This window comes from Lentzea rhizosphaerae, from assembly GCF_042649515.1.
GTDB classification, from domain to species: domain Bacteria; phylum Actinomycetota; class Actinomycetes; order Mycobacteriales; family Pseudonocardiaceae; genus Lentzea; species Lentzea aerocolonigenes.
Genome location: NZ_JBHRZI010000018.1, coordinates 1 through 56593, shown reverse-complemented (window position 1 = coordinate 56593; position 56593 = coordinate 1). Strand labels below are relative to the sequence as shown.

General features: G+C 67.6%; 55 protein-coding genes, 1 tRNA gene and 1 pseudogene (1 of these 57 cut by a window edge). 30 read left to right on the top strand and 27 right to left on the bottom strand.

Annotation, left to right across the window (positions count from 1 at the left end; translation table 11 throughout):
• Positions 1–780: the 5' portion of an RNA-guided endonuclease InsQ/TnpB family protein gene (locus ACFOWZ_RS23750; RefSeq protein ID WP_382375948.1), read on the bottom strand. It extends 420 nt beyond the left edge of the window; only the first 780 of its 1200 coding nucleotides appear in the window; its start codon is at positions 778–780; its stop codon lies beyond the left edge, outside the window.
• 161 nt (positions 781–941) lie between these two features.
• On the opposite strand from ACFOWZ_RS23750, the gene ACFOWZ_RS23745 reads away from it, so the two are divergent.
• Both ACFOWZ_RS23745 and ACFOWZ_RS23740 read left to right on the top strand, forming a co-directional pair.
• Positions 942–2054: an aromatic ring-hydroxylating oxygenase subunit alpha gene (locus ACFOWZ_RS23745; protein ID WP_382375946.1), complete on the top strand. Its 1113-nt coding sequence runs from the start codon at positions 942–944 to the stop codon at positions 2052–2054.
• 43 nt (positions 2055–2097) lie between these two features.
• Positions 2098–2358 carry a hypothetical protein gene (locus ACFOWZ_RS23740; RefSeq protein WP_382376054.1) on the top strand — a complete coding sequence of 87 codons (261 nt, stop codon included), beginning with the start codon at positions 2098–2100 and terminating at the stop codon, positions 2356–2358.
• Between the two features lie 3 nt (positions 2359–2361).
• Here ACFOWZ_RS23740 and secA2 read toward each other — a convergent pair whose 3' ends face one another.
• From secA2 to ACFOWZ_RS23725, 3 genes are all read right to left on the bottom strand, one after another.
• Complete coding sequence (gene secA2 / locus ACFOWZ_RS23735; RefSeq protein ID WP_382375944.1) at positions 2362–4647, bottom strand: accessory Sec system translocase SecA2; 2286 nt, start codon at positions 4645–4647, stop codon at positions 2362–2364.
• Between the two features lie 220 nt (positions 4648–4867).
• Positions 4868–6163 (bottom strand): MFS transporter, encoded by a 1296-nt coding sequence (locus ACFOWZ_RS23730; RefSeq protein WP_382375942.1) that lies wholly within the window; start codon positions 6161–6163, stop codon positions 4868–4870.
• A 10-nt stretch (positions 6164–6173) separates the two neighbouring features.
• Complete coding sequence (locus tag ACFOWZ_RS23725; RefSeq protein ID WP_382376052.1) at positions 6174–9260, bottom strand: carboxyl transferase domain-containing protein; 3087 nt, start codon at positions 9258–9260, stop codon at positions 6174–6176.
• Positions 9261–9396: 136 nt separating this feature from the next.
• Here ACFOWZ_RS23725 and ACFOWZ_RS23720 point away from each other — a divergent pair, with 136 nt between their 5' ends.
• Together ACFOWZ_RS23720 and ACFOWZ_RS23715 are read left to right on the top strand one after the other, a co-directional pair.
• Positions 9397–10176, top strand: coding sequence for a sporulation protein (locus ACFOWZ_RS23720; protein WP_382375940.1), 780 nt, complete (start codon positions 9397–9399; stop codon positions 10174–10176).
• A gap of 86 nt (positions 10177–10262) precedes the next feature.
• Positions 10263–10535 (top strand): GlsB/YeaQ/YmgE family stress response membrane protein, encoded by a 273-nt coding sequence (locus ACFOWZ_RS23715; RefSeq protein ID WP_382375938.1) that lies wholly within the window; start codon positions 10263–10265, stop codon positions 10533–10535.
• Here the strand turns inward: ACFOWZ_RS23715 and ACFOWZ_RS23710 are convergent.
• The gene (locus ACFOWZ_RS23710; RefSeq protein WP_382375936.1) at positions 10528–11151 is read right to left on the bottom strand and encodes a TetR/AcrR family transcriptional regulator; all 624 of its coding nucleotides are present in this window, start codon (positions 11149–11151) and stop codon (positions 10528–10530) included. The genes ACFOWZ_RS23715 and ACFOWZ_RS23710 overlap by 8 nt on opposite strands.
• A 93-nt stretch (positions 11152–11244) precedes the next feature.
• On the opposite strand from ACFOWZ_RS23710, the gene ACFOWZ_RS23705 reads away from it, so the two are divergent.
• The 3 genes from ACFOWZ_RS23705 to ACFOWZ_RS23695 are packed head-to-tail and all read left to right on the top strand — an operon-like array spanning position 11245 to position 14355.
• Positions 11245–12390: an acyl-CoA dehydrogenase family protein gene (locus ACFOWZ_RS23705; RefSeq protein WP_382375934.1), complete on the top strand. Its 1146-nt coding sequence runs from the start codon at positions 11245–11247 to the stop codon at positions 12388–12390.
• A gap of 10 nt (positions 12391–12400) precedes the next feature.
• A complete protein-coding gene (locus ACFOWZ_RS23700; protein WP_382375932.1) occupies positions 12401–13597 on the top strand; it encodes an acetyl-CoA C-acetyltransferase in 1197 nt (398 codons plus the stop codon).
• Positions 13597–14355, top strand: coding sequence for an SDR family NAD(P)-dependent oxidoreductase (locus tag ACFOWZ_RS23695; RefSeq protein ID WP_382375930.1), 759 nt, complete (start codon positions 13597–13599; stop codon positions 14353–14355). Before ACFOWZ_RS23700 ends, ACFOWZ_RS23695 begins: the two co-directional genes overlap by 1 nt.
• Before the next feature lie 16 nt (positions 14356–14371).
• Here the strand turns inward: ACFOWZ_RS23695 and ACFOWZ_RS23690 are convergent, their stop codons facing one another.
• From ACFOWZ_RS23690 to ACFOWZ_RS23680, 3 genes are read right to left on the bottom strand one after another with little or no spacing between them, the layout of a single operon-like run.
• A complete protein-coding gene (locus ACFOWZ_RS23690; protein ID WP_382375928.1) occupies positions 14372–15262 on the bottom strand; it encodes a decaprenyl-phosphate phosphoribosyltransferase in 891 nt (296 codons plus the stop codon).
• Positions 15259–15762: a phosphatase PAP2 family protein gene (locus tag ACFOWZ_RS23685; protein ID WP_382375926.1), complete on the bottom strand. Its 504-nt coding sequence runs from the start codon at positions 15760–15762 to the stop codon at positions 15259–15261. Before ACFOWZ_RS23685 ends, ACFOWZ_RS23690 begins: the two co-directional genes overlap by 4 nt.
• Complete coding sequence (locus tag ACFOWZ_RS23680; RefSeq protein WP_382375924.1) at positions 15759–18524, bottom strand: arabinosyltransferase domain-containing protein; 2766 nt, start codon at positions 18522–18524, stop codon at positions 15759–15761. Before ACFOWZ_RS23680 ends, ACFOWZ_RS23685 begins: the two co-directional genes overlap by 4 nt.
• A gap of 165 nt (positions 18525–18689) precedes the next feature.
• Between ACFOWZ_RS23680 and ACFOWZ_RS23675 the strand changes: the two genes are divergently transcribed.
• Both ACFOWZ_RS23675 and ACFOWZ_RS23670 read left to right on the top strand, forming a co-directional pair.
• On the top strand, positions 18690–19847 hold the full coding sequence (locus ACFOWZ_RS23675; RefSeq protein WP_382375922.1) for a lipopolysaccharide biosynthesis protein: 1158 nt from the start codon (positions 18690–18692) through the stop codon (positions 19845–19847).
• Positions 19820–20920, top strand: a complete 1101-nt coding sequence (locus ACFOWZ_RS23670) for a glycosyltransferase family 4 protein (RefSeq protein WP_382375920.1) — start codon at positions 19820–19822, stop codon at positions 20918–20920. Before ACFOWZ_RS23675 ends, ACFOWZ_RS23670 begins: the two co-directional genes overlap by 28 nt.
• Before the next feature lie 13 nt (positions 20921–20933).
• Here the strand turns inward: ACFOWZ_RS23670 and ACFOWZ_RS23665 are convergent, their stop codons facing one another.
• Positions 20934–21671 carry an aminoglycoside phosphotransferase gene (locus ACFOWZ_RS23665; RefSeq protein WP_382375918.1) on the bottom strand — a complete coding sequence of 246 codons (738 nt, stop codon included), beginning with the start codon at positions 21669–21671 and terminating at the stop codon, positions 20934–20936.
• Positions 21672–21740: 69 nt separating this feature from the next.
• On the opposite strand from ACFOWZ_RS23665, the gene ACFOWZ_RS23660 reads away from it, so the two are divergent.
• On the top strand, positions 21741–22322 hold the full coding sequence (locus tag ACFOWZ_RS23660; RefSeq protein ID WP_382376050.1) for an exonuclease domain-containing protein: 582 nt from the start codon (positions 21741–21743) through the stop codon (positions 22320–22322).
• Here ACFOWZ_RS23660 and ACFOWZ_RS23655 read toward each other — a convergent pair.
• On the bottom strand, positions 22272–22547 hold the full coding sequence (locus ACFOWZ_RS23655; RefSeq protein WP_382375916.1) for a hypothetical protein: 276 nt from the start codon (positions 22545–22547) through the stop codon (positions 22272–22274). The genes ACFOWZ_RS23660 and ACFOWZ_RS23655 overlap by 51 nt on opposite strands.
• A gap of 55 nt (positions 22548–22602) precedes the next feature.
• Here ACFOWZ_RS23655 and ACFOWZ_RS23650 point away from each other — a divergent pair, with 55 nt between their 5' ends.
• Positions 22603–23415: a helix-turn-helix domain-containing protein gene (locus ACFOWZ_RS23650; RefSeq protein ID WP_382375914.1), complete on the top strand. Its 813-nt coding sequence runs from the start codon at positions 22603–22605 to the stop codon at positions 23413–23415.
• An 8-nt stretch (positions 23416–23423) separates the two neighbouring features.
• Positions 23424–23612, top strand: coding sequence for a DUF397 domain-containing protein (locus ACFOWZ_RS23645; protein ID WP_382375912.1), 189 nt, complete (start codon positions 23424–23426; stop codon positions 23610–23612).
• Here ACFOWZ_RS23645 and ACFOWZ_RS23640 read toward each other — a convergent pair.
• Positions 23602–24651, bottom strand: a complete 1050-nt coding sequence (locus ACFOWZ_RS23640) for a DUF2855 family protein (RefSeq protein ID WP_382375910.1) — start codon at positions 24649–24651, stop codon at positions 23602–23604. The genes ACFOWZ_RS23645 and ACFOWZ_RS23640 overlap by 11 nt on opposite strands.
• Before the next feature lie 38 nt (positions 24652–24689).
• On the opposite strand from ACFOWZ_RS23640, the gene ACFOWZ_RS23635 reads away from it, so the two are divergent.
• The gene (locus ACFOWZ_RS23635; protein ID WP_236703781.1) at positions 24690–25259 is read left to right on the top strand and encodes a TetR/AcrR family transcriptional regulator; all 570 of its coding nucleotides are present in this window, start codon (positions 24690–24692) and stop codon (positions 25257–25259) included.
• On the opposite strand, the gene ACFOWZ_RS23630 is transcribed toward ACFOWZ_RS23635, so the two are convergent.
• Both ACFOWZ_RS23630 and ACFOWZ_RS23625 read right to left on the bottom strand, forming a co-directional pair.
• Positions 25246–25698 (bottom strand): MaoC family dehydratase, encoded by a 453-nt coding sequence (locus ACFOWZ_RS23630; RefSeq protein WP_382375907.1) that lies wholly within the window; start codon positions 25696–25698, stop codon positions 25246–25248. The genes ACFOWZ_RS23635 and ACFOWZ_RS23630 overlap by 14 nt on opposite strands.
• A gap of 3 nt (positions 25699–25701) precedes the next feature.
• The gene (locus ACFOWZ_RS23625) at positions 25702–26454 is read right to left on the bottom strand and encodes an SDR family oxidoreductase (protein WP_382375905.1); all 753 of its coding nucleotides are present in this window, start codon (positions 26452–26454) and stop codon (positions 25702–25704) included.
• Between the two features lie 163 nt (positions 26455–26617).
• On the opposite strand from ACFOWZ_RS23625, the gene ACFOWZ_RS23620 reads away from it, so the two are divergent.
• Positions 26618–27418, top strand: coding sequence for an SDR family NAD(P)-dependent oxidoreductase (locus tag ACFOWZ_RS23620; RefSeq protein ID WP_382375903.1), 801 nt, complete (start codon positions 26618–26620; stop codon positions 27416–27418).
• Between the two features lies 1 nt (position 27419).
• Positions 27420–28394 carry a quinone oxidoreductase family protein gene (locus ACFOWZ_RS23615; RefSeq protein ID WP_382375901.1) on the top strand — a complete coding sequence of 325 codons (975 nt, stop codon included), beginning with the start codon at positions 27420–27422 and terminating at the stop codon, positions 28392–28394.
• A gap of 289 nt (positions 28395–28683) precedes the next feature.
• On the opposite strand, the gene ACFOWZ_RS23610 is transcribed toward ACFOWZ_RS23615, so the two are convergent.
• The 5 genes from ACFOWZ_RS23610 to ACFOWZ_RS23590 form a co-directional block, all read right to left on the bottom strand.
• On the bottom strand, positions 28684–29106 hold the full coding sequence (locus ACFOWZ_RS23610; RefSeq protein ID WP_372497422.1) for a DUF6319 family protein: 423 nt from the start codon (positions 29104–29106) through the stop codon (positions 28684–28686).
• A 93-nt stretch (positions 29107–29199) separates the two neighbouring features.
• Positions 29200–29421, bottom strand: coding sequence for a hypothetical protein (locus ACFOWZ_RS23605; RefSeq protein ID WP_382375899.1), 222 nt, complete (start codon positions 29419–29421; stop codon positions 29200–29202).
• The gene (locus ACFOWZ_RS23600) at positions 29418–30578 is read right to left on the bottom strand and encodes a S8 family peptidase (RefSeq protein ID WP_382375897.1); all 1161 of its coding nucleotides are present in this window, start codon (positions 30576–30578) and stop codon (positions 29418–29420) included. The genes ACFOWZ_RS23605 and ACFOWZ_RS23600 overlap by 4 nt, the downstream gene beginning before the upstream one ends.
• Before the next feature lie 63 nt (positions 30579–30641).
• The gene (locus ACFOWZ_RS23595; RefSeq protein WP_382375895.1) at positions 30642–31814 is read right to left on the bottom strand and encodes a cation:proton antiporter; all 1173 of its coding nucleotides are present in this window, start codon (positions 31812–31814) and stop codon (positions 30642–30644) included.
• Between the two features lie 5 nt (positions 31815–31819).
• On the bottom strand, positions 31820–32293 hold the full coding sequence (locus ACFOWZ_RS23590; protein WP_382375893.1) for a cation:proton antiporter regulatory subunit: 474 nt from the start codon (positions 32291–32293) through the stop codon (positions 31820–31822).
• 18 nt (positions 32294–32311) lie between these two features.
• Between ACFOWZ_RS23590 and ACFOWZ_RS23585 the strand changes: the two genes are divergently transcribed.
• The 13 genes from ACFOWZ_RS23585 to ACFOWZ_RS23525 all read left to right on the top strand — a co-directional run bounded on the left by ACFOWZ_RS23585 (position 32312) and on the right by ACFOWZ_RS23525 (position 44562).
• Positions 32312–33412, top strand: a complete 1101-nt coding sequence (locus ACFOWZ_RS23585) for a DUF1015 family protein (protein ID WP_382375891.1) — start codon at positions 32312–32314, stop codon at positions 33410–33412.
• Between the two features lie 115 nt (positions 33413–33527).
• Positions 33528–34196, top strand: a complete 669-nt coding sequence (locus ACFOWZ_RS23580; protein ID WP_382375889.1) for a response regulator transcription factor — start codon at positions 33528–33530, stop codon at positions 34194–34196.
• A 10-nt stretch (positions 34197–34206) separates the two neighbouring features.
• A complete protein-coding gene (locus ACFOWZ_RS23575; protein ID WP_382375887.1) occupies positions 34207–34521 on the top strand; it encodes an STAS domain-containing protein in 315 nt (104 codons plus the stop codon).
• A gap of 28 nt (positions 34522–34549) precedes the next feature.
• Entirely contained in the window at positions 34550–34912 is a 363-nt protein-coding gene (gene aroH / locus ACFOWZ_RS23570; RefSeq protein ID WP_030469072.1) for a chorismate mutase, read from the top strand.
• Between the two features lie 338 nt (positions 34913–35250).
• Positions 35251–37932, top strand: a complete 2682-nt coding sequence (locus tag ACFOWZ_RS23565; RefSeq protein ID WP_382375884.1) for a VWA domain-containing protein — start codon at positions 35251–35253, stop codon at positions 37930–37932.
• 96 nt (positions 37933–38028) lie between these two features.
• On the top strand, positions 38029–38715 hold the full coding sequence (gene cmk, locus ACFOWZ_RS23560) for a (d)CMP kinase (protein ID WP_382376048.1): 687 nt from the start codon (positions 38029–38031) through the stop codon (positions 38713–38715).
• Entirely contained in the window at positions 38712–39344 is a 633-nt protein-coding gene (locus ACFOWZ_RS23555; RefSeq protein ID WP_035911064.1) for a lysophospholipid acyltransferase family protein, read from the top strand. Before cmk ends, ACFOWZ_RS23555 begins: the two co-directional genes overlap by 4 nt.
• Positions 39341–40759, top strand: coding sequence for a ribosome biogenesis GTPase Der (gene der / locus ACFOWZ_RS23550; RefSeq protein WP_382375882.1), 1419 nt, complete (start codon positions 39341–39343; stop codon positions 40757–40759). Before ACFOWZ_RS23555 ends, der begins: the two co-directional genes overlap by 4 nt.
• Positions 40760–40803: 44 nt before the next feature.
• The gene (locus ACFOWZ_RS23545; protein WP_035911157.1) at positions 40804–41436 is read left to right on the top strand and encodes a response regulator; all 633 of its coding nucleotides are present in this window, start codon (positions 40804–40806) and stop codon (positions 41434–41436) included.
• Positions 41433–42545, top strand: coding sequence for a sensor histidine kinase (locus tag ACFOWZ_RS23540; protein WP_382375879.1), 1113 nt, complete (start codon positions 41433–41435; stop codon positions 42543–42545). The genes ACFOWZ_RS23545 and ACFOWZ_RS23540 overlap by 4 nt, the downstream gene beginning before the upstream one ends.
• Positions 42546–42718: 173 nt before the next feature.
• Positions 42719–42792, top strand: a tRNA-Pro gene (locus ACFOWZ_RS23535).
• 116 nt (positions 42793–42908) lie between these two features.
• Positions 42909–43868 (top strand): tyrosine-type recombinase/integrase, encoded by a 960-nt coding sequence (locus tag ACFOWZ_RS23530; protein ID WP_382375877.1) that lies wholly within the window; start codon positions 42909–42911, stop codon positions 43866–43868.
• Positions 43861–44562 carry a hypothetical protein gene (locus ACFOWZ_RS23525; protein ID WP_382375875.1) on the top strand — a complete coding sequence of 234 codons (702 nt, stop codon included), beginning with the start codon at positions 43861–43863 and terminating at the stop codon, positions 44560–44562. Before ACFOWZ_RS23530 ends, ACFOWZ_RS23525 begins: the two co-directional genes overlap by 8 nt.
• A gap of 568 nt (positions 44563–45130) precedes the next feature.
• Here ACFOWZ_RS23525 and ACFOWZ_RS23520 read toward each other — a convergent pair.
• Positions 45131–46006, bottom strand: a complete 876-nt coding sequence (locus ACFOWZ_RS23520; RefSeq protein ID WP_382375873.1) for a DUF3800 domain-containing protein — start codon at positions 46004–46006, stop codon at positions 45131–45133.
• 438 nt (positions 46007–46444) lie between these two features.
• Positions 46445–47575: a hypothetical protein gene (locus ACFOWZ_RS23515; RefSeq protein ID WP_382375871.1), complete on the bottom strand. Its 1131-nt coding sequence runs from the start codon at positions 47573–47575 to the stop codon at positions 46445–46447.
• 200 nt (positions 47576–47775) lie between these two features.
• Here ACFOWZ_RS23515 and ACFOWZ_RS23510 point away from each other — a divergent pair, with 200 nt between their 5' ends.
• Positions 47776–47943: a hypothetical protein gene (locus ACFOWZ_RS23510; RefSeq protein WP_382375869.1), complete on the top strand. Its 168-nt coding sequence runs from the start codon at positions 47776–47778 to the stop codon at positions 47941–47943.
• 516 nt (positions 47944–48459) lie between these two features.
• Positions 48460–49686, top strand: coding sequence for a three-Cys-motif partner protein TcmP (gene tcmP, locus ACFOWZ_RS23505; protein WP_382375867.1), 1227 nt, complete (start codon positions 48460–48462; stop codon positions 49684–49686).
• On the opposite strand, the gene ACFOWZ_RS23500 is transcribed toward tcmP, so the two are convergent.
• From ACFOWZ_RS23500 to ACFOWZ_RS23470, 7 genes and pseudogenes are all read right to left on the bottom strand, one after another.
• Entirely contained in the window at positions 49643–50413 is a 771-nt protein-coding gene (locus tag ACFOWZ_RS23500) for a DUF5131 family protein (RefSeq protein WP_382375865.1), read from the bottom strand. The two genes, tcmP and ACFOWZ_RS23500, sit on opposite strands and share 44 nt — an antisense overlap.
• Positions 50414–51144: 731 nt before the next feature.
• Positions 51145–53841, bottom strand: coding sequence for an RICIN domain-containing protein (locus ACFOWZ_RS23495; RefSeq protein WP_382375863.1), 2697 nt, complete (start codon positions 53839–53841; stop codon positions 51145–51147).
• Positions 53842–54569: 728 nt separating this feature from the next.
• Positions 54570–54767: a cellulose binding domain-containing protein gene (locus tag ACFOWZ_RS23490; protein ID WP_382375861.1), complete on the bottom strand. Its 198-nt coding sequence runs from the start codon at positions 54765–54767 to the stop codon at positions 54570–54572.
• Positions 54728–55405: a hypothetical protein gene (locus tag ACFOWZ_RS23485; protein ID WP_382375859.1), complete on the bottom strand. Its 678-nt coding sequence runs from the start codon at positions 55403–55405 to the stop codon at positions 54728–54730. The genes ACFOWZ_RS23490 and ACFOWZ_RS23485 overlap by 40 nt, the downstream gene beginning before the upstream one ends.
• Positions 55402–55674 (bottom strand): hypothetical protein, encoded by a 273-nt coding sequence (locus ACFOWZ_RS23480; RefSeq protein ID WP_382376058.1) that lies wholly within the window; start codon positions 55672–55674, stop codon positions 55402–55404. Before ACFOWZ_RS23480 ends, ACFOWZ_RS23485 begins: the two co-directional genes overlap by 4 nt.
• A complete protein-coding gene (locus ACFOWZ_RS23475) occupies positions 55671–56198 on the bottom strand; it encodes a hypothetical protein (protein WP_382376056.1) in 528 nt (175 codons plus the stop codon). The genes ACFOWZ_RS23480 and ACFOWZ_RS23475 overlap by 4 nt, the downstream gene beginning before the upstream one ends.
• Positions 56173–56448: pseudogene (locus ACFOWZ_RS23470) on the bottom strand (transposase); the annotation flags it as partial. The pseudogene ACFOWZ_RS23470 and the gene ACFOWZ_RS23475, both read right to left, overlap by 26 nt.
• Between the last annotated feature and the right edge of the window lie 145 nt (positions 56449–56593).

Below are 56593 nucleotides of genomic sequence, written 5' to 3'. Positions count from 1 at the left end.
CTTGTGCAGGAAGTCGGTACGCCGGTCGGTGATCCGGGCGTGGATGCGGGCGACCCTGACGCGGGCCTTGGCCCGGTTGCTGCTGCCCTTCTGCTTGCGGCACAACGCCCGCTGCGCCTTCGCCAGTGCCGTCCGGTCGCGGCGCTCGTGCCGGGGATTACCGATCTTCTCCCCGCTCGACAGCACCAGCAGGTGATCGAGACCCACATCGATCCCCACCACCGCGTCCACCGCGGGCAGCGGTGTCACCCCGGGGTCCTCGCACAGCAGGGCCACGAACCGGCGCCCCGCCGCGTCCTGCGACACCGTCACCGTCGAGGGCACCGCTCCTTCGGGCAGGGGCCGGGACCAGCGGATGTCCAGCGGCTCGGCCATCTTCGCCAGCGTCAACGCCCCGTCGCGCCATCGGAACGCCGACCGCGTGTACTCCGCCGACGCGCGCGACTTCTTCCGCGACTTGAACCGCGGAAATCGGGCACGCTTCGCCCAGAAATTGCCGAACGCAGTCTGCAGATGCCGCAACGCCTGCTGCAACGGCACCGCCGCCGACACCTCGGCCAGGAACGCGAGTTCCTCGGTGCGTTTCCACGCGGTCAGCAACGCCGAGGTGGCCTCGTCGCCGACCCGCTCCCCGCGCTGGGTCCCTGCTTCGCTGCGGGCCTGCAACGCCAGGTTGTAGACCTTGCGGACACACCCGAACGTGCGCGACAACGCGGCCGCCTGCGCCTGCGTCGGATAGAAGCTGTACCGGAACGCCCGCTTCACAGGTTCCGACGACACGCGTCACACCCTATCGACCCGGATCACGAACCCGCGGCCGGGATGTCACACGAGCACGACGAATCAGCCTGGACGGCTGATCGCCGCACCCCGCCCTGCTCCGCAGCAGGTTCGTTTCCTCCCCGGCCTGAAGACCGGGGTAACCACGAAAGAAGCCCACGATGACCGGCAGCCTGATCTCCACCCTTGAGGGCCGCTACTACACCGACCCTGCGATCTTCGCGCAGGAGCAGGCGAACATCTTCGAGAAGATGTGGTTCTGCGCGGTCCGCTCGGACGACCTCGCCAGTCCCGGCGACTTCCGCACCGTGCAGGTCGGCAACGAGAGCGTGCTCATCGCACGTGACCGCCACGGCGCCCTCAACGCGTTCCTCAACGTCTGCCGGCACCGCGGCGCGCGCATCTGCGTCGACGAGGCGGGCAGCGTCAAGCGGGCGTTCCAGTGCCCGTACCACGCGTGGACCTACGCGTTGGACGGCAAGCTGATCGCCGCGCCGAACCTCACCTCGATGCCGGACGTCGACCGCGTGGAATACGGCCTGACGAAAGTGCACCTGCGCGAATGGCTCGGCTACGCCTGGGTCTGCCTCGCGGACGAACCGCCGAGTTTCGAGGACGACGTCCTGCACGCCGTGACGGAACGCCTCGGTTCGCTGGCGGCCATCGACGGCTACGAGATCGACGAGTTGTCTGTGGGCAAACGAATCGTCTACGACGTCAAGGCCAACTGGAAACTGATCATCGAGAACTTCATGGAGTGCTACCACTGCGCGACGATCCACCCCGAGCTCACCGAGGTGCTGCCCGAGTTCGCCGACGGCTACGCGGCCCAGTACTACGTCGGGCACGGTGCGGAGTTCGGTGACGAGATCAAGGGCTTCACCGTCGACGGCAGCGAGGGCTTCGAAAAACTCGCGGCGCTGGAAGAAGAACGCGACAGGAAGTACTACGCCATCACCGTCAAGCCGCAGGTCTTCATCAACCTCGTGCCGGACCACGTGATCCTGCACCGCATGTACCCGATGGCGGCCGACAGGACGATCGTGGAGTGCGATTGGCTCTACGCCAAGGAAGTGGTCGACACCGGCCGTGACGTGTCTCGCTCGGTCGAGCTGTTCCACCGGGTGAACGAGCAGGACTTCGAAGCCTGCGAGCGATGCCAGCCCGCCATGTCCTCGCGTGCCTACGCGCATGGCGGGGTGCTGGTGCCCTCGGAGCACCACATCGGCGGTTTCCACGAGTGGCTGGTCCGGAAACTGGAATCAGCCGACTAGGGGATCGACGCGTCACCCGTGCACGCGAAAGCTTGCACGGGTGATGGAGCAGACGGACTTCCTGCCCCCGGAAGGGGAGCACGATCTCCTCCGCCGCATCCGGCAGCTGGCCGAGCGCGCGGAACGGACGGCGCACAACCGGTCCAACTTCGTTGGCCCGCCGCCGTCGCAAGAACACCTGGACATCCTCGCGGAGATCAGGATGCTCTCCGAGGAGATGACGACGTCCAGAACAGGCGAACGGGCCGAGGTGCTGCCCCGGCCCGCCAGACCTGCGGATGAATTGGTCCCGAACAAGAGATGAGTGTCAGCGGCGCTGGCCGCGCACCATCTTGACCAGACCCTTCATCGTCTCTTCCAGCCCGGAGCCGAACGGGTTGTCGTGCACGAGGTACGTCCACGTCGAGCTCGGGCGCTTCACCCCGGCGTCGGCGAGGTCGTAGCCGTCGTCGGTGATCTTGGCCGCCTCGTACTTCTCCTTGGCCAGCTCCCACGACTCCGGCACGATCTTGTTGAACGCCGGGATGGCCTCGCGGTGGAACTCGTCCAACGGGTTCTGCCGTGCCAGCGCGCGCAGGTGGATGCCCTCACGCAGGTCCGACAGGAACGTCAGGTGGTGCGTCCACAGGTCGTCGAGGAAGAACAGCGTGATCTTGCGGGCGGCCTCGGAGGCCACCTCGGCGGACGCGCCTTCCTTCTCGCCGAGCTTCTCGTACGCCGCGTCCGTGCGCAGCACCACGTCGCGGTGCTTGAGCAGCAGGTTGCGCTGGTGCTCGATCAGCTTGTTGTAGCGCCACGTGTTGCGGTGGATCTCCAGGTTCACGCCCTCCGCGACGCGCTGCGCGTGTTCGAAGGTGTGCAGCAGGCCCTTGTCGCGCACCCGGCCGTCTTCGTCCACTTCGGACGGCTCTTCGGCGTCGGGCGCGTACTGGGTGATGAGCTCGTCCTGCATCGAGGAGAAGAACACCGAGCCACCGGGGTCGCCCTGACGTCCGGCACGGCCGCGCAGCTGGTCGTCCAGGCGTGAGGACGAGTGGCGGCCGGTACCGATCACGTACAGACCGCCGAGCTCGGCGATGCGGTCGTGGTCCTCGCCCTCGTGGCCGCCCAGGCGGATGTCGGTACCGCGACCGGCCATCTGGGTGGAGACGGTGATGCGGTTGTGCGAACCGGCGTCGGCGATGATCGCCGCTTCCTCGGCGTCGTTCTTCGCGTTCAGGACCACGCACTCGAGCCCGGCGTCGCGCAGCTTGGAGGAGATCCGCTCGGACTCCGCGACGTCGAGCGTGCCGACGAGGATCGGGCGCCCGGTCTCGTGGACGGTCTTGATCTCCTCGACGATCGCGTCTTCCTTCTGCTCCAGCGTCGCGTAGAGGCGGAAGTGCTCGTCCTCGCGGATGTTCTCCTTGTTCGGCGGGATCACGAGCACCTCGAGCTCGTAGAACTCCCGCAGCGTCTCGGCGACGGCGACGGCGGTACCGGTCATGCCGCAGCGCGTCGGGTAGCGGCCCAGCAGCGCCTGCACCGTCATCGAGTCGAGGATCTCGCCCGACTCGGTCGTCTGGACGTTCTCCTTGGCCTCGACCGCGGCCTGCAGACCGTCCGGCCACCGCTGCAGCTTCGCGACGCGGCCGCGGGTGTCGTTGATCAGGTGCACCTTGCCGTCGCGCACGATGTAGTCGACGTCGCGGTGCAGCAGCACCTGAGCGTGCAGGGCGACGTTCACCTTCGACAGCGTGGAGGTGACGTGCTCCTGCGAGTAGAGGTCGATCTCGCCGAGCGCGCGCTCGACGGCCTCGGAGCCCGCACCGGTGAGGAAGACGTTGCGCTCCTCGTCGTCGACCTCGTAGTGCAGGTTCTGCCGCAGGCGCTTCACGAGGTCCGCGATGACGGGGTCGGCGGCCTCCGCGCTGGTCGAGCCGGCGAGCACGAGCGGCACGCGGGCCTCGTCGACGAGCACCGAGTCGGCCTCGTCGATCAGCGCCACCTCCTGCTCGGGCACGATGAGGTCTTCCTCGCGGGTGACGATCCGGTCGCGCAGGATGTCGAACCCGATCTCGCTGACCGGTGCGTACGTGACCTCGCACTGGTAGGCCTCGCGGCGCTCCTCGGCCTTCGAGCTGCCGTTGATCCACCCGACGCTGACCCCGAGCAGCCGGTACAGCGGCCCCATCCACTCGGCGTCGCGCTGGGCGAGGTAGTCGTTGACGCTGACCACGTGGACGCGCTTGCCCTTGATCGCGAACCCGGCCGCGGCCATGGCACCGGCGAGCGTCTTGCCCTCACCGGTCGCCATCTCGACGACGAGCCCGCCGAGCATGCCCAGCGCACCCAGCACCTGCACGTCGAACGGCCGCTGCCCGATGGCGCGCTCGGCGGCCTCACGGGTCAGCGCCACGAGCTCGGTGTCCGTGCTCTCGTCGCGCAGCTTCGCGGCGTGCGCCGTCAGCTCCTCGTCGCTGAACGCTTTGAACGTGTCAGCGTGTTTCTCCACGTCCTTGAGCAGTGCCTGGAACGGGGCGAGGTCAACCGACGCCGGTTTCTGCGCGAACCGGCGCATCCGCTGCTTGAAGCGCGCCATGAGAGTGGTCACGACGCAGCAACGTACGGCATCGGCGCCAGGTTCCGCAGAGGTCTTGACTGTGAAGCCGGAAATGTCTGGTTCACTGGTGGCTGGTTCGTGAAAATCGCAGGTCAGCAGTCCGGCTTCCGTTGCGGAGGTCAGGTCGGCGCCCCGAGGACTCCGAACATGTGGCCGGTACCGCGAAGAAGCCCGGTCGGCGCTGCCGGAACAGCACCAACCGGGCTTGGACCTAGACCTGTTCCGGCTGGTGGGTCTCCGGCAGACGCAGCACCGACACCAGCGTCACGACGCTCATGAGCAGCAGGAACGCCGACACGGACATCGACGTCCCGGTCGCGCCCAGCAGCGCCGTCATGATGAACGGCGTGCCACCGCTGACCAGGATCGACGCCAGCTGGTAGGCGAGCGAGGCACCCGAGTAGCGGACGTGCGGCGCGAACAGCTCACCCAGGTAGGCCGCGATCGGCCCGTAGACGAGCGACGACGCCACGCCGCCCACCGCGGTGGCCACGAACAGCCACAGCAGCGAGCCCGTGTCGACCAGCAGGAAGTACGGGAACGCCCACACGATCAGGCCGACGGCGCCCGCGATGATCAGCGGACGGCGCCCGAGCCGGTCCGACGCGTGCCCCGACCACAGGATGACGGGGATGCTGACCAGCGACGACAGCAGGCTGACGACCAGCACGGACTCGCGGGCCAGACCGAGCGTGGCCGTCGCGTAGGAGAGCACGCCCGCGATCGACACGTAGAAGATGGCGTTCGAGGCGAACATCAGGCCCGCGCCGTAGATGATCTGCTTGCGGTGCGTCCTCAGCGCCTCCGCGAGCGGTGCGGGCGCAGGTGCGTCCGAGCGCTTGGCCGCGAGCTCGCGGAACACCGGGCTGTCCTCGACCTTCAGCTGGATGAACAGCACGACCGGGAACAGCAGCGCCGACGCCAGGAACGGGATGCGCCAGCCCCACGACGCGAAGGTCGCCGCGGGCATGGTGGTGCTGGCCGCGATGAACGCGATGTTGCCCAGCAGCACACCGATCGGGACGCCGGCCTGGCCGAACGTGCCCGCGAAACCGCGCTTCTGCGGGCCCGAGGTCTCGGTGAGCAGCAGGACGACGCCGCCCCACTGGCCGCCGACCGCGATGCCCTGCAGGAAGCGCAGCAGGACCAGCAGCAGCGGCGCGCCGACGCCGAGGGTCGCCGACGTGGGGAGCAGGCCGATGAGGAACGTGGCGGCCGCCATCAGCGCGAGGCAGATGACGAGGGCGGGCTTGCGGCCGACCTTGTCACCGACGTGCCCGAAGACGAGCCCGCCGATCGGGCGCGCGATGAAGCCCGCCCAGAACGTGCTGAACGACAGCAGCAGCGCCACGATCGGCGTCGCTTCGGGGAAGAAGAGCTTGGGAAAGACGAGTGCCGCAGCGGTTGCGTAGATGAAGAAGTCGTACCACTCGAGAGAGCTGCCAACGAGTCCGGCTGCCATCAGCCTGCGCAAGGTCTTCGGTTCAGTCGGGGCGACACTGACCACGGCTTCTCCTTCACCAGGTGTCGATGAACGGGCGTTTCTTCCCTTGGGGGCGGGAAGTTGCAGGGGCGAGCGCGGTGGCGATCCAGCGACGGGTGTCTGCCGGGTCGATGACGTCGTCGATCTCGAAGACACTGGCGACGTTCAGCGCTTTGCCGTGTTCGTAAGCGGCTTCGACCATCTGGTCGTAGCGTTGCTTGCGTTCATGCGGGTCCTCGATGGCGTCGAGCTCGCGTTTGAACCCGAGCTTGACGGCGCCTTCGAGACCCATCGGACCGAACTCCCCGGTGGGCCAGGAGACGGCGAACTGGGGGACTTTCAGCGATCCGCCCGCCATGGCCTGGGCGCCGAGGCCGTAAGCCTTGCGCAGCACGACGAGTCCGAAGGGGACGGTGATGTTGGCGCCCGTCACGACCATGCGGGTGAGGTGGCGGACGGTGGCGGTGCGTTCGGCGTCGGGGCCGACCATGAAGCCGGGGGTGTCGGTGAGGGAGACGACCGGGATGTCGAACGCGTCCGCGAGCTGGAGGAAGCGGGCGCACTTGTCGGCGGCGTCGGCGTCGATCGCGCCGCCGAGGACGTGGGGGTCGTTGGCGATGAGGGCGATGGGGCGGCCTTCGACGCGGATCAGGGCGGTGACGATCGCTTTGCCGAAGTTCTGGCGGAGTTCGAGGACGCTGTTGGTGTCGGCGAGGGTGGTGATGAGGGTGCGGATGTCGTAGGCGCGGAGGCGGTTCTCCGGGATGGCGTGGCGGAGGAGGCGCTGGTCGGCGCAGCTCCAGGTCTGGCCGGAGCTCGACCGGCCGGAATTGTCGGTGCCGTCTGGGATAATTGAACTCAGGGGTTCCCCCGAGGGCGCGGACGAAGGCTGCGCGCTCGCGCGGGGGACGCCTGCGGGAGCGTGGGCGGTGCGTTGGAAGTACGACAGGTACTTCTTCGCGACCGCGACAGCCTCCTCCTCCGACGCCACCGCGATGTCCACCACGCCGTTGGGCACCTGCACGTCCAACGGCCCGATGTCCTCGGGCCGGAACACGCCGAGCCCGCCGCCCTCGATCATCGCCGGGCCGCCCATGCCGATGTTCGCGCCCTCGACCGCGATGATCACGTCACACGTGCCGAGCAATACCGCGTTGCCCGCGAAGCACCGGCCTGCCACGACGCCGACCAGCGGCACCTGGCCGCTCAACGAGGCGAACGCGTGGAACGAGCCGCAGTCCAGGCCGCTGACCATGCTGTGGTCGGTGTCGCTCGGCCGTCCGCCGCCGCCCTCCGTGAACAACACCACCGGCAGGTTCTCCTGCTGGGCCAGCGCGAACAACCTGTCCTTCTTTTGATGGTTGCGCATGCCCTGTGTGCCGGCGAGCACCGCGTAGTCGTAGGACATCGCAACGATCCGTTGGCCGTTCACGACACCGATGCCCGCCACCATGCCGTCGGCGGGAGTGCGTTCGATCAACTCCTCCAACGAGCGGCGCTGGCGTTGAGCGGCGATCGCGAGGCCGCCGTACTCGACGAAGTCGTCGCAGAGGTCCGCGATGTTCTCCCGCGCGGTCCGACCTCCGGCCGCGTGCCGTCGCGCGGCAGCCTCGGGCCGGGAGAAGTCGTGCCGTGCCAGCACTTCGGCCAGATCCGGGCGTACCTCTTCCAGATCCACCTCGACGATGTCCTCAGTGGACTCACCCGAGCCGGAAGCCAGCAGCTGCCCCAGAGCAACCGTGTCGCCCACCGACACCAGCACGTCACCGGACACCCGCACGACGTGCTGCATCTTCATCGCTTCCAGCACCACGGAGTCAGCCGACACGGCCACCACCGTGCCCGCCAGCGGCGCTCGCATGCCGTCAACAGGCTCCTCGACGACGAAATCGGTCGTAGCGCCGACGATGTCGCGGTCCAGCAACGACTTCAGGAACTCGAGGTTCGTCGAGACGCCCTCGATCCGGAACTCGCGCAACGCCCGCCGCGCCCGGTTCAGGGCGACGTCGAGGTCCTCGCCGTGCACCACGAGCTTCGCCAGCAACCCGTCGTACCGCGTGCCGACCCGGTACCCGACGTACCCGTGCGTGTCGACGCGGACACCGGGCCCGGCAGGAAGCCCGAACGCCGACAGCACACCACCGGAGGTCTGGTTCACGCGCACCTGCACCGCCGAACCGCGGTCCACGGGCGTGAAGTCCACGTCACCGCCCCAGGCCAGCAACAACTGAGTGCGCACGAGGTCCACACCGGACACCATCTCGGTCACCGTGTGCTCGACCTGCAGTCGTGGATTGACCTCCAGGAACGCGAACGAGTCCCCGGACACCAGGAACTCCACCGTGCCGACGCCCGTGTACCCGGCCGCGGTCGCGATCGCCACGGCGGCCTCGTGCAGTGCCTTGCGCAGCAACGGGTCCAGCAGGGGAGCGGGCGCGATCTCCACGACCTTCTGGTGCCGCAGCTGCAACGAGCAGTCGCGGTCGCCGATCACCGACGTCCCGACCAGCTGCACCTCGACGTGCCGGGCGGAGGGCAGCAGCCGTTCGAGGTAGACGTCTCCCACCCCGAACGCCGCCAGCGCCTCCGCCCTGCACGCCTCGACGGCGCTGTCGAGGTCCTCGGGCGCGTACACCGCCCGCATGCCCTTGCCGCCACCACCGACGACCGCCTTGACCATCACCGGGAACTCGCCGGGTACGGCGTCCAGCACCGGGATTCCGAGCGAAGAGGCCAACTCGCGCGCTCGCACCTTGTCGCCCAGCAGCTCCAGCACCTCGGGCGACGGCCCGACGAACGCCAGCCCGCGTTCGGCGCACGCCCGTGCGAAACCGGCGTTCTCGGACAGGAAGCCCCACCCCGGATGCACCGCCACGCACCCTTCGGCGGCGTCCAGGAGCTGATCGACATCGAGGTACGGGGAATCCCCACGCAGGGCGACGGCGCGGTCCGCGAGCGTCACGTGAAGCGAGGAGGCGTCGTCCTCCGCGTACACCGCCACGGTGCGAATTCCCAGGTCAGCGGCCGCGCGCAGCACGCGGACGGCGACCTCACCCCGGTTGGCGACGAGCAGCACGGCAATCCTCCTGAGCGACCGCTTAGTATGTGACGGCGGTCGCATGTTGCCATCTGAAGTCAACGGAAGTCCATACGGAACCGATCGGGGTGTTGAGGCGTCAACGGAACGCTTCGCCGCATTCGGGCGATTCAGCAGGCAGACTTCCCCGCAAAGTTGCGAGTGGCTTCAGGAGGCCGCAGTGGTGTTCAAGAGGATGATGCGCGCGTTCGGCGTGGGCGGGCCGACTGTCGACACGGTGCTGACCAACCCGAACGTGCGTCCCGGTGAGGTGCTCTCCGGAGAGGTGCGGATCGCCGGCGGCGACCACCCCGCCGAGATCGACCACGTCACGCTCGCGCTGCTCACCCGCGTCGAGGTCGAGAGCGGCGACAACGAGTACAACACCAACATGGAGTTCCACAAGTTCTCCGTGGGACAGCGGATCATCGCCCAGCCGCACCAGAACCTCTCGCTGCCGTTCCAGATCCCGGTGCCGTTCGAGTGCCCGCTCAACGTCGTGGGCGGCATGCAGCTGCACGGCATGCAGCTGGGCCTGCGCACCGAGCTCGAGGTCCGCGGCGCCGTCGACCCCGGTGACCTCGACCCGATCTGGGTGCACCCGCTGCCGTCGCAGGACGCCGTGCTCCAGGCGTTCGGGCAGATGGGCTTCCGCTTCACCAAGGCGGACAACGAGCGCGGCCGCATCTACGGGGTGCCGCAGCAGCTGCCGTTCTACCAGGAGATCGAGTTCTACCCGCCGCCGCAGTTCTCCGGCCGCCTCAAGCAGGTCGAGCTGACGTTCGTCACGACGCCCGCCGAGCTGCACGTGGTCCTGGAGGCCGACAAGCGCGCCGGACTGCTCCGTGCGGGCGGTGACGCCTACGGCCGTTTCGCGGTGTCGCACCAGCAGGCGGTCGGAACGGACTGGACCGCGACCATCAACCAGTGGATGGCGCAGGTCTCCGGCAGCCGCTGGTAGCCGCTCGAGCTGCGGATCATGCCGAGTGACGGGATGATTTTCTTCGAGATCCCCCAACCCAACGGGGAGTAGCGGAGGAGGCGTCCGTGACCATCGAGAGCATTCTCGGCGCACTCATCATCGGCCTGGTTCTGGGCTTGCTCGGCAAGCTGTTCGCGCCGGGCAAGCAGGCCATCCCGATCTGGCTGACGCTGCTGGTCGGCATCGCGGCGGCGTTCATCGGCTCGTGGATCGCGCGGCTGCTCGGCGTGCAGGACACGCCGGGCATCGACTGGATCGAGGTGATCGTCCAGATCGTCGTCGCCGCGATCGGCGTCTCGGTCGTGGCCGGGATGTACGGCCGCAAGGCCGTCAGGTAGCGGGTCGGACCATGCGGAGGACGAGGTCGGCGTACAACGCGCCGATCTCGTCCGGCGTCCGTTTCCCGCTCGGCTGGTACCAGCGCGCGACGTCGATGCACAGCGACAGCACGGCGAGGGTCGCGCCCTTGAGGTCCGGCACGTCGAACACGCCCTCCGCGACGCCGTCCGCGATGTAGGAGCGCATCTGCTGCTCGATGCCCCGGCGCAGCTCCGCCACTTCGGCGTGGTGTTCGGGAGTGAGCGCACCCAGCTCGTACTGCACCACCCGCGCCGTCGTGTGGAACTCCGCGTGCCAGCCCGCGAACGACGACACCGCGTTCCTGAGGCGCTCCACCGCGTCACGGCCCTCGATGCGCGACAGCAGGGCGAGCGACGTCTCGTGGCCGACGAGCGAGATGTTGAAGAGCAGTTCCTCTTTGGACCGGTAGTGGATGTAGACCGCCGCCGGCGACATTCCCGCGAGTGAAGCGATGTCACGGGTCGTCGTGGCGTGGTATCCCTTGCCCGCGAACGCGTGGGCGGCCGCGATGAGCATGCGCCGGGCGGCGTCCGGGGTGACCGAGCGCCAGGTCTCGTCGAGCAGCGCGAACTCGTCCAGGCCGGTCGTGGTCATCGGGGCCGCTCCTCGCGTGTTGACACGTGGTGGATCGTACTGCACGCTAAGCGGGCGCTTAGCGCTAAGCAACCGCTTAGTATGGAGGTAGTCGTGCAGCGGACGCTGTTCAACGAGGATCACGCCGCGTTCCGGGAGTCGGCGAAGGCTTTCGTCGAGCGCACCATCACGCCGAACGTCGAGAAGTTCATCGAGCAGCGCGTGATCGACCGCGACGTGTGGCTGGAGGCCGGTCGCCAGGGCCTGCTGGGCCTGGAGATCCCCGAGGAGTACGGCGGCAGCGGCGCGAACGACTACCGGTTCAACACGGTGTTCGCCGAGGAGCTGTGCCGGGTCAACGCCGCCGTCGCGTCGTCGTTGGGCATCCACGGCGACGTCGTGGCGCCGTACCTCGTCGACCTGTGCACCGAGGAGCAGAAGCAGCGCTGGCTGCCCGGCATGTGCACCGGTGAGATCAAGACCGGTATCGCGATGACCGAGCCGTCCGGCGGCTCCGATCTCGCCGCGCTGAAGACCAACGCCGTTCGTGACGGTTCGGACTGGATCCTCAACGGTTCCAAGACGTTCATCACCAACGGCTACACCGCCGACATGATCGTCGTCGCGGCCCGCACCGACCCGTCGAAGGGCGCGCGCGGCATCACGCTGTTCGCGGTCGAGACCGGCATGCCCGGCTTCGAGCGCGGCCGCAAGCTCGACAAGGTCGGCCAGCACCCGTCCGACACCGCGGAGCTGTTCTTCTCCGACGTGCGCCTCTCCGCCGACCACGTGATCGGTGAGGAGGGCCAGGGCTTCATCTACATGATGGAACGCCTGCCGCAGGAACGGATCGGCGGCGCGATCTCCAACCTGGCGCACGCGCAGGGCGTTTTCGACGAGACGCTGGAGTACGTCAAGGAGCGCAAGGCGTTCGGTCAGGCGATCGGCAAGTTCCAGCACAACAAGTTCCAGCTCGCCGAGCTGCGCACCAAGCTGGACGTCTCGCAGGCGTTCATCGACACGCTGACCATGCAGCACGTTCGCGGCGAACTGAGCTCGGTCGAGGCGGCGCAGGCGAAGTACTGGAGCGCCGACGTCGAGAACGAGGTCATCGACGCCTGCGTGCAGCTGCACGGCGGCTACGGCTACATGACCGAGTACCGCGTCGCCCGCGCGTGGATGGACGCCCGCGTCACGAAGATCTGGGCGGGCTCCAACGAGATCATGAAGGAACTCATCGGCCGCGACCTCGGCCTGTAAGGGGTGTTTTGTGGCTGAAGCAGTCATCGTCTCCACCGCCAGGTCGCCGATCGGCCGTGCCCGCAAGGGTTCCCTGGTGTCGCTGCGGCCGGACGACCTGGCCGCGCAGGTGATCTCGGCGGCGCTGGGCGACATTCCCGCCTCGGAGATCACCGACCTGCACCTCGGGTGTGCCGAACCGCAGGACGAGCACGGCCAGAACGTCGCGCGCCGCGTCGCCGTGCAGCTCGGGCACGACAACCTGCCGGGTACGACCGTGAACCGGTTCTGCGCCTCTTCGGTGCAGACCGCGCGCATGGCCTTCCACGCGATCAAGGCGGGGGAGGGGCACGGGTTCATCTCGGCCGGCGTGGAGTGCGTTTCCCGTTACATGCACTCAGGTGCGCCCTCGTTCAACCCTCTCTTCGACGAGGCGCAGCAGCGGACGCTGGACACGGCCGCGTCCAACGCGCCGTGGACCGACCCGCGGCTGGACGGCAAGCTGCCCGACTACTACATCGCGATGGGGCAGACCGCCGAGAACGTCGCGACGCAGATGGGCATCTCGCGGCACGACCAGGACGAGTTCGCCGTGCGGTCGCAGAACCTCGCGGAGAAGGCGATCGCGGACGGCTTCTTCGCCCGCGAGATCACGCCGGTCGTGCTGCCGGACGGCACTGTGGTCTCTGCCGACGACGGACCGCGTGCCGGCGTCACCCTTGAGGCTGTTTCGTCGCTGAAGCCGTCCTTCCGCCCCGACGGCACGGTGACGGCCGGCAACTGCTGCCCGTTGAACGACGGTGCCGCGGCTGTCGTGATCATGAGCTCGACGCGTGCTAAGGAGCTGGGGCTGACCCCGTTGGCGCGCATCGTGTCCACCGGTGTCTCCGGACTCTCGCCGGAGATCATGGGCCTCGGCCCGGTCGACGCCACCAAGCAGGCGTTGGCTCACGCTGGTCTGTCCATTTCGGACATCGACCTGGTGGAGATCAACGAGGCGTTCGCGGTGCAGGTGCTCGGATCGCAGCGCGCGTTGGGCATCGACATCGATCGGTTGAACGTGCACGGCGGCGCGATCGCGCTGGGTCACCCGTTCGGCTCGACCGGCGCGCGGATCATGACGACGCTGATCAACGGCATGCAGGCCCGCGACGCCCAGTTCGGGCTCGAGACGATGTGCGTCGGCGGCGGTCAGGGCATGGCGATCATCCTGGAAAGGCTTTCGTAGTGGGAATCCTGGACAAGTTCAGGCTCGACGGAAAGGTCGCGATCGTCACCGGCGCGTCCTCGGGCCTCGGCGTGGCGTTCGCCAAGGGCCTGGCCGAGGCGGGCGCGGACGTCGTGCTCGCGGCTCGTCGCGCGGACAAGCTGAAGGACACGGCCTCGCTGGTCGAGTCGGTCGGTCGTCGTGCTCTCGTCGTGCAGGCGGACGTTTCGCAGCCTGACGACTGTCGTGAGGTGGCCCGTGCGGCCGCTGAGTTCGGCACGGTCGCGGTGCTGGTCAACAACGCCGGTGTGGCGTCGGCTGTGCCGGCGTCGCGGGAGACGCCCGAGGAGTTCCTCGGCGTCATGGACGTGAACCTCAACGGCGCGTACTGGATGGCTCAGGCTGCGGCTTCGGTCATGAAGTCCGGTGGCTCGATCATCAACATCTCCAGTGTGCTGGGCCTGGTGACCGGTGGCATCCCGCAGGCCGCGTACTCGGCGTCCAAGGCGGGCCTGCTGGGTCTGACGCGCGACCTGGCGCAGCAGTGGACCGGCCGCAAGGGCATCCGCGTCAACGCGATCTGCCCGGGCTTCTTCTCGTCGGAGATGACCGACCAGTACCCGCCCGGCTACCTGGAGAAGATGCAGTCGGTGCTCCCCGCGGGCCGCATCGGTGACCCGGAGGAGTTGGCGGCCGCGGTCGTCTTCCTGGCGTCGCCGGCCGGTGGTTACGTGACGGGCGAGACGCTCGTCGTCGACGGTGGCGCTGTCATCGTCTGATCGTTGGACCGGGTGGTCACAGGTAGATGGCCAGGGCGACGGTGACCACCCAGGCGATGCCCAGGGACTGCAGCACGCGGTCGGAGCGGGCCAGGTCGTCCGGAGCGCCTGCTCTGCCGCTGTCGACGTCGACGGCGTAGCGGAGGACGGCGATCACGAACGGGATCATGGAGAGGGCGGCCCACGAACCGCCGGTGCGCTGGCCCAGCTCGAACGCCCACAGGCCGTAGGTCATGTTCATGACCGCGGCCGAGGTGGCCCACACGAACCGCAGATAGGTCGCCGAGTACTTGGTCAGCGAGTGGCGGATCGCGGCGCCGGTGTCGTGGAAGAGCTTGATCTCCGCGTAGCGCTTGCCCGCCACGATGAACAGCGACCCGAACGCCGTCACGAGCAGGAACCACTGGCTGGGCGCGATGCCGGCGCCCAGACCGCCCGCGATGCTGCGCAGCAGGAAGCCCGAGGCGACCACGCACAGTTCGAGCACGGGCTGGTGCTTCAGGCCGAAGCAGTAGCCCAGCTGCACCGCCAGGTAGACGATCATGAGCACGAGCAGCTTCCAGCCCGCCACCGCGCCGACCGCCAGCGATGCGGCCATCAGCACTGCGGCCGTGGCGAAGGCGAGTGGCACGGGCACGATGCCGGCCGCGATCGGCCGGTCGCGCTTCTTCGGGTGGGCGCGGTCGGCTTCCGCGTCCTTCGCGTCGTTGATCAGGTACACCGCCGAGGCCGCGCAGCAGAACGCCACGAACGCCAGCGCGGCCGAGCGCAGCACCACGGTTTCGGTGATCCTGCTCGACGTGAACGGTGTGGCCAGCACGAGGACGTTCTTCGTCCACTGGTGCGGCCGGGCGGCCCTGACCAGTCCGCGGACCACCGACGGCCGGGTTTCCGTCGCCACGGTCATCGACGCCCCCACACCGCGCGCTGCACACCGCGGGCCACGACCGCGCCCAGCACGGCGCCGGCCAGCACGTCCGTCGGGTAGTGCACGCCCAGCACCAGCCTGCTGATCGCCATGGGAGGCACCAGAATCGGCGCCAGCGGCTGGTTGGTCAGCGCGCCGTAGGCGATCGCGGCGGCCGTGGTGGATGTCGCGTGTGACGACGGGAAGCTCAGCTTGCTCGGGGTGCCCGCCAGCACCTTGACGCCCGCGTGGTGCGGACGCCGGCGTCGGACCAGGCGCTTGACCACGATGGAGGTGGCGTGCGCGGCCACCACGGACGTGGTCGCGACCGTCCACTCCGGACGGCGTCGCCGGTCGACGAGCCAGCCCGCCACGCCGAGCGCCACCCAGCCCGCGCTGTGCTCGCCGAAGAACGACAGCATCCGGGCCGCGCGCACCGCCGGTGGCTTCGCGAGTGCCGTCTGCACAGCGACCAGCACTTCAGCTTCACGATCGCTCATCGGACGCCCTCCCAGCCCGTGCGGGTCTGCCTGTCGTGGGTGACGGTGTACTGACCGGCCTCGTATCGCGGCTTGGTCTGGTACACCTGGATCGGATACGCGCCGGGAAAGTCCCGCAGCCGCGCCGGCAACGCGGTGACCTCCTGCGAGGAGAGGACGTCGCCGAACAGCGCACCGCGCACGGGTTGCCACGTCGCGTCGCTCAGGCCGAGCGCCTGCGTGTCACCCCACTGCACGGCGTAGGTGATCGGCTCGATCACGCCGTCCTGGATGCGCGGCTGGCGCTGGCAGGGGAACAGGAACGCGATCTGCCACGCCACCCCGACGGCGGCCTCGCGCGGCAGGAACTCCCGCAACGGCACGTACTTCTGCGCGGCGGGTGCGGTGAACTCGCCCTCGCCGGTGAGCCGCACCTGCGTCGCGCCGGCCGGTGCCGGTGGCAGCACGAGGGTGCGGCGCAGCGTGCTGTCCACGTTGTCGGTGAGCACGCCGGTGTTGAGCACCTGCGCGTTCGACGTCGCGTACTCGTAGGTGACCGGTGTGGGCTTGCCGGTGACGACGGTCGCGATCTCATCGTTCTGGATCGCGAACCACCTGTCCCGCAACGGGGTCAGCGACCGCGGTGTCGCCACGTCGATCGCGTCCGCCGCGACGCAGCGCCGCGCGAGCGGGTCCTGGACGCTCGCGGCCCACGGCGACCAGGTGTCCAGCGTCCGCACGGTCGCGACCGCGAAACCTCCCACCAGATAGGTGATGTTGGCCGCGAAGAACAGCACGACCACGACAGGGATCGCGATGACCGTGGCGTAGGACCCCTTGCCCCGCCGGTACAGGACGAACGCCACGATCGCGATCAACAGGAGCCACCAGTACGGCTTGTCGAACTTGAGCACCGACAGGTGTGGTGGCACGCCCGCGGACGGCAGCCCGAGGTGCCACGAGTACGGCCACTTGTTGGCCCCGTGCCCGGCCAGCCCGAGCATCGCGACGACGCTGACGACGCCGCCCAGCAGCACCGGTACCGGCACGCGGCGATCGCTGGTCAGCTCACGGATCAACGGCACCACGGAGAGCAACATCAACGCGAGGAACACCGAGCCGATCCCGGCGAGACTGCCGAAGTGGTGCGTCCACTTGCTGGGTGTGAACCACAGCAGGAAGAACGCGAACATCGTCGACCAGCCCGCCAGCGCGAGCCGCGGCGGCACGTCGATCCGGCGGGCCCGTGCGGCGGTGACCAGCACGACGAACCAGACCAGCGCGACGACGCAGACCAGCACCGGCGCCCGCTTGGCGTAGTTCGCCATGGCGTCGCCCTGGTTCAGCAGGAACATCCAGCGGGCGAACTCGGTGTACCAGGACTCGGAACCCGCCATCTTCCGGAAGATCTCCTGCGCGTACAGGAAGTCGCGCAGGGTGCCGTCGCTGAACGCCGTGATCATCGCGACCGCGCCGGGGGAGAGCACCGCGAGCGTTCGCGCGACGATCGTGCGCCAGCCTGCGTCCTTCGTCAGCATCTTCCACGCGAACGGCAGGCCCGCCAGCAGCGGCGCAAGCGTCGTGAAACCGGTGGGGTGCGCGAAGAATCCGACACCTGCGATACCCACGGCCGCGCCGAGCAACGCGAGCCGCTGCCGCTCGACCGCGATCGTCACGGCCAGCAGCGTGAGAATGCCGCACGTGGTGACGACGCCCTCGGGCCGCACACCCATGTCCAGCGGCAGCCACCACGCCAGGAACGCCGCGCCCAGCACGACCCCGCTGAACCTGCCCGACACGTAACGACGTGCGGCGAACCACGTCACGAGCCCGAACAACAGTGCCGGGATGCGCAGCACCACCGGGGCGAAGCCGAAAACCTGCCACTTGGCCAGGAAGTAGTAGAACCAGGAGAACGGTGTGAAGCCCTGGTTGAGGATCTGGTAGTAGTTGCCGACGTAACCCTCGAACGGCACGTTCTTGGCCATCGCGCTGTAGTAGCCGTCGTCGTCGGACATCGGCGCCAGGAACACCCAGAGCACCATGATGGCGGGCACGACGAGGTCGACCGGCCTCAGCCGCAACCGGAACCGGCCCGGCTCGCGGTGCACGCCACGATCCAGCAGCACGAGACAGGCGAAGGCGGTCGCCGCCGACAGCGCGAGCAACACCATCAGCACGATCTTGAGTGGTGCGGGACTCGTGCTGAACTGGTCGTCCACCCGGATGCGCGCGTACAGGTCGGGAACGCTCAGGCTGGTGATCGAGGTCGCCAGCACGTGCACGTCCGGCATGGTCGCGGACCGGCCGATCTCCGTGCCGTTGCGCAGGATGCTCAGCCCGTCGCGGTCACCGCGGATCTGGTACCTGCAGTCGCCAGGAGGCACCGGCTCGTCCAGCGCGGCAACCCCGCTCACCCGAAGACGATCGTTCTCCGCCTTCACGACGAGGCCGCGTGCCGGGTCCGCCGGGTTGACCGTCGCGAACACCACGCCACCACCGGCCTGAGCGGCACGCACCGTTCCGCAGCCGAAACTCACGTCCATCTCGAATGGACGGTAGGCGCTGAGGGCGAGCATCGAGGACCGGGGCGCGGACGCGTCCGCCGGCCAGTTGACGGTCGGATCGTTGATCGTCACGGGCGCGAGCGGCATCAGTGCCGACAACAGCACGGTGAGCGCGCCGGACACGACAGCGACGGCGAGCAGCCGTCTCTTCTTCGGCACAGGCCCGGTGGTCGTGACGGGCGCTTCGGGGGCGAGCGGAATCGTTTGTGTCGTCACGCGCCGTTGCCTTAGGGATCGGGTAGGTGAGGCGTCAGAAGCTAGCCACCGCCGGTTACACGACGAGCCCGAGCGCACCCCGCTTTGCTACGTTCGCGTTGCCATACCCCGGATTTGTGTTTCGGACGGGAAAATCGCCAAGTCGTGGCGGATATCGTGCCGCCCATGGTTCGTGCGCTCAGCTTCGTCGGGGTGTGCGTCGTCCTGTCCGGGCTTCTGATCAACACCTACCTCGCGGTTGTCGCACGCAACGTCTCACCCGCGGAGTACAGCGACTTCGGCGCTTTCTGGTCGATCGCGCTGCTCGTCGGATTCGGTGCTTTCCTTCCGGTGGAACAGGAACTGGCGCGCCTCGGTCCTCGCGCGCTGCGTTCGGCCGCCGTGGTCGCGCTCGCCATGGCGGTCGTCGAGTGCGCGTTGGCGGTGTTCGTGTCCCCGGCCGTCGTGGTGCTGTGCTTCCTGTCCGCGGCACAGTTCCTGGTGCGGGGTGTGCTGATCGGCAGCGGGAGGCTGGCGTGGCACGGCGGTCTGCTGGTCGTCGACACCGCCTTGCGCGTGGTGTTCGCGTTGCTCGCCGGATGGCTCGGAGCGACCACGAGCGCACAGTTCGAGTGGACGCTCGTGGCAGCGGTCGCGGTCGCCCATCTGCCGGTGCTGGCCGGCCTCTGGTGGCAGGGAGAGAGTGAGGTGCCCGCGCGCGACGTCGCGCGCGCGGTAGCACCGTTGCTCGTCGGATCTGTGTGTGCGCAGCTGCTGCTGAACGGCATTCCGGTGCTGGTGACCGCGGTCGCCGCTCCGGGCGAACGTGCCAGGGCCGGCGTGTTCCTCGCCGCCTTCCTCCTCGCCAGGGTTCCGCTGTTCGTCGCGGTCCCGCTGCAGACGGCGCTGTTGCCGGTGATCACCGGCAAGCCGGCGCGCGCCGTCGCAACACGTCTGGCCGCCGTGCTCGCGCTCATCGGTGCCGCAGGCGTCGCGCTGGCGTTCACGATCGGCCCGTGGCTGGTGCGACTCGTGTTCGGACCTCTCTACGCCGTGTCCCCTGTGGATCTGGCGCTGGTCGCGCTCGGTGTCGTCGCCCACCTCGGGTTGATCGTCACGACCCAGGCGCTGGTGGCGAGCGCGTTGCACAGCCGAGTCGCGTGGAGCTGGCTCGCGGGTGTTCTGGTCGCGGCCGTGACGTTCGCGCTCATCCCGGACCTGTTGCTCCGCGCGGAGATCGCGTTCCTCGCCGGATCGCTCGCCGGTTGGCTGACCGGCCTCCGGCTGCTCACTTCCTCACGACAGGAGAGCGAACTGTGCTCGACGACCTCGTCATCGCCCTGACCTACTACTCGCCGTACGTGTCGGGCCTGACCAACTTCGCGCGGGACGTCGCGGAGGGGCTCGCCGAACGCGGAAAACGCGTCCGCGTCGTCACCACCCGGCACGACCCGATGCTGCCGCACGAGGAAACGATCAACGGTGTGCGGGTGAGCCGCGCACCGGTGCTCGCCCGGTTCGGCAAAGGCGTGATCAGCCCGGCGTTCGCCACGATGGTGCGTGAGGCCTCGGCGAACTCCCGCGTGCTCAACCTCCACCTGCCGATGCTGGAGGCCGGTCCGGTCGCGGCACTCGCCGAGTGCCCGGTCGTCGTGACCTACCACTGCGACGTCAGCCTCCCACCTGGCCTGGTGAACTCGGTGCAGGGCAAGGTGATCGACGCGTCCAGCCGGCTGGCCATGCGCCGTGCGGCGGCCGTCGCGGTGACGAGCGAGGACTACGCGCGGGAGAGCAGGCTGTGGCCGTCGATCCAGCCGCACATGGCCGCCGTGCCACCGCCCTGCCGCCCGGTTCCGGAAGGCGCACCGCGGTTCCGCGACGGCGACGGCCTGCACGTCGGGTTCCTCGGCCGGATCGTGGAGGAGAAGGGCGTCGAGCACCTGGTCGACGGTTTCCGCGCGTTGAACGACCCGTCCGCGCGGCTGCTGATCGGTGGCGACTTCGGCAACGTCGCGGGCGGCAGTGTCATCGCCCGCGTGCGGGAGCACATCGACGGCGACCCGCGGATCAAGCTCCTCGGGTTCGTGCCCGACGAGGACCTCGCCGACTTCTACGCCTCCCTGGACGTGTTCGCGCTCCCCTCGGTGAACGCCTTCGAAGCGTTCGGCATCGTGCAGGTCGTCGCCATGCTGGCGGGGGTGCCGGTCCTGGCGAGCGACCTGCCCGGCGTGCGCATCCCGGTGCGGGAAACCGGTTTCGGGCTCATCGTTCCTCCCGGGGACGCGGCCGCGATCACCGCCGGGCTGCGGTCGTTGCGCGACGAGCCGCCGGTCTCCGACGGCACGGCCGCGGCGAAGTTCAGCGTCCCGGCCGTGCTCGACGCCTTCGAAGCGCTCTTCGAGAAACACGCGCGATGACGGTCAGAAGGTGTCATCGTCTGGCACGGGCCGCGACGTGGAGCTGGGCGAGCTGCCCGGCGTCCGAGTCGAGCACGTCGGCGAAGACGTCACGCACCCGTTCAGCAAGTTCTGGCACCACAAGACTGTCGCAAAGCAAGGTGGCCGCGTCCGTCCCAGCGGGGGCGCGGCCCCACTGCTGCCAGTCGAGCAGCCCGAAGTCCGGCGCCATCAGGTTCGCCCAGTGCAGCTTTCCGTGCGCCGTCTCCCACTGGTGCACGGTCGGGTTCACCGAGTTCCCGTAGTGGTGCTGGATCCGGCCGCTGACCTCGCCCTGGTCCGTGTTGACGCGATCGGTGGGCGTCGCCGCGATGACGTCCGTCGTCCTGCGCAGGTCGATCCACCACTCGTCCGGCATGCGTAAGGCTTCGGTGACGGAGCAGGGCGAACCCGGCATCAGAGTCATCAACTCGGCTCGCTGCTGCCGCCAGTCCTCCCACTCGTAGATGTCGAGAACGCGAGGTTTTCGCAGCGTGGCGAACACGTTGGCGGCGAGGTTGCCGGTCCACAGGGTGTCGCCGACCCACTGCCTTTCCTCGGACACGACCCGGAGCCAGAGCGGTCCTTCGACGGGGGCACCGATCGACCGGTCCATCCAGCCGAGCTTGGGCGGACCGGTGACGGCGAGCCGGAAGTGACGGGCTGCGTGGGCGAGGTTCTCGTGCATCCACTGCCGGAACCTGATGCCGGCCTGAACGAGCTGTTCCTGCACGACTCCATTGGTACCGCTTGGAAACCCTCCAAGTAAGTCGGTGGACACGTCCGGGACGATCAGCACGTGATGTCACTGGATCAGGTGCTGGTCGTCGACGTGGAGTCGACGTGTTGGGAAGGATCTCCGCCGCCCGGTCAGGTCCCGGAGATCATCGAGATCGGGATCTGCCCGTTGGAGGTGGGTTCCGGAGTGCGGGGCGAGCGGCGCAGTGTGCTCGTGCGGCCTGCGCGGTCGAGCGTGAGTGCCTTCTGCACGCGGCTGACGACGCTGACGCAGTCCGACGTCGATGGCGGTGTCTCGTTCGCCGAGTCGTGTGCGGTGCTGCGCAAGGAGTTCCGGTCGGATCGCCGGGTGTGGGCTTCGTACGGTGACTACGACCGGAAGATGTTCGAGCGGCAATGTGCGGCGGTCGGCGTGGGGTACCCGTTCGGGCCCAGGCACGTCAACGTCAAGACGCTCTTCGCTCTGTCGCATGCGCTGCCGCGAGAGGTCGGAATGGCTGAGGCACTGCGCATCGCCGGACACCAGCTCGACGGCACCCACCACCGGGGCCACGACGACGCCTACAACATCGCAGGTCTGCTGGCCGAGCTGATTTCACCTGTTCGAAGGATTCCAGTCGACGCCGACCGTGCAGACTCGCGTTGAGTCCCTCCACACGGTGATCGCGAACGTGCCCGCGTCCGCCGACACCCGCGCCAGGTATTCGGTGGCGCAGGCGATCGTGTAGCGGGACTTCCAGCCGGCTTCTTTCTTTATGTACCAACCATGATCTTCCACGTTCTCGACGTAGGCGAGCGTCAACCGGCCGTTCCGGCTGCGGCGGTGGTACTGGATGCGGTGGACGTACTCCATGGCTTGGACGGTCCTCATCAGACCTCGCCAGCGTGATTCACGAATGTCAGATCTGATCCGTAACGTTTGGGCTATGTCCGACCCCACGTTCCGGCAGGTCCGCCTCGGTGAGGCGCTCAAGAGGCTGCGTGAACGGAGCGGGCTGAGTCAGCGGGAGGCCGCCTACCGGCTCCGGTACAACTACCAGAAGCTCAGCCGCATCGAGAACGGGCAGCTGCCGGAGTACCACGGCCTGCGCGCAATGCTCGACCTCTACGGCGTCGTCGTCGCGGAAGAGACGCCGTACATAGACATGTGGGAGCGTGCCAGTGAGAAAGGCTGGTGGCATCCCTACGGCCTCGAAGATCACGGCTACATCAGCCTGGAACACGACGCCATCAGGGTGAGTGCATTCTCCCTCGGCTACATCCCTGGTTTGTTGCAGACCGAGAGCTACATGCGTGCGGTGTTCCATGGGTGGCAGGTCCAGCGGTCGCGGAAGTGGATCGAAAATCAGGTCGCTGTTCGAGTGCGGCGGAAGCAGCGGCTGGTCGGCGATGAGGCGCTCGAGTACCACGCGGTCATCGCCGAGGCTGCCTTCCCGCAGGCGGACCGCGAGCAGTTGCTGCACATCAACGAAATGGGCATGCACCCAAACGTGACTGTGCAGGTCCTGCCGAACACCGCAGGCTTGAATGACGGGCACAACGGCGCGTTCCTCCTGCTGGACTTCGCCTACCCCGGTGACATGACGGTGCTGTACGTCGAGCATCCTGCTGGTGCCGCGCACGTCGAAGACGTTGAGCAGGTGAAGGCCAGTAAACTTGTCTTCAAGCACCTCTCGAAGCTGGCGCTGACGCCGGACGAGTCCGCCGAGTGGATCGGGAGGTTGGCTGCTGAGAGGTAGGGATCGACGTGTCTGCTGTGTGGCGCAAGAGCAGCCGCAGCAACGGCGCAGAGAACAGCGACTGCGTGGAGATCGCCCTGGACGGTTCCGCTGCTCGCATCCGTGACTCGAAGGGCCTGGCGGACGCCACTGTCGCGGCGCCCGCCTGGGGTGCGTTCCTCGCTGAGGTGAAGAGCGGGGACTTGTTCAGAAGGTGATGACGTCGGCCGTGTTGGGGTTGGCCTTGCCCGCCAGCACGGCCTGCCACACCTCGACGAGCTCGTCAGGGCCGCTGTGGTGTGCGATGCCGACCCAGTCGCCCGCCTGAGCGGTGAACGCGCGCCACGCCGTGCCGAAGCGCTGCGCGAAGCCGTCAGGGCCCCAGTCGGTGGTGCGCTTGCGCAGCTGCTCCGGTGCGAAGAAGAACTCCGAGCGCGGATCCGCCGAGGCCTTCTGCTGGGTGAGGCCGATCGAGATGTCCTTCACCAGCGACGAACCCAGGCGGTCGTGCAGCGCCGAGCGCAGGTCGGCCGAGCCGCTGAAGTCGAGGTACACCGAAGGTTCGACGTCGACCTGGGCGTCGTAGGGGAGCACGGTGTCGTAGAGGCCGAGGCTCTCGGTGAACGCCACGTTCCGCGGTGACGTGAGGCCGACCAGCCGTACGCCGGAACCGCGCAGGCACTGCGCGGTGCCGAACGCCGTCTTGCTGGACGCAGAGGAGAGCACGACCGTGCGGGCGCCGTGGAAGTCGTTGTCCGCCAGCTGGTCGGCGAGCAGGAACGACGTCATGAACAGCGGGCGGTAGAGGACCTGGAGGTCTTCCTGCTCCGGGTCGTAGGCGGGGTCCTGGGACGTCACGAGGTAGCTGTTGTAGACGGCCGGGAGCTCGGCGCGGTGGTCGGCCGTGTCGACGAAGCCGGACGACGTCAGCTTGGCGCGCACGACGAGGTGGCTGGCCATCGGCAGGTAGCCGTAGACGCGGGTGCCGGTGGGGATGGCGTCCAATGTGGAGTCGACGACGTCGGCGAAGCCCCACACCGGGATGACGCCCCGGCCTTCCGCGTCGACCGGGAAGAACTTCCAGTAGCCGATGAGGTCGCCGATCACGCCGTAGGTGACGTTGTTGGCGGTGAGGCCGACGTGGCTGACGCGCAGCAGGATCTCGCAGTCGCCCAGCTCGGTGGAGCGTTCGTCGTGCAGCACTTCGGTTTTGGTGAGGTCGCCGCGGTCGACGACCGCCGTCCATCCACTGATCATTGCCAGGATTCTCCTCGGTCGGAAGGTACGCTCCGGTCGTGACCGTGCCTGAAAGACTGATCGACGCCGCCACCCGCCTGTTCGCGGACAAGGGGTACGAGCGGGTCGCCGTGCAGGAGATCGTGGAGCGCGCCGGTGTCACCAAAGGCGCGATGTACCACTACTTCGGGTCGAAGGACGATCTGCTGCACGAGATCTACGGGCGGTTGCTGCGCATGCAGATCGAACGGCTCGAGAAGATCGCGAACGGCGACGGGGCGATCACCGAACGGCTGCGGGAGGCGGCCATCGACGTGATCATCACCAGTGTCGACAACTTCGACGCCGCCAAGGTGTTCTTCCGGTCGATCGACCACCTCTCCGCCGAGAAGCAGAAGGAGGTGCGGGCGGAACGGCGGCGTTACCACGAGAAGTTCCGCGGCCTCGTCGAGGAAGGGCAGCGGGACGGGGTTTTCCGGGCCGACGTGCCCGCGGACCTCGCCACGCACTACTTCTTCGGCTCCCTGCACCACCTCGGCACGTGGTACCGCCCGGACGGGGAGATCCCGGCCGGGCGGCTGGCGGAGCACTACGCGGATCTGCTGATCCACTCGATCAAGGCACAATGACGCTGACGATCTCGGCGACGCACGCGGGCTTGTCGTTGCCCTCGATCTCGACGACGACCTTGGTCACGAGCTGCTTGCCGAGTGCGATGTCGGTGACGTCCAGCAGTTCGACGCCCGCCCGGACCCTCGCGCCGACGAGCACGGGCTGCGGGAAGCGGACCTTGTTGCTGCCGTAGTTGACGCCCATCTTGATGTTCTTGACCGTGTAGATGTCGCGCACCAGGTACGGCACCAGCGACAGCGTCAGGTAGCCGTGCGCCACGGGTCCGCCGAACGGGCCCTGCTTCGCCTTCTCGACGTCGATGTGGATCCACTGGTGGTCCAGCGTCGCGTCGGCGAACAGGTTGACCTGCTCCTGCGTGACCTCGTGCCACTCGCCGAAACCGAGGTGCTCGCCCTTCGCGGCGACCAGTTCGTCGATGCTCTCGAAAGCGCGCATTCGTCAGTCCTTCGGTCCGCCGGCGACGTAGATGACCTGGCCGGACACGAACCCGGCGCCCTCGCTGACGAGGAACGACGCGGTGTGCGCGATGTCCTCGGGCTGGCCGACGCGCGCGACCGGGATCGTCTGCGCGGCGCCGTTGATCAGGTCCTCGAACGAGATCTTCATGCGCTCGGCGGTCGCCTTGGTCATCTCGGTGGCGATGAAACCGGGCGCGATCGCGTTGACCGTGACGCCGAACTTGCCGAGCTCGATCGCGAGGGTCTTGGTGAAGCCCTGCAGACCCGCCTTGGCCGCGGAGTAGTTCGCCTGGCCGCGGTTGCCGAGGGCGCTCGTGCTCGACAGGTTGACGATGCGGCCGAAGCCTTCTTTCGTCTGGAACGCCTGCACGGCCTTGCTCATCAGGAACGCGCCGCGCAGGTGCACGTTCATGACCGTGTCCCAGTCGCTCGCGGTCATCTTGAACAGCAGGTTGTCGCGCAGCACGCCGGCGTTGTTGATCAGCACGGTCGGCGCGCCGAGCTGCTCGGCGACCCTCGCGACCGCGGCGTTGACCTGCTCCTCGTCGGAGACGTCGACCTTGAGGCCGATGGCGCGCCCACCGCCCGCGACGATCTTGTCGGCGCCGTCGAGCACGCCCTGCTCGTCGAGGTCGAGCAACGCGACGGCCAGGCCGTCCGCGGCGAGACGCTGGGCGACGGCGGCACCGATGCCGCGAGCCGCGCCGGTGACGATGGCAACCCTGTCGGCCACGGGTCCTCCTTCACTGGGGGATGGTGAGCTAAGCAAGCGCTTAGTAACGTACCTATCAGTCCGCTTGACGTCCAGCGCTGTGCGGACGACCATACCGACTGGTCGGAATGTGGCCCAGGGTTCGTCCAGAAGTCGTCCCAGAGTCGTCTCAGCGAGGAGGCAGATGCCCGTGGAACTCACCGGCAAGGTCGCGCTCATCACCGGTGGAGCGAACGGCATCGGTGCCGCGTCCGCCCGGCGCCTGGCGTCGCTCGGGGTCCGGGTCGTGGTCGCGGACGTCGACGTGGACCAGGGCAAGGTCGTCGCGGACGAGGTCGGCGGCGTGTTCGTGCGCTGTGACGTGACGCGGCCGGAGGACTCCGCGTCGGCGGTCGAGGTCGCGTTGCGGGAATGCGGTGGACTGGATATTGCATTCCTCAACGCCGGCATCGGCACCGGGTGCTCGCTGGGCGACGACTTCGACGTCGAGACGTACCGCCGTGCGATGGCCATCAACCTCGACGGTGTTGTATACGGTATTCATTACGCACTGCCTGCGGTGCGCGAACGCGGTGGGCAGATCATCGCGACGGCCTCGATGGCAGGCCTCATGCCGATGCCGGGGGATCCTGTATACGGTGCGAACAAGGCCGCTGTCGTCGGCTTGGTCCGTTCTCTCGGCGGCGCGTACTCCGACGTCCGCGTGAACGCGCTGTGCCCGGCCTTCGCGGACACCAACATCATCACGCCGCTGCGCTCGACGCTGGAGGAGATCGGCATGCCGATCCTGCCGGTGTCGGCCGTGGTGGACACGTTCATGTCCATTGTGGAGGGGTCAGGAACGGGCGAGGCCTGGTTCGTCCAGGCCGGCCGCGCCTCGGAGCCGTTCGGCTTCCGCAACCCGCCGGGCCCGCGCGCCGCCGACGGCTCGCGCGTCGAGGCCGCCCACAAGGACCCCGTTTCGATCGCGCTCAAGGAGAGCTGACGTGCGTGCCATCCAGATCACCGAGTTCGGTGGACCCGAGGTGCTCCAACAGGTGGAGCTGCCCGACCCGGTGCCGGGCGACGGCGAGGTGCTGATCAACGTCTCGCGCGCAGGCCTGAACTATGCGGACACGCACCAGGCGGAGAACTCGTACCTGGCGCAGATGACGCTGCCGCTCGTTCCCGGCGGCGAAGTCGTCGGCACGACCGAAGACGGCCGTCGCGTGGTCGCGTTGACGAAGAACTCCGGCGGGTACGCGGAGAAGGCCGTCGCGCCCGCGTTGACGACGTTCGACGTGCCGGACGGCGTGGACGACCTGACCGCTCTGTCGTTGATCGTGCAGGGTGCCACGGCCTGGTTGCTGCTGCGGAAGTCGACTCACATGGAGCCCGGTGAGTCGGTTGTCGTGCACGCGGCTGCCGGTGGCGTCGGCACGATCGCGGTGCAGCTGGCCAAGTTGTGGGGTGCTGGTCGAGTCATCGCGACGGCTTCTTCTGATGACAAGCGGAAGTTGGCCCTGGACCTCGGTGCTGACGTGGCGATCGACTCGCGTGCTGAGGACATGACTGCTGCGCTGAAGGAAGCCAACGGTGGGCGGCGGGTTGACGTCGTGCTGGACATGACTGGGGGTGCTACTACTGATCAGTCGTTGGTGGCGTTGGCTCCGTTTGGTCGGCTTGCGTTTTATGGGATGGCCTCGCGGGAGAGGCCGAAGCCGGTTGACCTCGGAGCGTTGCTGGTGCACTCCACGACCGTTGCGGGTATGTGGTTGCCTCACGCGTTGAAGGTTCGGGATGCGGAGCACGGCACTCTGGCGCATCGGGCGATGGCTGAACTGTTCCAGCTCGTCGTCGACGGCAAGCTGAAGGCGATCCCCGGCGGCGAGTACGGCATGGGTGAGATCCGTCAGGCCCACGAGGACCTGCGCTCCCGCAAAACCGCGGGCAAACTCCTCCTGAACCCGTCCCGCCACTGAGGTTGAACGGTCAGGGTTCGTCTCGGCGTGTCGCCCCCTGTTGTTCGGCGCGAAAAGCACGTCCGGGCCATCTATCGGCCCGGACGTGCTTTTCGCGCCAAACGCGGCACCGGGTGCTCCACTGGTCGTTGGTGACACCCTGACAGTTCAGCCTCGGTAGCCGTTCCAGACGGCACGCGGGGCCCTCTCGTCCTCTCCTGGAGTACGAAAGCTCCCCGCGTACTTTTCGGTATGCGGAAAAGGGGCGATCCGCATCGAGCGGACCGCCCCTTCTGCGGGTGGTGCTGTCTTACTCGGAAAGCTCTGCCAGCTGGGCCTTCACCTTGGCCAGCTCCGCTTCCAGCTCCTCCATGCGGGTGCGGTGCTGGTCGCGCGCCGCCTCGAGCACCGTTTCGATGCCCTCCGCGATGTCCTCGTGCAGCTCCTTGGCCGCCTTGGCCACGGCGATGGCCGGGATGACCAGGCCCGACACCACGCGCTGCGTGCCGTGGACCAGGTCGGCCTGCCACTCGCCCTCGGCGGTACCGGTCACCGTGAGGGTGAGCTCCACGGTGCGGGTCTTCTTCGCCGTGCTCTTGGGGCGGGCGGGCTTCGGCTTTTCGGCCTTCGGTGCCTCGACCGGCTTCGGAGCCTCGGCTTCGGGGGCCGGCGCCGGAGTTTCCTCCACGACGGGCTCCTCGACTGCCTGCACCTCGGTGAGCGTGTCCGACACGATCAGGTTTCCTCTCTGCGCAACGACGTGACCCCGCGCACATCCTAGAACACGTGTTCGATCAGACGTGAATGGGGTCGACGCAGAGCCTAGTCAGTAGGGCGGGAGCTGCACGCGCCACTGCCGTTCGACGTCCAGGACGCCTGGTACCTGGAGCAGGGACGGGATCACTCGGACCTCCACGGTGCCGGTGACGACGCCCAGGGCTTCCAGGACCGTGTCCACCACCAGGCCCGCCTCCCGCAGGTCGTTCAGGACCTGCGGGAGGCTGCCTTCCTTCACGGAGACCATCACCTGGTCCACCGAGGTCGTCATGGCGCCTGGACTAGCCCGCCGCCGACGTCGGTGGACGGCAGCGGCAGCCGCAGGGACGACAGGGCCAGACGGGCCCAGAGTTCGAAGCCTCGGGCGCCGGTCTTCTCCGCGATCAGGACCGCTACGCCTGCCGCGTGCGGGGTGGCCATGGACGTGCCGCGCAGGCGGGCGTACTTCTGCGGGAGCTTGAAGGACGAGTACACGTCCACGCCGGGGCCCGCCACGTCGATCTGGCCGATCTTGTCCGCGCTGCCCGACGAGAAGAACGCGATCTGGCGGTTCACGTCGATGGCCGCCACCGCGATGATGGACGCGCAGCGGGCCGGGTGGCCCACCGGGGCGATCTTCGCGGGGCGCTGGGAGGCGTTGCCCGCGGCCGCGATGATCAGGGTGCCCTTGGCCATGGCGCGCTGGGCCACGGTCTCGTAGATCTGCGACGGCGGGGTGCCGACCGGGACGTCCGCGCCCAGGGACATCGAGATGACCGCGCAGCCGTTGCTCACTGCCCAGTCGATGCCCGCGAGGATGCCGCCGTCGGAGCCGGAACCCGCGTTGGACAGGACCTTGCCGGCGAAGATCTCGGCCTCGTGGGCCACGCCGTAGCCGGGGGCCGTCGCGGGCTTGCGGGGGCCCGCGGACGTGCCGATGCAGTGCGTGCCGTGGCCGTGACCGTCCTGGACGTCCTCGCCCGTGATGAACGACTTCGTGGTGATCGCGCGGCCCGTGAAGTCCGGGTGGTTCTTCTCGAAACCCGTGTCCAGGACTGCGATCTTGATGCCCTTGCCGGTGGCCGTGCTGATGTCCGCGCCGACCGCCTGCAGGCCCCAGGTCAGCACGGACTCGTCGGCCGCCGGTTCGATGTCGGCGTCTTCCGCCGGTGCGGCGTCGTACGCGTGCACGACGCGTTCCGGTTCGACGATCTGGACGGGGCCTGGGCGCTCGGCGGCGCCGTTCAGCTCGGCCAGCAGGTTCGGGTCCGCGGACACCACCGCGACGCCGAGCTCCGGGAAGACCTGCACGGTCTCCGCGTCCAGATCGCCGCTGTTCGGGTCGAACCCGGCGATCGCGCCGAGCTCGGCCAGCCCCTCCTCGATGGCGTCTTCCTGCAGCAGCACCAGGAACCGGCCGGTGGTCTCCACTTCCGCGGGTTCGGTCATGACGATTCGCCCCTACTCTCCGTCTAGCCCTCACTAGAGAGTCGTCACATCGGGGCAGTTGTTTCAGACCGTTTGCCGTCTGCGCTGAAAGAATTCACCGATTGGCTCAACGTACTTGGCCGCGATCGGCCCCAGGATCGCCATCAGCAGCACGTACGCGGTCGCCAGCGCCGCCAGGTCGCCGTTGACCTGACCGGACGCCACGGCCAGCCCGGCGATGACGATGGAGAACTCGCCGCGCGCCACGAGCGCCACTCCCGCACGCATGCGGCCCATCTTGCCGATGCCCTGCCTGCGGGCCGCCCACCAGCCGGTGATGACCTTCGTCAGCGTGGTGACGGCCGCCAGCGCCACGGCGATTCCAAGAACGGGTGGAATCGTGCGAGGGTCGGTGTTCAGTCCGAACACGACGAAGAACATCGCGGCGAACAGGTCGCGCAACGGTTCGAGGAGCCGCGTCGCGTTCTCCGCCGTCGAGCCGGAGATCGCGATGCCGAGCAGGAACGCGCCGACCGCCGCCGACACCTGCAGCTGCGACGCGACACCGGCCACGAGCAACGCCGAGCCGAGCAGCTTGAGCAGGAACACCTCGTGGTCCGGACTGTCCACAATGGCCGAGATGAACCGGCCGTACTTCAACGCCACCACCAGAACCACGGTGATCGCGAGCAACGAGATGCCGACCGACGTGAGTCCGCCGAGGAAGCTCACACCCGACAGCACCGCAGTGAGCACCGGCAGGTACACGGCCATCGCGAGGTCCTCGAACACGAGCACGGACAGCACGACCGGCGTCTCGCGGTTGCCGAGCCGGCCCAGGTCGCCGAGCACCTTCGCGACGATGCCGGAGGAGGAGATGTAGGTGACGCCCGCCATCGCCAGCGCGCCGACCGGGCCCCAGCCCAGCAGCAACGCCGCGATCGCGCCCGGTGCCGCGTTCAGCACCAGGTCGAGCACGCCCGCCATCCACGAGCGCTTCAGGCCTGTGGTGAGCTCGGCCGCCGAGTACTCGAGGCCGAGCAACAGCAGGAGCAGCACCACACCGATCTCGCTGGCGAGGTGCGTGAACTCGTCGATGCCGTGTAACGGCAAGAAGCCGCCGACGCCGAAGCACAGGCCACCGATGAGGTAAAGAGGGATCGGCGAAATGCCCATCCTCCGTGCGACGCGGCCGAGCAGTCCTAGACCGAAGAAGACCGCGCCGAGCTGGATGATGGCCAGAGTTGTCTCGTGCACTGTGCTTAACCGCCGTGGAGGATCTCAGCGGCGGCGTCGAGGCCCTCCGCGGTGCCGACGACGACCGCGAGGTCACCGTTCTCGAACAGGAAGTCGGGGCCGGGCGACGGATGCGCGTTGCCCGAGCGCACGACGGCCACGATGGACGCACCGGTCCTCGTGCGCAGGGCGGTCTCGCCCAGAGTGCGGTTCGCGAACGCGGTGACCGGCAGCTGACGGGTCGTGATGCCCGTGATGTCGCGGTGCTCCTCGCGCAGGTGGGCGACGAGCTGCGGCGCGCCGAGCAGGCCCGCGAGGGTGTTCGCCTCTTCCGGTGAGAGGGGTATCGAGGCGGAACAGGAATCGGGATCAGAGGCCTTGGAGACGATGAGCTCGAACCGGCCGTCCCGGTAGGTGATCACGCCGACGCGGCGTCCGGCGCGGATCATGAAGTCCTGGCGCGTGCCGATTCCCGGCAATGGCGTGATCTCTACGTTCACACAGATCATGATACGTGGATGTCATTGCGAGTACGCCCGGTGCGACGCGGGTGGGTGGTGCGCGAACGCGTGCCCGGTCCCGACGTCGACGAGTTCGCCGAACCCGGTCAGGTCGTCGCGGCGCTCGCCAGAGCCCCGCACGGCACGTTGCTGGCCGTCCAGCACCCGCACCGCACGCCCGCGGCACTGGCGGCGGGCACCGGGCTGCTCGACGCGCTGCCGCACGCACGTGCCGAGCTCTCGGTGCTGATCCGGCGGGCCTACCGCGAAGTCACCGACGTGGTCGCTCCGTACCGGGTGGACGGACCGGACGGCACGGCGTGCGGACTGCTGTGCCTGGTCGACCCGGACGCGATCTCCCACACCGAGGACGTCTACCCGGACGTGGTCGCCGAACGCGGCCGGGTGCTGGCCTCGCTCGGCATCGCGACGAGCGCGGCCATGCTCATCCCGATCACCCCGCACGACGGGCTCACCGAACTGGTGCTGGGCATGACCGAAGAGCCCGCTGTGTCCCTTGTGGACTCCGGCGGGCGGCGGCACTGGGTGTGGCTCGTCGGGCAGGGTGCGTTGCAGGAGGCGTTCCTCGAAGCGGCCGGAGCGCACCCGTTGCTCGTGGCGGACGGCAACCACCGCGTCGCCGCGGCCAGGGAGGCGGGCCTCGCCGGGCTGCTGGCGCTCGTCACGTCGGGGCCGGGTCTGCGGGTCGGGCCGATCCACCGCGCGATCGCCGGCACCGGGTTGGCTGCGTCCGATCTGGTGACGGCGTGGGAACGGGTGGGTCTGCGGGTGTCGTCGTTGCCGTACGTCGTCGATCCGGAGCCGGGCGTGGTCGTGGTGCGCTGCCCCGACGAGGTGCTGCGAGTGGAACTGCCTGAGGGACAAGGGATCGACCACGCCGTCGTGGAGTCGTTGCTGCTGCACGAGGCGCTGGGGCTCGACCCGGAGAGCCCGTGTGTGCGGCCGGTCGTGGACCCGTCGGTGGAGGCGGAGGCGGTGCTGCTCATCGCGCCGGTGCCACTCGGGGAAGTGCTGGCGGGCACCAAGATGCCGCGCAAGAGCACGTATTTCACGCCGAAACCGCGCAGCGGGCTCCTGCTGGCCGACCTGACACCGTAATGCCCTGTCGTGCGGGATCGTTCGGCCCTGTTTGCCGACCCGCAGAGTGATGAGACTCAGTTCATGCTTGTTGTCGTGGTGCGACAAGGCTTTCGCGCACGCGGCCAGTGCCTCGGTGCGTCGCGAGTTCCGCAGTGCCGTCGCGGAGCTGCACGCGCTTGCGGGATGGGCCGCCTTCGACGCCGGGCTCGGCGGATCGGCGCACCACCACTTCCACCTCGCCCTGGACTTCGCCCAGGACGACGACCTCGTGGCGAACACCCGCCACACGAAGGCGATCCTGGCGGCGAACCGGGCGTGGTGCTACGCCGAACTGGGCCTGCGCCTGCTGTTCGGCATCGCCGACGAGGTCCAGGTGCGGCCGGGCAGACCGACCTGGCCCGGCACGGTCGTGCGCGCGCTCGTGCGGATCTGGTCGACCGTCCCGGACGTGCTCGCCCCGTCGGGACGTCCGCGCGTGCTGCTCGTGGACGGCGACCGGTTCTCCGGCCAGTCGCTGGCGGCGTTCCTGCGCGCCGAGGGCTACGACGCGACACTGGTGACGACAGTGGCGGCGGCCGAGTCGGCACTGGAGTCCCCGCCGGCGCTGGCGGTGCTCGACCTGCTGACGTCCCGCGGCGAGGGGACCAGGTTCGCGGCGGAGGCGCGGACGTTCGGAGTGCCGGTGGTAGCCGTTTCGGCTATCGAGCCGGCCGCCGATGTTGCCGATGCATACCTACCGAAACCTGCACACCCGCTCCGCGTGCTCGCGGCGGTGCGCGACCTGTTGTCTCCCGACTCGTGAGGCACCCACGATGGAACCCGGACCAGGCCTGCTGGAGGTACGTCGCCACGGCGCGGTGGTGACGCTGACCGGTGAGGTCGACCTGAACACCAGCGACCTGCTGCGGTCGGAACTGGCCCTGGCCTGCGCGGCCGGGGACGGCGACGTGGTGGTCGACCTGACCGACCTGGCGTTCATCGGGTCGAGCGGCCTGCACGTGCTGATCGAGACCGCGACCGTGCTGGGCCAGCGGCGGCTCGTGCTGCTCGGCGGCGGGTGGGCGGCCTACGTCGTGAACCTGCTCGGTCTCACCCTGCGGTACCCCAACATGGTGCTGGAGGGCTGACTCCCAAGAGGACGGTAGGGTCGTCGACATGGCGGTGCGTGCGATCAGGGGAGCCACGCAGATCGACGCGGACTCGCGCGACCTGGTGCTGGAGGCCACGGCCGAGCTGGTGCGCGAGGTCCTGGAACGCAACGCGCTGACCCCGGACGACCTGATCAGCGTGGTCCTCACCGCGACGCCCGACCTCACGTCGGAGTTCCCCGCCTACGCCGCGCGCCAGGCAGGGCTGTCGGACGTGCCGCTGCTGTCGGCGACCGAGATCGCGGTGCCCGGCGCCATGCCGCGGGTGATCCGGCTGCTGGCGCACGTGGAGACGGATCTGCCCCGGTCGTCGGTCAAGCACGTCTACCTGCGCGGTGCGGCGGCGCTGCGCACCGATCTGAACCACTAGCGCCATTTGCCACCGAGGTGGGGGATCAGGTCGAAGTGGAGTTTCTCCGGGCAGGAGTCGCAGGCGGCTACCCAAGGACGTCGTCAACGAGTTCCTGGCCGGGCTATTCCATTTCTGATGGAATTTCCTGCCTCATTCGCGATCGCCGTTGATCCAACCAGTGGACTGTGATCTGCCCGGCTTGGAGGCAAGATCAGAAAATCGGGAGGGGAGGTTGCGATCACCTGCTGAAGCCATATGACATGGAATTGTGCACTACGGGATTAGGCCGTGGCCGTGCAGTCATGGGATTTGTGAGGTGCGCCAGCGGTCTCGCTGCCGCTGATTAGACTGCGCCGATGTCCGCAGCGACCGGCGCGTCGATATTCCTGCTCGACTGTTCCGGCTCGATGGGCGGACCGTTCGGGGGCAAGACCCGCCTGGAATCCGCGAAGAACGCGCTGATCCAGCACCTCGGGACTTTTCCCCGCAGGGCTCGAGTGGTCATCTGCGCGTTCGACCACGAACCGAGGATCGTCTACGACGGCCTCGCCGGTGACCTTGCCCGCATCACGGCGAAGCTCGCCGAGGTATCGCCTCGCGGGGGCACGAACATCGACGTCGCGGTCGAGTTCGCGGTTGCGTTGCTGGGAGAGCGGACGATCACGGCGGCGTCGGGCATCGTCATCATCGGCGATGGTGAGTGGCGCGCCTCGACGGCGACGAAGGACGTGCTGGCCAGGCTCGAGTCGCAAAACACGCACGTCTCGACGGTGCTCATCGGAGGGGATGCACGTGCGGGTGATTTCGATCTGGCAGGCGTGAGTCACCACGTCGAGAAACCAGGAGACCTCGCGCCGGCTGTGGCCGGGGCGGCCAGCGTGCCGAAGTCTCCCGCTCCAGCCAGGAGGCTGGCGTTCACGGCCATGCACACATCGCAGGTGCGGGTGAACGAGTGGCACGACCTCGTGTTCAGCGCTCATCCTGCTGACATCGCGAAGCAGGTGCGCAAACACCTGCAATCGAAGCACTGGCAGATGTCCACCCCGCACGCGATGCGGGACGGCAAATCCGTCAGCCCGGTCGAACGCCAGACCAAGCTCACCATCACGCCGATAGTCGCTGGAGTGGAGTTCAACCCGCCGAGCCATGAGATCTATCTGCTGGAGGACCTGCACGAGACGATGTTCCGGTTTCGTGCCACGCAGCCATCAGCCAACGGTGTGTGGACAGGCGTCGCTGAAGTGCATGCGGAAGACGTCATGGTGGCGTCGGTGCCACTGAACATCGAGGAACTGTTCGGATCGGACACACGGTCGAGTCGTCGGAAGAAGGTGACGAGCGGCGGAGTGTGGCGCCGCGTGTTCGCCTCCTACGCGCGATCCGACGCGCAGATGGTGGATGCGATTGTGGCGGCCTATGACCTCGTGGGGGCGGAAGTCTTCATCGACCGATCCATTATCCAATCTGGACAGGAATGGCGCGCGGAGGTGCAGAAAGCCATCGATCGCGCGGACGTCTTCCAGCTGTTCTGGTCCAAGGCCGCCAGCATCTCGGCAGCGGTGGACTGGGAGTGGCGGACTGCGCTGAAGGTGCAGGGGAAGGAAGCACCGTTCATCCGCCCCGTGACGTGGGAGGTGCCGTGTCCTCCCGCGCCCGCCGAGCTTGCTCACCTGCACTTCGAGCCGAGGCAGTTCGAGGCGCTGTTCCGGGACGCTCTGGACAGCGAGCTGAACGGTGCGGCGGCGGCGGGGCCCGCGCCCGTCGACCTGGTGGTGTTCGGCGCTGACACGGTCGTGCCCGACGATGTCGGGCGCGAACTGCAGGAGGACTGCCGTACCGCGCTGGACGAGGTGGAGCGCATGACGGGAATCCCGTGTCCTCCGGTTCTGACCGAGGTGCGTGGTCAGCATTCAGATCGGAGTGCCACGGGGTCGCTTCGTATCACGGGCGCTTCCACTGACGCTGTTGTCAGGGATCCACGCGAGCTGTGCGCGGAGATCGCCGCCGACTGCCGCATGCCACGATGGCTCCAGTTGAGTGGCAAGGTCAGCCGCGCGGCTGCGCCAGGCCGCACCTTCGGCCATTTCCTGCGTGAGTTCGCTGATCGGGTCGAATACGACCTCGGTTACATGCCACAAGGAGCTTTGGTCACCGTTCGGTTCGACGGCGATGTCGAGACCACGCTGACGATCGCCGAGTTTCGCCGTGCTTTGTCCGATCTCCGGAACGTCTGGTACACACCGACCTGCGCATTCGATCTTTGGTTCCCGTTTGCGGCCGGGCTGCCGGCGGCATGGTCTGCCGAGATGCACAGCGATCTCGTCACCTACCTCTCACTTTGCGGACAGGTGATCACGCGGTTCGGGACTGACGGGCGACTTCTCGCCGACGTTCCTGACGCGGTCATGGCTTGGCTGTCGCCTCGGTGGTGGCGTCAACGTGAGTTGCTCGTCCGCGCGGGAGTCCCAGGTGTCGATCGCCGGTCGAACGCCTTGGAGACCGTCGTCGCGGCCGCAGCTGCCGATCCAGCGGTGAGCAGCCTGCGAGAAGAGCTCACCTCATCGGTTGCCGAGGTGCTGCAGATCGTGGGTCGCCCCCAGCTCGTGACTACTGCCCGATCGCTGTCCGTGGTTGTGGACGTGGGGCTGAAGGACGCACTGACCGCCTTGTTCGTCGATCTCGGGTATCACACCTGCGCTGCGGTGATGGCCGATCGATGGCACGCGTCGACGCTCGCGTGCGAGCACCTGCGCGCCTTTCTCTCCCAAAGGGAGCAGGTGTCGCCCTATCGGGACGAGGACGTCGAGATCATCGACACCCTTGTCAACTGGCTCGGCCTGCATCTGGTGCGCGACGTCCCAGCCCTCACGGCGCTTGCCGCTGCGACGGTGCCCCCGGCCGCAACTCCCGGCGTGGATGAGGTGGAGAAGGCGTTCCGCACGGACGGCATGCCTGCTGTACAGCACCTGGTCACCCTCTTCGTTGATCAACCCAAGCTTGCGGCGCAGTGGTTTGCGGCGCCCGCCCGTGGCAGTTGATCAGGCCTGGTGCCGGTGTGAGCCTTCGCACCAGGCACAATGAGCGCCGTGGGCGTCTCGGAGGGAGCTGCGGTGGGCCAGGGTCAGTTGCGCGGTGTGGTGGCACTCGACGGACCGTCCGGCACCGGCAAGTCGACCGTGGCGAAGCGCCTCGCGATGGCGCTGGACGCCCGCTACCTCGACACCGGCTCGATGTACCGGGCGATCACGGTGGCGGTGCTGCGGGCGGGGGTCGACCCGGCCGACGAGGTCAAGGTCGCCGAGGTCGCGGACAACGCCGTGCTGGTGGTCGGCACGGATCCCGTGAAGCCGGGCATCACGCTGGACGGCGACGACGTGTCGGCCGAGATCCGCGGGCCCGAGGTGACGCTGGCGGTGTCGCCGGTCTCGGCGGCGAAGCACGTGCGGGAGCTGCTCGTGGCGCAGCAGCGGGCGATCATCGCGGACGCGGTCGGCGACGTCGGCGGCATCGTGGTCGAGGGGCGCGACATCGGCACGGTCGTGTCGCCGGACGCCCCGTTGAAGGTCTACCTGACGGCGTCGGCGGCCGCGCGGGCGCAGCGCAGGACCAAACAGGACAACGCGGCCGGGCGGGAGTCCACTGTGGACGCCGTGCTCGCCGACGTGCAGCGGCGCGACAACTACGACTCGTCGCGCGCGGTGTCGCCGTTGAGGGCCGCCTCCGACGCGGTCGAGGTGGACACGACCGAGCTCGACCTCGCGGGCACCGTGGACGCCTTGCTGGACCTCGTCGAGCGGCGCGGGCTGCGGGTGACCGGGTGACCCTTCCCGGCGGAAGCTCGCCGTGGCTGACCGACTTCGGCAGGTGGATCGCGCGCGTGCCGTACGCGTGGCAGTTCCGGATTCGGGTGCACGGGCGCGACCGCGTACCCTTGAGCGGCGGCGTGGTCGTCGTCGCCAACCACAGCTCGGCGGCTGACGGGCCGATCCTGTTCGGGGTGGTGCCCCGGCGCGTGACATTCCTGATCAAGCAGGAGATGTTCAAGGGCGTCGTCGGCTACCTGCTGGGCAAGATCGGGCAGATCCCCGTCAAGCGGGGAGAAGCCGATCGCACCGCGCTGACCAGCGCGTTGTCCGTGCTCAAGGCCGGCGGCGTGATCGGGGTGTTCCCCGAGGGCACGCGCGGTGAGGGTGACGTGGCGAGCGCGCAGAACGGTGCGGCGTGGCTGGCCAAGACGTCGAACGCGATGGTGCTGCCGATCGCCTGCCGCGGGACCTACCAGGCCAAGGGCTGGCGGCCCGAGGTCGACGTGCTGATCGGTGAGCCGTTCCACCTTCCCGAGGGGAAGGGGCGGGCGGCCCTCGGCGTTGCCACCGAGCAGGTGCGCGATCGCCTGGCGACACTGGTCGCCGAACTCGATGGACTTCGTGTGAGTGAGGGAAGACGATGACGGACCTGGACGGCACCTGGGAGGACGAGGCCGACTGGTCAGCCTTCGACGACCTTTCCGAGGACGCTGAGGACGCCACGCCGCCACAGCCGGTGCTCGCGGTGGTCGGACGGCCGAACGTCGGCAAGTCCACGCTGGTCAACCGCATCATCGGCCGGCGAGAGGCCGTGGTGCAGGACGTGCCGGGCGTGACGCGTGACCGAGTGGCGTACGACGCGCTGTGGAATGGCCGCAAGTTCACCGTGGTCGACACGGGCGGCTGGGAGCCGGACGCGCAGGGCCTGCAGGCCGCCGTGGCCGCCCAGGCCGAGCTCGCGATGGCGACCGCGGACGTGATCCTCGTGGTCGTGGACGCGACGGTGGGCGCGACGACGACCGAGGAGGCCGTCGCGAAGGTCCTGCGCCGGTCGAAGAAGCCGGTGATCCTCTGTGCGTCCAAGGTGGACGACGACCGGCTGACGGCCGACGTCGCGTCGCTGTGGTCGCTGGGGCTCGGCGAGCCGTTCCCGGTGTCCGGTCTGCACGGCCGCGGCTCCGGCGACCTGCTCGACGTGATCCTCGCCAAGCTGCCGGAGACCCCGCGCGACGACTTCGGTGCGCGTGGCGGCGGCCCCCGGCGCGTGGCGCTGGTCGGCAAGCCGAACGTGGGCAAGTCGTCGCTGCTGAACCGCCTGACGGGCGAGAACCGCTCGGTCGTCGACTCCGTCGCGGGCACCACGGTCGACCCGGTCGACTCGCTGGTGGAGCTCGACGGCGAGATCTGGCGCTTCGTCGACACCGCGGGCCTGCGCAAGCGGGTGAAGTTCGAGAGCGGCGCCGAGTACTACGCCTCGCTGCGCACCAAGTCCGCGATCGAGACCGCCGAGGTCGCGATCGTGCTGCTGGACGCGCACGAGCCCTTGTCGGAGCAGGACCTGCGTGTTCTGACGATGGTGGTCGAGTCGGGCCGCGCGTGCGTGCTGGCGTTCAACAAGTGGGACCTCGTCGACGAGGACCGCCGCAACGAGATGATCCGCGAGCTCGAGCGCGGCCTGGTGCGCGTGCCGTGGGCGGACAAGGTCAACATCTCGGCGCTGACCGGCCGCGCGGTGCACAAGCTGGCGCCCGCGCTGCGCACGGCGCTGAACTCGTGGGACACGCGCGTGCCGACCGGCCGCCTGAACCAGTGGCTGTCGGACCTGATCGCCGCGACCCCGCCGCCGGTGCGCGGCGGCAAGCAGCCCAAGGTGCTGTTCGCGACCCAGGCCTCGACCCGGCCGCCGACGTTCGTGCTGTTCACGACCGGTTTCCTGGAGGCCTCGTACCGCCGGTTCATCGAACGCAAGCTGCGTGAGGAGTTCGGCTTCGAGGGCAGCCCGGTCCGGATCTCCGTGCGCGTGCGCGAGAAGAAGAAGGCCGGCGCTTCGAAGAAGTAACCGCGCTGGTTGCTCTTTGGCATGGGGTGCGGTTGGTTGGGTTCGTGGCCGTACGAGTGGTGTTAGCCGACGACGAGGCCCTGCTGCGGCGGGGCCTGAAAGTCCTCCTGGAAGCCGACGGGCGGGTGGAGGTGGTCGGCGAGGCATCCGACGGCGCCGAACTCGTCGAAGTCACCCTGGCCCACCTGCCGGACGTCGTGCTGGTCGACGTGCAGATGCCCGGCGTCGACGGCCTGGAGGCGGTGCGCCGCCTGAGGACGTGGGCCACCCCGCCAGCCATCGCCGTGCTGACCACGTTCGACCTGGACGACTACGTGGCGACAGCCCTGGACCTGGGCGCCCAGGGCTTCCTGCTGAAGGACGCCGAGCCCGACACCCTGGTCCGCGCCGTGGTCGACCTGGCAGCGGGCGGCGCCGTCCTGGACCCGCGCATCACCGCCCGTCTGCTCCCACGCCTGCGAGGCTTCCGCGCGAACCGCCAGCTGGACTCCTTGAGCGCCCGCGAACGCCAGGTGCTGGAACTGCTCGCCGGCGGCCGCTCGAACCACTCGATCGCCGAGGAGCTCTGCCTGTCCGAGGCGACGGTGAAGAGCTACGTCTCGACGGTCCTGACGAAACTGGGCGTGGAGAACCGGGTGCAGGCGGCCCTGGTCGCGCACCAGGTCGGTGTGTGGTGAAACCTTTAGTCGGCGAAATCCTCACCGTGGGCATCACCACGGGAGTGGTCCTGCTGACCGAGGACCGCCCGTTCCCGTGGTCGCTGTGGACCGCGGTGGGCGCCTCACTCCTGCTGTCCGTGCGCCTGCGCTGGCCCTGGCTGGCCTCGCTGCTGTGCGTCCCCGCCGTGGCAGGCGGCCTGGGCTGGGCACCGGCCCTGGTGGCCCAGTTCCGCCTGGGACGCACGGAGAAGTCCATCCCGGTCCAGCTCTTCTGGGTGAGCCTGCAGACCGCAGCAGCGATCATCCCGGTCCTGCTGACCGAGACCATCCCCCTGGGCTCGTTGCTGCTCGCCACAGCCTTCGCGTTCGGCCTGGCAGGCGCCCCCACGGCGTTGGGCGCCCTGGTCACCACCCGCAAGGACCTGACCCAGTCCCTGTACGAAACCCGCCGAGCCAGAGCAGCAGAACTGGAAGCCCAGGAAACCTCGGCCCGAGCCGCAGAACGAGCCCGCATAGCCCGCGAAATCCACGACGCGGTGGGCCACCACGCCACCCTGATCGCCGTGGAGTCCGCAGCCCTGGCCGCCACCGCCACCGACCCGGCCGTCCGCGAAACAGCACTCCGACTACGCGCCCTGGCAAAGGAATCGCTGTCGGAGATGCGAGCGGCCCTGGGCCTGCTGAACTCCGACACGTCCTACCCGACCGTTCAGGAACTGGTGGACCGAGCCAGAGTGGCCGGCGTGTCCGTGACGCTGTCGGAAACGGGCGACGCCGCCCTGTCGCCCGCGGTGTCACGCGCGCTGTTCAGGGTGGTCCAGGAATCGCTGACGAACGTGACGAAACACGCCCCAGGCGCCACCGTGACGGTGACCGTGAACCGATCGTCCCCCGTACGGGTCTCGGTGGTGAACGGCCCCGGCGACCTCCCCGCACAGGGCGAAAAAGGCGGCGCAGGCCTCCACGGCCTGTCCGAACGCGTCCGCCTGGCCGGCGGCACCCTCACCACCTCGTACCGAGCGGACGGCGGCTTCAGCGTCAGCGCCGTCCTACCACCGGGTAAGTCGAAGGTTGACGGACAAGACTCGACTTTCGGAGGTGGCGCCCGCGACGCCGCCAACGCATAGTTCTGGGTGTCGGTCGAGGATCGGGGGATCGGTCGGACCGAGGGACGCGGGGACCCGAACTTCGGGTCCCCGCCGTATTTCCGCAGCTCGGAGCCTGTGGCGGGGGCCGTTTTTGATCTCTGTCCGCGGTGTTGTAGGATTCTTTCTGCACGCCGGGAGACCGGGAGTGTGGCCGGGACGTGGCGCAGTTTGGTAGCGCACTTGACTGGGGGTCAAGGGGTCGCAGGTTCAAATCCTGTCGTCCCGACGGCCAAGAGGGTTCTCGCAGGTCAGATACTGCGAGGGCCCTCTTTTTGTGATCTTGCCGAGTTCTGCCGGGTCGAGCACGCCGCTCATCGACCCCTTTACTCGGAGGGCTTTCAAATGCCCCTTCTCGACCTCGACAAGCTCACTTTCGGCCTCTCGAAGACCTGGGCCGGATATCTCCGCGACTGGGACCGCACCCTGCGCTCAGCCAGCCATCCGGAGACCACTCGCTACAACTATCTACTTGCCGCCGCCCAGCTCGCCCGGTACCTCGCCGAGTACTCGCCCGACCCCGACGCCAACGACGCGGCTGACGACCCGTGCGAGGTGACTCGCGCGCACATCGAGTTCTTCCAGGCGTGGATGATCGAGACGCGGTCTGGCGCGACGGCGCTGAACAAGCACAAGGGGCTGCAGCAGTTCTTCAAGTGGCTGATGCTCGACGAGGAAGACATCGACCGCTCTCCGATGGAGCGGGTGAAGCAGCCCAAGCCGCAGAAGAAGCTCATCGCCGTCATCCGCGACGACGACACCAAGAAGGTCCTCGGCACCTGCAAGGGCAAGGACTTCGTCCAGCTCCGCGACGAGGCCATCATCCGGCTCTACTACAACACCGGTGCCCGCCTGTCCGAAGTCGGCAACCTCAGCCTCGAAGACATCAACCAGGACACCGACTCCGTGCACTACCACGGCAAGGGCAACAAGGACCGCCGCGTCCGGTACGGGCCCAAGACCGCACGAGCGATCAGCCGCTACCTCCGCGCTCGCGCGAAGCACAAGGGCGCCGAGCTACCCGACCTGTGGCTCGCCGACCGCGGTGGCAAGCCGCTGAAGCCCAACGGCATCAAGATCATGATCAAGCGTCGCGGACTCTCCGCTGGGCTGACCGGCGTGCACGCTCACCGGTGGAGGCACAACTTCGCGCACGAGTGGAAGCGGGCAGGAGGAGACACCGGCGACCTGATGTTGCTGCTCGGCTGGACTTCCGAGGACATGCCGCGCCACTACGGCGAAAGCGCAGCAGCCGAACGTGCCCAGGAGACGCAGCTGCGGATGGGGATCGGTGAACATGTCTGACCAGATGCGTGCCCGCCGGGCCGTCGAGGTGATCATGGGCACGGTTGTCGGGCTGACGTTCTTGTTCGGCTTTGGCAACGTGTTGAGCCTGGGACTGAGGCTCGGTGTTCCAGGATGGATCGCTCCACTGGTTGCTCCCGCGGTCGACCTGTCGGTGATGGGCTTGCTGCTCGGCCTGCGGCAGCTGACAGCGAACGGCGCCGACGAAGCACAGCTCAAGCCCGTCCGACGCTTGCTGATGTTCTGCAGCATGGTCACGCTCGCCCTGAACGTGGCCGATCCCGTCATCGCAGGCGAGTACGGCAAAGCCGCGTTCGATGCGGTCGGGCCACTTCTGTTGATCGGGTGGTCTGATGTCGGGCCGTGCCTGCTGCAGGGCATGAACAGCGTTCGGCTCGTTGACGCTGCCGTTGATGATCGACCTGTATCGCTACCAGCCGCTGTCAACGCTGCAGGTGACGAGACCAAGTCGGTCGAGGCGGAGCCGGTTGTCGTCCGCGACGACCTGTTGGAGCGCGCGAGGCGTGAGGACATTCGCCATCGGGAGCTCTACCAGCGGCCGATATCGTCGGAAGCGTTGCGTCAGAGGCTTCGAGTGGGCTCGGCCAGGTCGAGAAGGCTGGTCAAGGCGGTTCGGTCGATGGACTTCGCCGGCGTCGGGTCTACAGGCGCGTCGCGTACAGCTCGTTGTTGATTGATATGCCGCCCTTCTTGTGCGGTGCAATCCCGTTGCGCGACGAACACCATCACATTGTCACCATCCACTTCGGACTCGGGTTGGGGCACGACGAGCGCCATGGCACTTCCTCTCCGTCAATGGCGTGCACGCCCACGAACGCCGCGTCGGCGCTTTCCGGGTGACTGTTCTCTCGTCACTTGTCGAGGTCGGCGACCGTAGTCTCGACAACTCCGCTGACGCGGAGGACCTGAAGAGTCCAGATTCGAGGTGTACGACGCGCGTTCCAGCGAGATGAAGAGCCCGTCGAGTCGATCTGCGACTTAGATGCATTCCGCGACGCCCTGGACAACCTGGTCTATCGTGAGGTCATCGAGGCGCAGGAGCGCTGAGACTGTTGGGCTTGATCTCATCGGTGCGCGAGCCAAGTCACCAGCTCGTGCTGTTGATGGCCGACGCCGCCCGCTCAACCTTGCCGACAGGCTGTTGGAATTAGTGGCTTCCTCGCGATCCGCATCGCCTACAACGGAGCCCGAACGAGGCCGCCACACACCGCACGACTTCTGAGTATCTACGAACTGGCTGCTCAGAGCTGAGGTTCGACTGTAGTGGACGTCTGCGTCGCAGACGGTGTGCCCAACCCATCGTCGTTGAAGTAGTCGAACCGTTTGTCAGGCAACGTGATTCCGGTGTTCATGGCGACCTTGGAGGCGGAGGTCTCACCGAACGCCCAGTAACACAAATTGATCATCTCTTGGGGGAAGAGCACGATGCCGGCTCCCCATGCGTCATTGTGAGCATTGCGGTGTGCAAGCTGCCGGAGAAGGTCTTTGAGCTCCAGTCCGGCAAGACGGCCTGCGACAGCGGCGGTGGATGCCGCAGTTACAAGATCGGCCAGTTGTAGGTGGGGCACATGGTGACTGGGCGCTGTGAGGATCGGCAGAACGATCTTGCCGGGTTCGACGTACTCGGTGCCGTCGTTGGTGAGGTTGAGGGTGTCCGCAAGCCAGCGGCCTTCATCGGCCGGTCCTCCGCCTGGCTTGTCGGCGATTATCAGGCCGATATCGGCCGCTTTGGAAAGCAAGATCGTCACGCGCTCAAATAGCCACTTGAGGAGCTCTTTGCCGACCTCGACGGTGGTTCTGTTTTTGTATGCGGCCCCGTGATCGATGATCACGACGATGGAACGGATGTCGTGGTCGATGGCGGTTTGGAGCATCCGCGTACGGAGGTTGGTGATGATCTCCTTGCCTGCAGTGGCAAGGTAACTTCCCCGCGGTGGTTTCCACTTGATCTCTTCACCGTCCGGCATACCGAGTTCGGTACGGAGTGCTGCTAGCGCTGCCGCGTAGGGTGCGACTTGGTTCTCGGGTACAACGACACCGCCGAGTGCAACAAGGGAACCGAGACCGCGCCTGGGCGGATCGGTCTGCTGGCTGTCATCTATGAAAATCAGATGCATCTTCAGCCTCCCTTGTTCGAGGTGCTCTGGTATCGCGTGGACTGGCCTGCGCGTGACAAGTACCTGCTCAGAGGCCCTTGGCGCCCGTCGGTAGTGTTCAGCCTTCTTCGATCCGGGTTATCGCGGGGCTTTCGGTACCGGGCGCGAACATTCGTCACTTGGCGAGGTGATTCGATCAGCCTTCGTTCCGTCATGCCGCCTGCTAGCCCAGTCGCGGCGGGCCTGGCGCAGCAACGTCGTGCTGATGCAGGTGCAGGCTGCGGCCGGATTGCTGGTCGTGCAGCGTGCGCGAAGTGGGCAGTCCGGCAGGCCGCGCCGTAGGTGGCGTTGCCCGCGGTCTCGTCGACGGCGAAGTGGTCGGTCGGTTCCGTTCATCGATCGGGTTTGCCTGAACGCCACTGGTGACCAAGCTGCTGCGATTGATGCCACCGTGGGCTGCTACCCCGCAGGTGGTGGATTCCGTCGCGGCCGGTCGAAGGCACCGTTCATGGCCGCATCGATGATGCGTTGCGCCTGCTTCCGGACGTCGGGGGGTTGGTGGCTGAGGTTGGCTTCGATCGTCCTGTGCGGTTGGTCGAGCAGACTGCGAGCCTGGGCCGCGAGGTCGGGCATGGGGCCGAGAGCAGTGGCGACTGCCTGGAGGTTCTCCTGCCAGCCGGCGCGGAGCATGCCGATGACGTAGGACACCAGGAGCGTCACGATCTCCGGGTGCTGGTCGATCTGGTCCAGCCCGGCCAGGCCGGCGTAGTTCGCGTCGTCGAACAGTGCGGCCATCATGCGCGCCACGAGCGGTAGGTGCCGGAACAACACCGCGACGATGTCGCGAGCTGTCGCCAGCTCCGCATCGGTCGCCTCGCTCACCGCTCGTAACGCGGTGGGCAGGGCAACTATCTCGGCGGTCTCGAAGAGGGCCTCGGCCGGTCCGGTGAGCCACGGTCCGGCTCCTTCGACGCGCTGCCGCCGACCGTTGGGCGCGACGCCGAGTACCCGTTCGACGATCTTGGCGTCGTCGGTCGTGGTGTCGACCGCATCTCCGAGAGCGAATGCGCGTAGGAGCAGATGCACTGCGTGCGCCCGGTCGGTGGCCCGGACTCGGGTTCGTCGGGGAAGGGAGTTGGGCCCGCGTTTGGCCGTGAGCGCGCCAGCAATCAGGTGGAGCGCCTGGTCGCGGTCGCTGTCCAGCGTGGGGTCCAAGCCATGCCGCTGCGCTTGCGTGGTGATCTCTCGTTCCAGCAGGTCGAGTGCAGCGGTGAGGTTGTCGACGAGCGCTGCGCGGATGACATCAGACGCAATGGGGAAACCGTCGACCCATAGCAGCACGCGCAGCGTGTCGGGATCCTTCGTGTGTGTACGCCATGCAAGCAGCGCGACGAGTTGTCGATCTGTCCCGTCCGGGTAGGTCCACACCGGTGCCCGGCCGCGGTGTCCGGTGCGGATAGGCCGGGGCAGCAGGCCCTGAGCGCGGAAGGTCTCCAGCATCCGTGGACTGACTTGGTACCCCGCCTCGTCAGCGATACGGACGAGAGCCTCGCTGTCGTGACCAGTACCTGCCTCGTGGTCGACGTCCATGCACAGATCCTATCCGGAAGTACTCCCATCGTAGAGCTGGCTAACGTGCACGTATGGCGAGTACTCCCACCAAGGAGCCGTCTAACTTGCATCTGACCTAATGGCCTTGCTACCTGCACATTTTACTGATTCTGTGATGTGGTGGCGACCGTCAGGAGCCGCAATCACCACTCCCATCACATTTCCTGAGAGGAACGAAGATGATCAGCGAGAACGACCTGAAGAAGATCCTTGCGGCCGTAGTGGCTGGCTACGTGAGCTCGGCAACCAGGCGGTGGGCACGCCAGCGCGGTCTCGACCGACGGGTCGCGACACTGCTGTCGACGGTGGCCGGCGCTGTCGCCTCAGCGGTCGTTCTCCGCACCTGAGTCCCAGCTGGATCGGGTGGAACGAGGAGATCCCGTTGTGGGGATTCTGGTGACGAGAACGGATCAAGGCATGAGCATTTGCCCGTGGGTGGCGAACCTGCCGCGGGCTCCGCCACGGCGTGGGTTAGTTGGCGGTGGAGTCCTTCGACGCGGGCCCCTCGAGGTTGATCATGGTCGGACTGTCCGGAGGCGGCGGCTTTGCGTGCCGCGCGGCATCCAACCAAGGCCGTGTGTCCGGCGCTGCAGCAATTGGCGAGTACGAGCGTGCGTTCTGCAGAGACCAGTTCCGCGAAGTGGTGAGCCAGCTGAACGAGCTGGACGTCGAGGTGTCGCTGCCTGAGGCAAGTGGTCCGGCCACGACGCGAATGCTCATCACTGATCGTGACGCGATTGGTTCGCAGCAGCCGAAAGGGTGTGCGAGTCGGGTCCTCCTATCGTGGCATTGCGGATCGCGAGCGTAGACCCAGACTTCGAAGAAGCTCACTCTGGTCGTACTGGCCAGGGGAGGGAGCGGCAGTGGGGTTCTTCGACGCACGCAGAGCGCCTGCCGTAGTGAAGCACGGGTTGCTGCGGCGGTACTGTCCCGCGTTCGCCCATAAGGCGGGTTCTCGAACCGGCGGACGCGTCACGTTTCTGGACGGGTACGCGGGCGCAGGATGTTACGACGACGACACGCCGGGATCGCCACTTGTACTGCTCGAAGCCGCACGATCGGTGGCCGATCGTCGCGATGTCGACGCGGTGTTCATTGAACGCGACCCTGCAACCTACGCGCGGCTTGAAGAAGTGCTTGCAGATCGTTGTAAGGGACAGCCGTACCTGCCACTTCCAGGGGATGTCGACGATCACCTTGAAGAGGTGATGCGGCGCAGCAACGACCGTGCCCTGTTCGCCTTCCTCGACCCGTTCGGGCCGGCGCTGAGTCGCGAACGGCTATGTTGGCTGCTCAAGCAACGCGCGCAGCGGCGGTTGCCGACTGACGTCTTGCTGCACGTGTCGGTGCGCAGCGTGTGGAACTTCGGCTCGCGGTTGACGAAGGCGAAGAGGGAACAGCGTCCACTCAACGCTCAAGACGAGGCATTCGCGGGTCACCTCGACCGGTTCCTGGGGCCCGATTGGTGGCGCAGTGACTTCGAGGACGCCGCTGTGGTGAGCGATCCGACCGGATCAGAACGCATAGCGGCCATTGCATTGCGTGTCGCTCAGCGATATGCCGACGCGGTCGGCAAGGAGACTGGCTACTTGCCGGTCAGCATGCCTGTCCGTCGTAGACCGGAACGCGCGCCGATCTTCGTACTGACGCTGTTCACCGCGCACGCCGCCGGAGTGTGGCTCTTCGCCGACTGCATCGGCCAGGCAGGTCTTGACTGGGAAGAAGCGTGGCGCGACGCCGAAGCCTCGAAAGAGGGACCGGATGGGCAGATGGGCTTGTTCTCCGGTGGAGACGTGTCGATCTTCGATCGGGACGCCTTCGAACGCAACCATGAGGAGCAGTGGATCTCGATCATCCAGAGCAACATCGACAAACTGCTCGACGAGCGTCGCCCGCTGGTGCTGCAGGACCACACTGCCGCCGTGTTCGGCTCGACACTCGGCACCGGTGCGCGGGGCAAGCACGCGCGCGAGGCGGTGAAACGGCTCTACCGGGCCGGGCAGGTCGACCACAAGGGAACTGGGAACTTCGAAAGAGACCGGATGCTCAGGCCTGTCCAGCGCCAGTGGCCGTCAGGCGCGACTGGTTAGGCATCTCGTCCCACGTGCGGCCCTGGAGAAGGCGGCCGCCCGCTTTGGGGGTCCGGCCTCCCCACTGCTTGAAGAAGAAGGCGACGTCTGCTCGCGAGCACTGGTCGCGGATGTCGACGATCCACTCTTCGTCGACGGCCCGGGCGTTGGCACCCGACTCGCCGCCGACGATCACCCAGTCGACGTGTTCGAGGTTGATGTCACGGAGGGGACCGATGAGCGGCTCGCAGGACAGAAACCGGACTGCTGCGGGAACTTGTGCAAGGTCGTCGATCCGACCGACGGCTTCTTGGTTCTCGACAGAGGTGCCGATCCAGATGTTCTCGGGCCACGGAAGCTGATCTGCGAGCCGACGGAGTCGCAGAGCCCGCTTGGTGAGGATTTGGTAGGTGTGCCGTGGAGTTGCCGCCATCACGTCGAACACGCGCTGGATGAACTCAAGCGGAATCTTGGCGTGGAACAGATCACTCATCGAGTTGACGAACACCAACCGCGGTTCACGCCACCTGAACGGCTCAGCTAGCGAGAGTGCGTGGGTCATCACGCCGAATCCCGGACCGCTGGTCCGCGGATCACCGTCCGTCTGGTACTTGGCCGAGCCCATGGCCTTCAACCGTTTCGCCAAGGTGAGGGCGTAACAGTTGTCGCATCCGGCCGAAACCTTGTCGCATCCGGTGGTGGGATTCCACGTGGTCTCGGTCCACTCGATGCTCGAACGGGTGCTCATTGCTCTCCTCCTGGCCAGACCGACACCGTAAGGCACCGCTCTTCGCCTCTGGCGAGTGCTACCCATGCTTATAGCTCGAACCTTTGTTCGATGCAAGGAAGCGCGCCGTCGATCGCTTCGTGCCATCTGTAACTTGACCCCTGGCCGACGCTCTGTGATCGAGTTCGCCGAGTCTGTGCGCAGGTTCGAATCCCCGGCGGGAGTACCAAAGGATGGGAACGGGGCTGACCTGGGGATTCGCATCGGCGGCTTGGTTGTGGAGGCGCGTTTCGCGCTGGCGCGGCCGGATGTGTCAGGAGGCGGCAGCGGTGGGTAGGTGTCGGCCGCTTGACGGGACCAGGTCGTTCCGGACACCTGGGTCACCATGTCGTGAACATCCGCTTCTGGCTCCCCTCTACCGTCGAACGCTGCGGCCCCCGAGCTGTGCGAAATGGTTGTAGGAGCTGGCCGACGGTTGCGGAACCTCCATCAGCGTGGGGGTCCGTTGAGCCGTCATTGATCGAACCCCATGGGGGCGCTGACGAGCGCCTACCGCTCGCGAGCGAGGCGGTTCGATGCGTTCACTGCGGTGGTCTGCCGGCCCGTACCGATGGGAGCGGAGACAGGGTGCTCGGTGGTGGTCGCTTGCCGACGTTCGGAGTTGACATCCCGCTGCTATCCCTGGCCGCAGGGCCGAGCGGCCAGGGGTAGCGGTCGACGCCGCGGCGGCAGGCGAGAACCGGGTCGTCCGGTCAGGCCCGGATCAGTTGCCACTGCTGGTTGGCCCCGCCGTTGGCGGTCCACTGCACGACCTGCGCCCCGTCGCTCGTCGCCGCACCGTAGACGTCCGCCACCAGTCCGCTGTCGTGGCTGACGATGGTGTAGTAGCCGTTGCCGGTGGACCGCAGATACCACATCTGGTTGGTGCCGCCGTTGGCCGTCCACTGTTGCAGTTGCAGCCCGGCGGTGCTGCTGTTGGCGTTGACGTCGAGCACCTTTCCGCTCGGGACGTACCGGAGGGTGTAGGAACCGTCGGAGGTCGTGGCGATCGTCCAGGTGGCGGTGCCGCTCTGCTGGACCACCTTGGCACCGTCCGCGGTGGAGTTGCCCGCGACAGCGAGCGGCTTGCCGCTGTTGCGGTTGACGATGCGGTAGTTGCCCGGTGCGGGTCCGTCTCCACCGCTTCCGCCGAGGTTGAAGTACTCCACCGCGTCGGTGAAGACGGGCCTACCGGACTTCGTTGTCGACAGCTGCAGGTACACGCGGTTGCCGGTGGCCGGGGTGGTGAAGGACACCGGCTGGGTGACCCGCGAGCCGAGCGGGACGGTCAGGGTCGTGCTTCCGGACGCGACGACCGCCCCGTCCGGCGCGTCGAGCCGCGCCGTCCAGGTGAAGCCCACCGAAGTGTCGGCGAAGTCGTCGTTGAAGACGGTGATGTTGCGGGTGACCGTGGCGTTCCGGGCGTAGTTGGGCACGGCCTGCGGCAGGGGGAAGGTGCCGTTCGCGTCCGAGACGCCTGAGGCCGACCAGTAGGGGAGGTCGACCGCGGCCACCGGGTTGAACGCCGCCTGCACGCGCTGGAACTGCGGGTTGCTCCAGGGGTCCGGGAGGTTGTCCGCGCCGTAGACAGGGCGACCGCCCTCCTCCGGGACGAAGTCGCCGGTGCGCACGCCGGGGATGACGCTGGCCCAAGCTGACAGCAGCGTGTACGGACGCAGGTCGGTGGCGCCCTTGCCGCGCTTGGCCAGGGTTGCCGTGGCGAACCACTCGAAGCCCTGCTTGGTGTTGCATGCCGGCCAGATGTACTCGCCCTCGCCGTCGGGCCGCCCATTCACGGTGATCAGGCCCTCCCCGTACCTGCCGAAGCCGTCGACGTAGTGCGGGATCACCGCGAAGTTGGCGTACGTCATCCCGGGATACAGGCTGACATTGTTGCCGACGCCCACCTCGACAATGATCGGCCGGGTTCCGTCGGCGCCGTTCATCGCCGCGTACAAGTCCTTCTCGAACTGTTCGGAATCCTGGCCGCTCTGGTTCGGCTCGTTGTTCTGACTCCAGCGGATGATCGCGGGGTGGTTGCGGTCGCGCAGGACCAGCGCACGAGCGTGGTTGATCATGTTGTTGCGCCCGACGGTCTCCCTCCACTCCTGCGAGGATTGGGAGCCGCGAATCGCGACCTCGCCGATGATCATCAGGCCCATCTCGTCGGCGACATCCAACATGTACGGGCTCGCGGGCTCCTGGTGGATGCGCACCACGTTGAAGTTCAGCCGCTGGTAGTTGTCCACCGCCTGGGGCCAGCCGCCGTTGCCGGGCGACGGGGGCAGGAAGCCGGGCAGGGTGTCGTAGGCGTCGCCCTTGCCGCCGTTGTTGACCCGGTCGTAGTCGGCTCCCTGGAGGTTGTCGCCGCGGAAGTTCACGCGCACGCCGTTGAGGTAGTAGTAGTCACCGTTCTGGGTGGCCTCCCGGAACCCGAACCGGTACGTGGCGTCGCTGGTGCGCCCGTCATCGGTGGCGGCGTGCACCGTCAGCCGGTGCAGCTGCGCCCGGTACCCCGGCCGGTACGGCACGTTGGGCCACCAGTACGAGGTGCTGTCGAGGTTCCACGCGACCGGCCCGACGGTCACGGTCACGGTCGAGCCAGCCGCCACGGTGACCGTACGGCTGGGCAGTTCCGGGTAGCTGAAAGCCGTTCCGTTGGTGGACGACAGCGACCCGGTCAACGTCACCGACCGGGAACTGCCCGACGTGTTACGCACCGACACGTCGTAGCTCAACGTCTTGTTCGCCACCGACGTACGCACGAATGTGTCGCTGACGTACACCGCCGGGTATACCTGCAGGAACGCGGACCGGAAGATCCCCTGCGGGATCGCCTCGGACCACGTGGCGGCGTCGGGCACCAGGTACCGGCCGTTGGATGCCTTCAACGCGCCGCGGCCCTTCACGGCGACGCTGATCGTGTGGGTGCTACCGGGGGCCGCGTAGGCGGTGATGTCGAAATTCGACGGCGTGAACGCCGTGGTCTGCGTCGCCACCACCCGGCCGTCGACCGACAGCGTCGCCTGGTGATTGACCGCCCCGAACTCGATCCACGTCGACTGCGGCTGACCCGAGTCGGGCACGGTGATGGTGCGCGAGTACACCGCCTCGTTCACGTCGGTGAAACCCTGCTTGTACCAGCCGCCGCCGGGCACGCTGATCGAGGTCGTCCCCCGGCCCGCTGGGGTGAAGCTCCACGTCCCGGCCAGGTCGACCGAGGCGATCGCGGTGGCGCCGGCAGCTGCGGCCGCAGGGGCCGGCTGTGTTGCGGCGGCCGGCTGTCCTGTAGCGGCGGGTTGTCCTGTGGCGGCGGGTTGTACCGTGCCGATGGTCGCGAGGAGTGTGGCCCCGGCCAGCGCTGCGCGGGCGAAGCGCTGGGATAGCGTGCGAGGGCTGTTCTGACGCATCAAGAAACCCCTTTCGCGGGTGTCGCGTCTGCGGCGATACACCGATCATCGGACCCATCGTCACTACCGCCGGGGCCGCCGAAATGGAGAGGTCCACTATGGACTTGTCTACCGGCTCCATGCCCGCGGAGCGGGGCATCGGTCGGTAAGCAATCGTGGGGATGGCGCGGCCTGGTGTCACACCAATAAAACTATGACGGACAAGAAGGGTCAAAGCTAAATGTGAGCGCTAACTTTGAGCACTCCGACCAAGAAGAGCCCGACCAGGGTTCATCACCGTGGCAGGTCGCCGGACCGGTCGGGAAGTTGCTCCGTTCGGCCCGCCGGGCGACCTGTGCCAGCGAGAGGGCCTCACCGTAAATAGTCCGCCGATCGTCGGTCAACGCAGTGCCGACTAAATATTGACGCGCTTATTTTAGCGGCCCCTGAATGCCGCCTGTCGAACAAGGTTCGACCTGGTCCCGGCGGTGTGCCGACAAATCGTGCGCAGCAGGCAAACGTGCACCTCACCGGCACGAAAAAGTTGCGCCGACTCTTGACCGGGCGAAGGCAATCGTTCACAGTCTGACGAGCACGACCGGCACTCGCGGCCGTGATTGCCGCAAGCCGACGCGCCGCCATTCACCACGAGGCGACCAAGGCCCGTTGTTAGCGGTAACTCGATTGCACTTCGGAGAATGATCCGGCGTGCGGACATCGACGGTATCCTGCCACACCGCGGGTGCCCGTTAGCCGTGGTGGCTGCCGGTGCAGGTCCAGGTGGCCGTCCAGGCGGTGACCGGCGCCCCGTTGTTGGTCACGGCGACGTTGGCGGTGAACCCGCTCGCCCACACGTTGGGCTGGTAGGTGACCACGCACGGTGGCGCCGCCGAGGCGGACTGGCTGCCTATCGGCACCAACGTGCCGACAGACAGGGCGGCGAGCACGCGCGACAACCTTGGCACGGTGACCCCTTAGGTTTCTGGGAGCGTTCCCAGACGCAGACCGTAACGGAGCCCTCACGAGTTGGAAAGCGGCCGACCGTTGCAACCAGTGCTAGCTGGGCATTCCGCACACTGGGGTTGATCAACTCTGGGTGGTTGTCGGTGGGGATCAGGCGGAGCCGTGCCAGTGCGTCGAAGCTCGGCCGGCCGGTGGGTTGGCCGGTCGTCCGGTGCAGAGACCGTCGAGGGCGGTCTGAGGGGGCAATGGCCAGCCGGACTCGGCGTTCGATCAGGCAGAAGATCAGTAGTGCCAGGCAGATCACGGTCATCAGGGCGGTGATGCGCCGGTTGTTTTTGAAGAACATCGGTGCCACCGCCAGGGGGCCTTTGAACGCGCTGTAGCGGCGTTTCACGACTTCCTGGCCTTTGTAGCGGATCAGGATCTCGCCGGTGGTGACGGAGTCGGGGAGGTTGGTCAGCAGCGCGTACCAGCCGTCGGTTGCCGCTTCGGCGTCCAGCGCCGCCTGGTCGAACCACCAGGTCAGCGTGGGTTTGCCGGTGGTGGGATCGGTGCCGGTGGTGGTGCGCAGATAGGAGGTGACCCGGCGGGCGGAGGCGATGGCGGCGATCCTGGTGGTCACGGCTTTCTCGTCGGGGTAATGCCGGGATCCCAGCCCGCGGACCAGTCGGTCGAGGTCGTCGGTGGCGCGGTCGAGTTTGCTCGGGCGGTGGAGTGCACTAACACCCGCCGCAGCGTGAACGCCGGGTCTCGTTTGCGTTTGCCGGTCAGGGTCATGGTGTCTTCGGTGACTCGCCACCGGCCACGTTGCGCGGCGGGTTTGCTCGCGTCGCGTTCGGCGACGTAGTCGACCTCGGTGGCGGAGTCGCGATCGAGCGCGGCCAGCGTCACGGCGAGGGTGTAGGCGTCCGAGGCGGGGGCGATGAAACTGGTGGTGCCATCGCGATCATCGCCGAGACATCGGTGTAGGACACCAGTTTGGAGTCCCCGATCAGCAGGAAGTCCCGTCGCCGCGCGATTTTCTGCAGTGCGGTCGTTGTCCCCACCACCTGGGCGATCTCCCCTGCGCCGCCGTCGTAGGCCCGGTAGAAGACCGGTATTCCACCGTCGCTGGTGACCGCCAGCCCGGCCTGGATCTGTTTCAGGTCGGGGCGGCAGTCCTTCGGGTGCCCGAACTTGGGCGCCGAGTGGTCGGCGTCGATCTGGTCGTAGGACCCGTACAGCGAGATCGAGGTCATGTCCCAATGCAGCCGGGAGGTGTCCAGCCCGAACATCGAGGTCGCTTGTGCGCCCACAGATCCGACGATGTGGTCGAGTTCGGGGGCGATCGCGTCCAGCGCGCGGCCGATCCGGTCGTCGTTGAGCAGAGCCGGGTTGATGCCGAAGACCTCCTCCACCGCGTTGCTCCAGATCACCGCGCAGGGTCGGGTTGCCGTCGTAGACCTCGTCACCGGCGACCCACCGTGCGGGCACGCCACCGTCGAGGGCCCGCAGGATCATGCGCGAGGCCAGCGCGGGCTTGGTCGCGAACGTCGTGTCGGCGGGGATCCCTGCCGTCGCGCACCGGTCCGGCTCATCGGTCCACACGCCCGGCAGGTACAGCTCGCGATCAATCAGCGTGTGCCCGGCCGTGGTGGTGTAGGTCAGAAACACCCCGACCTGGCGTGTAGGCAAGCAGGTCCTGTTCGGAGGCCAGTGGCGGCGGCGTTTCCCGGTGCCGGTTGGTGATCTCGGTATGCGCCGCCGCCCTGGCCGGTTTTTGGGCGGGGCACCAACCTGCGCGAGGTCGTCTGCACAGGGCCGGTTTTTG

What these genes read in the sequence shown, in the direction of transcription:
- ACFOWZ_RS23675 (WP_382375922.1), top strand. Translation starts at nt 18,690, where the DNA reads ATGGTTCGTGCGCTCAGCTTCGTCGGGGTGTGCGTCGTCCTGTCCGGG.
- ACFOWZ_RS23685 (WP_382375926.1), bottom strand. Translation starts at nt 15,762, where the DNA reads ATGAGCGATCGTGAAGCTGAAGTGCTGGTCGCTGTGCAGACGGCACTC.
- aroH (WP_030469072.1), top strand. Translation starts at nt 34,550, where the DNA reads ATGGCGGTGCGTGCGATCAGGGGAGCCACGCAGATCGACGCGGACTCG.
- ACFOWZ_RS23655 (WP_382375916.1), bottom strand. Translation starts at nt 22,547, where the DNA reads ATGAGGACCGTCCAAGCCATGGAGTACGTCCACCGCATCCAGTACCAC.
- ACFOWZ_RS23600 (WP_382375897.1), bottom strand. Translation starts at nt 30,578, where the DNA reads ATGACCGAACCCGCGGAAGTGGAGACCACCGGCCGGTTCCTGGTGCTG.
- ACFOWZ_RS23520 (WP_382375873.1), bottom strand. Translation starts at nt 46,006, where the DNA reads ATGCATCTGATTTTCATAGATGACAGCCAGCAGACCGATCCGCCCAGG.
- ACFOWZ_RS23620 (WP_382375903.1), top strand. Translation starts at nt 26,618, where the DNA reads ATGCCCGTGGAACTCACCGGCAAGGTCGCGCTCATCACCGGTGGAGCG.
- ACFOWZ_RS23660 (WP_382376050.1), top strand. Translation starts at nt 21,741, where the DNA reads ATGTCACTGGATCAGGTGCTGGTCGTCGACGTGGAGTCGACGTGTTGG.
- der (WP_382375882.1), top strand. Translation starts at nt 39,341, where the DNA reads ATGACGGACCTGGACGGCACCTGGGAGGACGAGGCCGACTGGTCAGCC.
- ACFOWZ_RS23530 (WP_382375877.1), top strand. Translation starts at nt 42,909, where the DNA reads ATGCCCCTTCTCGACCTCGACAAGCTCACTTTCGGCCTCTCGAAGACC.
- ACFOWZ_RS23745 (WP_382375946.1), top strand. Translation starts at nt 942, where the DNA reads ATGACCGGCAGCCTGATCTCCACCCTTGAGGGCCGCTACTACACCGAC.
- ACFOWZ_RS23725 (WP_382376052.1), bottom strand. Translation starts at nt 9,260, where the DNA reads ATGCGACCGCCGTCACATACTAAGCGGTCGCTCAGGAGGATTGCCGTG.
- ACFOWZ_RS23495 (WP_382375863.1), bottom strand. Translation starts at nt 53,841, where the DNA reads ATGCGTCAGAACAGCCCTCGCACGCTATCCCAGCGCTTCGCCCGCGCA.
- ACFOWZ_RS23575 (WP_382375887.1), top strand. Translation starts at nt 34,207, where the DNA reads ATGGAACCCGGACCAGGCCTGCTGGAGGTACGTCGCCACGGCGCGGTG.
- ACFOWZ_RS23515 (WP_382375871.1), bottom strand. Translation starts at nt 47,575, where the DNA reads ATGGACGTCGACCACGAGGCAGGTACTGGTCACGACAGCGAGGCTCTC.
- ACFOWZ_RS23650 (WP_382375914.1), top strand. Translation starts at nt 22,603, where the DNA reads ATGTCCGACCCCACGTTCCGGCAGGTCCGCCTCGGTGAGGCGCTCAAG.
- ACFOWZ_RS23640 (WP_382375910.1), bottom strand. Translation starts at nt 24,651, where the DNA reads ATGATCAGTGGATGGACGGCGGTCGTCGACCGCGGCGACCTCACCAAA.
- ACFOWZ_RS23500 (WP_382375865.1), bottom strand. Translation starts at nt 50,413, where the DNA reads ATGAGCACCCGTTCGAGCATCGAGTGGACCGAGACCACGTGGAATCCC.
- ACFOWZ_RS23525 (WP_382375875.1), top strand. Translation starts at nt 43,861, where the DNA reads ATGTCTGACCAGATGCGTGCCCGCCGGGCCGTCGAGGTGATCATGGGC.
- ACFOWZ_RS23690 (WP_382375928.1), bottom strand. Translation starts at nt 15,262, where the DNA reads ATGACCGTGGCGACGGAAACCCGGCCGTCGGTGGTCCGCGGACTGGTC.
- ACFOWZ_RS23510 (WP_382375869.1), top strand. Translation starts at nt 47,776, where the DNA reads ATGATCAGCGAGAACGACCTGAAGAAGATCCTTGCGGCCGTAGTGGCT.
- ACFOWZ_RS23565 (WP_382375884.1), top strand. Translation starts at nt 35,251, where the DNA reads ATGTCCGCAGCGACCGGCGCGTCGATATTCCTGCTCGACTGTTCCGGC.
- ACFOWZ_RS23740 (WP_382376054.1), top strand. Translation starts at nt 2,098, where the DNA reads ATGGAGCAGACGGACTTCCTGCCCCCGGAAGGGGAGCACGATCTCCTC.
- ACFOWZ_RS23710 (WP_382375936.1), bottom strand. Translation starts at nt 11,151, where the DNA reads ATGACCACGACCGGCCTGGACGAGTTCGCGCTGCTCGACGAGACCTGG.
- ACFOWZ_RS23585 (WP_382375891.1), top strand. Translation starts at nt 32,312, where the DNA reads ATGTCATTGCGAGTACGCCCGGTGCGACGCGGGTGGGTGGTGCGCGAA.
- ACFOWZ_RS23630 (WP_382375907.1), bottom strand. Translation starts at nt 25,698, where the DNA reads ATGCGCGCTTTCGAGAGCATCGACGAACTGGTCGCCGCGAAGGGCGAG.
- ACFOWZ_RS23605 (WP_382375899.1), bottom strand. Translation starts at nt 29,421, where the DNA reads ATGACGACCTCGGTGGACCAGGTGATGGTCTCCGTGAAGGAAGGCAGC.